The sequence below is a fragment of the Aeromonas sp. QDB11 genome (genome assembly GCF_027705265.1).
Classification (GTDB): Bacteria; Pseudomonadota; Gammaproteobacteria; order Enterobacterales; family Aeromonadaceae; genus Aeromonas; species Aeromonas allosaccharophila.
In genome coordinates this window covers 1-57,671 of sequence record NZ_JAPDBM010000007.1, presented here as the reverse complement: position 1 = coordinate 57,671, position 57,671 = coordinate 1, and the positions used below count along the sequence as shown (strand labels likewise).

The 57,671-nt window shown below is 60.3% G+C and carries 39 protein-coding genes, 3 tRNA genes and 2 pseudogenes (1 of these 44 running past the window's edge); 22 read left to right on the top strand and 22 right to left on the bottom strand.

Annotated features, from left to right (window positions below; all coding sequences use genetic code 11):
* A protein-coding gene (locus OKC40_RS03795) for a 5'-nucleotidase (protein ID WP_270794145.1) crosses the window boundary here: on the top strand, positions 1-915 show its 3' portion. The gene continues 21 nt to the left of window position 1, outside the view; the window shows 915 of its 936 coding nt (coding positions 22-936); the start codon falls outside the window, past its left edge; its stop codon occupies positions 913-915.
* Between the two features lie 364 nt (positions 916-1,279).
* Here the strand turns inward: OKC40_RS03795 and OKC40_RS03790 are convergent, their stop codons facing one another.
* Positions 1,280-3,220, bottom strand: a complete 1,941-nt coding sequence (locus OKC40_RS03790) for an amidohydrolase (protein ID WP_270794143.1) — start codon at positions 3,218-3,220, stop codon at positions 1,280-1,282.
* Positions 3,221-3,437: 217 nt separating this feature from the next.
* On the opposite strand from OKC40_RS03790, the gene OKC40_RS03785 reads away from it, so the two are divergent.
* Positions 3,438-4,133, top strand: a complete 696-nt coding sequence (locus OKC40_RS03785; RefSeq protein WP_232093544.1) for a TetR/AcrR family transcriptional regulator — start codon at positions 3,438-3,440, stop codon at positions 4,131-4,133.
* Positions 4,134-4,173: 40 nt separating this feature from the next.
* Here the strand turns inward: OKC40_RS03785 and OKC40_RS03780 are convergent, their stop codons facing one another.
* The 9 genes from OKC40_RS03780 to nrfA form a co-directional block, all read right to left on the bottom strand.
* The gene (locus tag OKC40_RS03780; RefSeq protein ID WP_182937597.1) at positions 4,174-4,626 is read right to left on the bottom strand and encodes an NUDIX hydrolase; all 453 of its coding nucleotides are present in this window, start codon (positions 4,624-4,626) and stop codon (positions 4,174-4,176) included.
* 54 nt (positions 4,627-4,680) lie between these two features.
* Positions 4,681-5,310 (bottom strand): DUF2268 domain-containing putative Zn-dependent protease, encoded by a 630-nt coding sequence (locus OKC40_RS03775; RefSeq protein ID WP_040069159.1) that lies wholly within the window; start codon positions 5,308-5,310, stop codon positions 4,681-4,683.
* A 91-nt stretch (positions 5,311-5,401) separates the two neighbouring features.
* Positions 5,402-6,607 carry a heme lyase NrfEFG subunit NrfF gene (nrfF, locus tag OKC40_RS03770; RefSeq protein WP_270794140.1) on the bottom strand — a complete coding sequence of 402 codons (1,206 nt, stop codon included), beginning with the start codon at positions 6,605-6,607 and terminating at the stop codon, positions 5,402-5,404.
* A complete protein-coding gene (locus tag OKC40_RS03765; protein WP_270794138.1) occupies positions 6,604-7,206 on the bottom strand; it encodes a DsbE family thiol:disulfide interchange protein in 603 nt (200 codons plus the stop codon). The genes nrfF and OKC40_RS03765 overlap by 4 nt, the downstream gene beginning before the upstream one ends.
* On the bottom strand, positions 7,203-9,164 hold the full coding sequence (gene nrfE, locus OKC40_RS03760; RefSeq protein WP_270794136.1) for a heme lyase NrfEFG subunit NrfE: 1,962 nt from the start codon (positions 9,162-9,164) through the stop codon (positions 7,203-7,205). Before nrfE ends, OKC40_RS03765 begins: the two co-directional genes overlap by 4 nt.
* Before the next feature lie 316 nt (positions 9,165-9,480).
* Positions 9,481-10,434, bottom strand: coding sequence for a cytochrome c nitrite reductase subunit NrfD (gene nrfD / locus OKC40_RS03755; RefSeq protein WP_270794134.1), 954 nt, complete (start codon positions 10,432-10,434; stop codon positions 9,481-9,483).
* Between the two features lie 87 nt (positions 10,435-10,521).
* The gene (gene nrfC, locus OKC40_RS03750) at positions 10,522-11,214 is read right to left on the bottom strand and encodes a cytochrome c nitrite reductase Fe-S protein (protein ID WP_270794132.1); all 693 of its coding nucleotides are present in this window, start codon (positions 11,212-11,214) and stop codon (positions 10,522-10,524) included.
* The gene (gene nrfB / locus OKC40_RS03745; protein ID WP_270794130.1) at positions 11,211-11,810 is read right to left on the bottom strand and encodes a cytochrome c nitrite reductase pentaheme subunit; all 600 of its coding nucleotides are present in this window, start codon (positions 11,808-11,810) and stop codon (positions 11,211-11,213) included. The genes nrfC and nrfB overlap by 4 nt, the downstream gene beginning before the upstream one ends.
* 51 nt (positions 11,811-11,861) lie before the next feature.
* A complete protein-coding gene (gene nrfA / locus OKC40_RS03740; RefSeq protein ID WP_442865887.1) occupies positions 11,862-13,298 on the bottom strand; it encodes an ammonia-forming nitrite reductase cytochrome c552 subunit in 1,437 nt (478 codons plus the stop codon).
* Between the two features lie 726 nt (positions 13,299-14,024).
* Here nrfA and OKC40_RS03735 point away from each other — a divergent pair.
* Positions 14,025-26,822, top strand: coding sequence for a retention module-containing protein (locus tag OKC40_RS03735; RefSeq protein WP_270794128.1), 12,798 nt, complete (start codon positions 14,025-14,027; stop codon positions 26,820-26,822).
* A 101-nt stretch (positions 26,823-26,923) separates the two neighbouring features.
* On the opposite strand, the gene glpC is transcribed toward OKC40_RS03735, so the two are convergent.
* From glpC to OKC40_RS03715, 4 genes are all read right to left on the bottom strand, one after another.
* A complete protein-coding gene (gene glpC / locus OKC40_RS03730) occupies positions 26,924-28,126 on the bottom strand; it encodes an anaerobic glycerol-3-phosphate dehydrogenase subunit GlpC (protein ID WP_182937590.1) in 1,203 nt (400 codons plus the stop codon).
* A gap of 51 nt (positions 28,127-28,177) precedes the next feature.
* Positions 28,178-29,443, bottom strand: coding sequence for a glycerol-3-phosphate dehydrogenase subunit GlpB (gene glpB, locus OKC40_RS03725; protein ID WP_182970935.1), 1,266 nt, complete (start codon positions 29,441-29,443; stop codon positions 28,178-28,180).
* Positions 29,433-31,106: an anaerobic glycerol-3-phosphate dehydrogenase subunit A gene (gene glpA, locus OKC40_RS03720; protein WP_182937588.1), complete on the bottom strand. Its 1,674-nt coding sequence runs from the start codon at positions 31,104-31,106 to the stop codon at positions 29,433-29,435. The genes glpB and glpA overlap by 11 nt, the downstream gene beginning before the upstream one ends.
* A 242-nt stretch (positions 31,107-31,348) precedes the next feature.
* On the bottom strand, positions 31,349-31,804 hold the full coding sequence (locus tag OKC40_RS03715; protein WP_182970936.1) for a YchJ family protein: 456 nt from the start codon (positions 31,802-31,804) through the stop codon (positions 31,349-31,351).
* Positions 31,805-31,927: 123 nt separating this feature from the next.
* On the opposite strand from OKC40_RS03715, the gene OKC40_RS03710 reads away from it, so the two are divergent.
* The 4 genes from OKC40_RS03710 to OKC40_RS03695 all read left to right on the top strand — a co-directional run bounded on the left by OKC40_RS03710 (position 31,928) and on the right by OKC40_RS03695 (position 36,846).
* On the top strand, positions 31,928-33,595 hold the full coding sequence (locus OKC40_RS03710; RefSeq protein WP_075112129.1) for a methyl-accepting chemotaxis protein: 1,668 nt from the start codon (positions 31,928-31,930) through the stop codon (positions 33,593-33,595).
* A gap of 130 nt (positions 33,596-33,725) precedes the next feature.
* Entirely contained in the window at positions 33,726-34,937 is a 1,212-nt protein-coding gene (locus OKC40_RS03705) for an ROK family transcriptional regulator (protein WP_042060762.1), read from the top strand.
* Positions 34,938-35,110: 173 nt separating this feature from the next.
* Positions 35,111-35,866, top strand: coding sequence for a tRNA-uridine aminocarboxypropyltransferase (locus OKC40_RS03700; protein WP_182937586.1), 756 nt, complete (start codon positions 35,111-35,113; stop codon positions 35,864-35,866).
* Positions 35,867-36,069: 203 nt separating this feature from the next.
* On the top strand, positions 36,070-36,846 hold the full coding sequence (locus tag OKC40_RS03695; protein ID WP_021231324.1) for a TSUP family transporter: 777 nt from the start codon (positions 36,070-36,072) through the stop codon (positions 36,844-36,846).
* Between the two features lie 75 nt (positions 36,847-36,921).
* On the opposite strand, the gene OKC40_RS03690 is transcribed toward OKC40_RS03695, so the two are convergent.
* Both OKC40_RS03690 and OKC40_RS03685 read right to left on the bottom strand, forming a co-directional pair.
* Complete coding sequence (locus OKC40_RS03690) at positions 36,922-37,788, bottom strand: LysR family transcriptional regulator (protein WP_234605297.1); 867 nt, start codon at positions 37,786-37,788, stop codon at positions 36,922-36,924.
* Between the two features lie 60 nt (positions 37,789-37,848).
* A complete protein-coding gene (locus OKC40_RS03685; protein ID WP_234605309.1) occupies positions 37,849-38,766 on the bottom strand; it encodes a DMT family transporter in 918 nt (305 codons plus the stop codon).
* Between the two features lie 185 nt (positions 38,767-38,951).
* Between OKC40_RS03685 and OKC40_RS03680 the strand changes: the two genes are divergently transcribed.
* From OKC40_RS03680 to OKC40_RS03670, 3 genes are all read left to right on the top strand, one after another.
* On the top strand, positions 38,952-39,830 hold the full coding sequence (locus OKC40_RS03680; protein ID WP_075112134.1) for a helix-turn-helix domain-containing protein: 879 nt from the start codon (positions 38,952-38,954) through the stop codon (positions 39,828-39,830).
* Positions 39,831-40,092: 262 nt separating this feature from the next.
* A complete protein-coding gene (locus OKC40_RS03675; protein WP_042657190.1) occupies positions 40,093-41,730 on the top strand; it encodes an ATP-dependent endonuclease in 1,638 nt (545 codons plus the stop codon).
* Positions 41,731-41,928: 198 nt separating this feature from the next.
* Positions 41,929-42,648 (top strand): hypothetical protein, encoded by a 720-nt coding sequence (locus OKC40_RS03670; protein ID WP_234605295.1) that lies wholly within the window; start codon positions 41,929-41,931, stop codon positions 42,646-42,648.
* A 122-nt stretch (positions 42,649-42,770) separates the two neighbouring features.
* Here the strand turns inward: OKC40_RS03670 and glgX are convergent, their stop codons facing one another.
* Positions 42,771-44,834: a glycogen debranching protein GlgX gene (gene glgX / locus OKC40_RS03665; protein ID WP_234605293.1), complete on the bottom strand. Its 2,064-nt coding sequence runs from the start codon at positions 44,832-44,834 to the stop codon at positions 42,771-42,773.
* Between the two features lie 196 nt (positions 44,835-45,030).
* Here glgX and OKC40_RS03660 point away from each other — a divergent pair.
* The 5 genes from OKC40_RS03660 (at position 45,031) to yjjG (ending at position 47,816) form a co-directional block, all read left to right on the top strand.
* Positions 45,031-45,107: transfer RNA gene (locus OKC40_RS03660), tRNA-Met, on the top strand.
* A gap of 94 nt (positions 45,108-45,201) precedes the next feature.
* A tRNA-Met gene (locus OKC40_RS03655) sits at positions 45,202-45,278 on the top strand.
* An 88-nt stretch (positions 45,279-45,366) separates the two neighbouring features.
* Positions 45,367-45,443 (top strand) — tRNA-Met (locus tag OKC40_RS03650).
* 178 nt (positions 45,444-45,621) lie between these two features.
* Complete coding sequence (locus OKC40_RS03645; RefSeq protein WP_234605291.1) at positions 45,622-47,121, top strand: M17 family metallopeptidase; 1,500 nt, start codon at positions 45,622-45,624, stop codon at positions 47,119-47,121.
* A gap of 14 nt (positions 47,122-47,135) precedes the next feature.
* A complete protein-coding gene (gene yjjG, locus OKC40_RS03640) occupies positions 47,136-47,816 on the top strand; it encodes a pyrimidine 5'-nucleotidase (RefSeq protein WP_139409873.1) in 681 nt (226 codons plus the stop codon).
* A 93-nt stretch (positions 47,817-47,909) separates the two neighbouring features.
* Here yjjG and OKC40_RS03635 read toward each other — a convergent pair whose 3' ends face one another.
* The 3 genes from OKC40_RS03635 to dusC all read right to left on the bottom strand — a co-directional run bounded on the left by OKC40_RS03635 (position 47,910) and on the right by dusC (position 50,201).
* The gene (locus OKC40_RS03635) at positions 47,910-48,665 is read right to left on the bottom strand and encodes a substrate-binding periplasmic protein (protein ID WP_270693629.1); all 756 of its coding nucleotides are present in this window, start codon (positions 48,663-48,665) and stop codon (positions 47,910-47,912) included.
* A 125-nt stretch (positions 48,666-48,790) separates the two neighbouring features.
* Entirely contained in the window at positions 48,791-49,159 is a 369-nt protein-coding gene (locus OKC40_RS03630) for a TraR/DksA family transcriptional regulator (protein ID WP_042657497.1), read from the bottom strand.
* Positions 49,160-49,256: 97 nt separating this feature from the next.
* The gene (gene dusC / locus OKC40_RS03625) at positions 49,257-50,201 is read right to left on the bottom strand and encodes a tRNA dihydrouridine(16) synthase DusC (protein WP_270693620.1); all 945 of its coding nucleotides are present in this window, start codon (positions 50,199-50,201) and stop codon (positions 49,257-49,259) included.
* 123 nt (positions 50,202-50,324) lie between these two features.
* On the opposite strand from dusC, the gene OKC40_RS03620 reads away from it, so the two are divergent.
* The 5 genes from OKC40_RS03620 (at position 50,325) to OKC40_RS03600 (ending at position 55,071) form a co-directional block, all read left to right on the top strand.
* On the top strand, positions 50,325-50,702 hold the full coding sequence (locus OKC40_RS03620) for a YbaN family protein (protein ID WP_270794120.1): 378 nt from the start codon (positions 50,325-50,327) through the stop codon (positions 50,700-50,702).
* A gap of 134 nt (positions 50,703-50,836) precedes the next feature.
* Positions 50,837-51,382 carry an adenine phosphoribosyltransferase gene (apt, locus tag OKC40_RS03615; protein ID WP_042058966.1) on the top strand — a complete coding sequence of 182 codons (546 nt, stop codon included), beginning with the start codon at positions 50,837-50,839 and terminating at the stop codon, positions 51,380-51,382.
* Positions 51,383-51,554: 172 nt separating this feature from the next.
* Positions 51,555-54,107 carry a DNA polymerase III subunit gamma/tau gene (dnaX, locus tag OKC40_RS03610; protein ID WP_182937580.1) on the top strand — a complete coding sequence of 851 codons (2,553 nt, stop codon included), beginning with the start codon at positions 51,555-51,557 and terminating at the stop codon, positions 54,105-54,107.
* A gap of 114 nt (positions 54,108-54,221) precedes the next feature.
* Positions 54,222-54,551, top strand: a complete 330-nt coding sequence (locus OKC40_RS03605) for a YbaB/EbfC family nucleoid-associated protein (protein ID WP_033113565.1) — start codon at positions 54,222-54,224, stop codon at positions 54,549-54,551.
* A 301-nt stretch (positions 54,552-54,852) separates the two neighbouring features.
* Positions 54,853-55,071 (top strand): DUF3955 domain-containing protein, encoded by a 219-nt coding sequence (locus tag OKC40_RS03600; RefSeq protein WP_270693621.1) that lies wholly within the window; start codon positions 54,853-54,855, stop codon positions 55,069-55,071.
* A gap of 177 nt (positions 55,072-55,248) precedes the next feature.
* Here OKC40_RS03600 and OKC40_RS03595 read toward each other — a convergent pair whose 3' ends face one another.
* Positions 55,249-55,545, bottom strand: a complete 297-nt coding sequence (locus OKC40_RS03595; RefSeq protein ID WP_042657493.1) for a hypothetical protein — start codon at positions 55,543-55,545, stop codon at positions 55,249-55,251.
* A 136-nt stretch (positions 55,546-55,681) separates the two neighbouring features.
* On the opposite strand from OKC40_RS03595, the gene nfo reads away from it, so the two are divergent.
* Together nfo and OKC40_RS03585 are read left to right on the top strand one after the other, a co-directional pair.
* The gene (gene nfo, locus OKC40_RS03590) at positions 55,682-56,524 is read left to right on the top strand and encodes a deoxyribonuclease IV (protein ID WP_270693622.1); all 843 of its coding nucleotides are present in this window, start codon (positions 55,682-55,684) and stop codon (positions 56,522-56,524) included.
* A 165-nt stretch (positions 56,525-56,689) separates the two neighbouring features.
* Positions 56,690-56,937, top strand: a pseudogene (locus OKC40_RS03585) (IS4 family transposase); the annotation flags it as partial.
* Between the two features lie 148 nt (positions 56,938-57,085).
* On the opposite strand, the pseudogene OKC40_RS03580 reads toward OKC40_RS03585, so the two are convergent.
* A pseudogene (locus OKC40_RS03580) lies at positions 57,086-57,595 on the bottom strand (KUP/HAK/KT family potassium transporter); the annotation flags it as partial.
* Positions 57,596-57,671: the final 76 nt, after the last annotated feature.

Below are 57,671 nucleotides of genomic sequence, written 5' to 3'. Positions count from 1 at the left end.
AGATTGGTTGTTGGCTTGTCTTCTAGCGCGTTGTTTGACCTTGAGGAGTCAGATAATATATTCAGAACAGAAGGTGAAGAGTCTTATAGAGAATATCAGAGGAAAATGCAAGATGAACCATTGAGTAGAGGTGTTGCATTTCCATTTATTCGTCGCTTACTTAAGCTAAATACATTATTTCCACAAGATCCGTTGGTAGAAGTAATATTGCTTTCACGAAATGATTCTGATACTGGACTCCGAGTTATGAACTCAATTGAACATTATGGGCTAGGTATTACGAGAGCTGTATTTCTACAAGGTAAGTCACCTTATATATATATTCCTGAGTTTGATATCGAATTGTTTTTATCAGCCAATTATCAAGATGTTAGACAAGCAGTTCTTGCCGGATACCCTGCAGGCCAAATTCTGAGTGGTGATATCAAAGATGATACTGAAGACCTAGAGCTTCGAATAGCTTTCGACTTTGATGGCGTTATTGCAGATGATGAGGCGGAGGGCGTTTATAAAAGTTCAGGGCAGTTAGCTGATTTTCACTCTCACGAGTCTGAGCTGGTTGATGTCCCACATAACCCTGGTCCACTGAAAAATTTTCTGCAGCGTATTTCGGACATACAAAAACTTGAGGCTGACAAGAAAAAAGAGGATTCAAGTTATTTGCCGATGCTTAAAGTATCAATTGTGACAGCAAGAAATGCACCTTCTCACAAGCGAGTCATAAATACTATGCGCTCTTGGGGTATTTCTGTAAATGAGGCATTTTTTATGGGAGGGGTGGAAAAGTCAAAAGTATTGAATATATTACGGCCACACATATTTTTTGATGATCAAAAGTTACATTTACAATCGTCTTCTATTTTACCATCGGTACATATTCCTTTTGGCGTCGCAAATAAAGATTTGGTACTTTAATAAAGCGATTTTGTTCGAATAGAGACGAATATTCGGATGATCGGGGCGTTAGTATGCTGCAGTCATTACCTGCGGCCAGAATCGAATAGCCCAAGATTGTTACGCTGCTGCAACCACGTTGGCTAACCAGTGTCTAACTGGTGAATCAGTTCTGCCGCTGTTTGGGACAACCAGAACGCGGGTTAACCCAAGGCCATTGACCTTTGCGGCAGTTTTTCTCGCTATCAGCTCTGGCTATCACGCCACGCCTATACAAATGCCGACCCGGAGGTCGGCATTTCGCTGTTACAAGGCACTGTGCTGGCGGCATATACGCTTAGAGCCCTGCTGCCTAGATCCTCACACTCGCCATATCGCCTGAACCCTATTGGCTAAAGACTGTCTGCCCGCGAAAGACGGTGCGGGTGACTTTGGTATCGGCGATCTGCTCCGGTGTGCCGCTGGCGACCAGCTGGTAGAGATCCCGGTCGAGCACGATAAAGTCAGCCGACTTGCCCGCTTCGATGGAGCCGCTGACGGCCTGCTGACGCACCGCGCGGGCGCCGTTGATGGTGTAGGCATCCAGCATCTGGTCGAGGGTGATGCGCTGGCTCGCCCGAAAGTCATCGCCGCTTTGGGGCGCATGGTTGACCCCGGCGGCCATATTGACGAAGGGGCGCGGATCGCGGCTGTCGACCGGCGCATCGCTACCGGCCACCAGAATGGCCCCCGCCTTGCGTGAGCTGGCCACCGGGTAGAGCGCCTGCTTGAGATACCCCTTGGGATCGTACATCGCCTCATGCAGGTGCTGTCCCTTGCTGGTCGGCTGGATAAAGGGGGTGACCAGCATGTCGTATTCGGGCTGCGGGTTGGTCCAGGCGTAGGTGAAGGTGAGGTAGAGGCCAAGCTGGCCGAGTCGCTGCTGATCGTCCGGATGCACCACCTGCAGATGGGCGAGGGTATGGGGGATGCCGTGATCGCCGTTGCTGGCGCGGGCCGCCTCCAGCGCATCGAGGGCCATGCGGGTAGTGCGATCGCCGATGCTGTGCATATGGATGCCAAAACCCGCCTTGTCGAGTTCCCCTACGTAGCGGGTGAGATCGGCGGCGCGGTAGTTGACCAGCCCATTGCTGCCGGCATCCTCGCTGTTGGCGGTGATGGTGACCTGCTCGCCTGCCTGATCCATGGCGAGGTGGGGGGTCTGGTAGTTGGCCAGCATACCGGCGTTGGGCAGGAAGGGGGGCGTGCTGAAGGGATCCCCTTCCAGTACCCCGTCGAGGAAGATCTTGACCGCATCGGCCTTGATCAGGGGATCGCTGGCGAACTGGTCGCGCACCCGGTTCGCCTTGGCCAGATGGCCGCCGATATCGAGCTTGCCGCTGTAGTCATCCTCGTGAAAACAGGTGGCGGCGGTGACCCGCATATTGAGCAGCCCCTTATCTTCCATCTCCCGCAGGCGATCGCGGATAAAGTCGGTGGCACAGGCATCCTGAATACTGGTGATGCCGCGCGAGGCCATCAGGGTCGAGACGGCGGGCAGGATCTGGCGATACTGGCTCGCCGCCTGCTCGTCATGGGCGCTGAGCAGGCCGCTGTCGGGGGAGGGAATGGCGCTGCGGGCCCCTTCGCGAATGACGCCGCTATTGAGATCCACATAGGGTTTGAAGGGGGCAAAGAGGCCGCCCGGTGCCAGGGTGGCGGCGGTGAAGCCCGCCGGTTTGCCGCTCTGGTCGGTCGCCTGCGCCAATGCTCGCGAGTTGTAGGCGCTGGCGTGGCCATCGACCCCAGCCAGCACCACCGGATTGTCGGGCGCTGCGGCATCGAGGGCTGCCAGCACGGTTTTATACGCGGCGGTGGGAGTGTTGCCCTCGTAGGGGGACCACTGGTTGATCACCAGCCAGTCGCCTGCCTTGGGGGCGTAGCGGGGCAGGCAGCTCTTCACCTTGGCCGCCAGCTCGCCGAGATTGACCGGCTTGCCGTCGAGATCGCACATATCGAGCGCCACCGTGCCAAACAGGTGGATATGGTTGTCGTGCAGCCCCGGCAGCACCATCTTGCCCTGCAGATCGACCACTTGGGTGTCGGGCGTTCTGAGTGCCTCGGCCCCTTGCCGGTTGCCGACATAGAGGAACTGGTCGCCGCTCACCACCATGGCCTCAGCCACCTGACGCTGGCCATCCTGGGTGTGGATCTTGCCGTTGAGGTAGAGGGTGCGCGTGGCGGTGGGCGGTTGCGTCTGTTGGCAGCCCGCCAGTGTGGCGGCCAGCAGCGGCGTGAGCAGCAAAAATGAGCGAGAGAAAGAACGATGTGATGCCTTGCAATCCATGCAGTGATCTCCTTGAGGGGCGGGTTTTGTGCAGTTTTTACTGCACATTGTGCGATCTCTTTATGGTTGCTTGGTCAAAAAATGCCAGCAATCGCTGCAAATATTTAACGTTTTGTTTACCATGTCACATCAATCGGTGGCGAGTGAGGCGCAGATCACGCTTGTTGATGCACACACAAGTCAAGTTGCCGATGGGCCAACAAATCAGGGAGAAGGTATGTCAGAGGAGTCTGTGACAGAGGGGCCGTTACCCCGGGCGTTTGCCATGCGCCGTCAACCCAAACAGCAGCGCAGCCAGGCGGTGGCCAGCCGTATCGAGGAGGCGACCCTGAGCCTGTTGCAGGAGCAGGGTTTTACTGCTCTCAATACCAACGCCATCGCCGATCGGGCGGGGGTGGGGATCAAGTCGCTCTACCACCTCTATCCCAACAAGGAGGCGATCATCTGCCGCCTTGCCATGGGGTGGCTGGCGGCGGTCTGCGAGGCGCAACAACAGATCCGTATCGAGGCAACGAGTTGGCCGCAGGCGCTGGTGCTGCTGGATGAGGCGCTGGAGGAACTGGATCGCCGCTTTGTCGGCTATGGCGCCTTGTGGCACGCCATGGATCTCATCCCCGATCTTCAAATTGTCGAGCAGCAACATGAGCGGGGACAGGTGCTGTTCTGGTCAGCCTTGCTGCGTGATTTTGGCTGCCGCTGGCCCGAGCCGGAGCTCACGACTCTGGTGCGCTATTTCTATCGCACTGCCGATGTCACCAAGCAGTGTACCAAGGCAGACGGCGAGGTGGGCCAGCGGATGTGGTTGCTGCATCGTCGCTGGAGCGAGCAGTTGATCGCCGCCGCCATTGCCGAGCTTGACCCCGAACGGGTGTGGCAGGCAATGCCTGCGCTGCTGGTTGGGACCAACGAGTAATACCGCAAGCATCCACCATGCCGCGCAGCTCCGGCATGCGTCAGCCGAGCGCGACCCGCATCAGGGGAGAGGGGGCATTGTCGACAAAATGGTGCCAGATATGGTCGTAGAGCGCCTGCTGGCCGGGAAAACTCACCAGCGCCTTGGCCTCGGCCAGGGAACACCAGCGGTATTCGGTGTGCTCGTCGTTGAGGGTCACCGCCTGATTGGGCGGGCAATAGACTACAAAGACCGGCACCACCTCCACCGTATTCAAGGTGGCATCGTAAAACTGCTCCAGATACTGGCCGTTGTAGAGTTCGGTGACCCTGATCCCCGTCTCTTCGCCAAACTCCCGAATAATGGTCTGCCAGCCGGTCTCACCCGCCTCCACCGTGCCCGCCACATGGCACCAGAAGCCCCCCTTGACCCGTTTCATCACCAGCAATTTTGTTTCGCCATCGACAGTGGTAAGGGCAACGCCGGAGACGGCCTTGCAGCGAATGGGGATCATGATCTTCTCTCCGGGTTTGGGCTCTGTGATAGCCACGAACAGTGTGACAGTGTGTTAATTGAAATACGCTTCGGCGGGTAGGCCCATGACCTCTATTTCATTTAGGCCGCTCTTGGCCAGATAGTTGGCCACCAGATTGAACCCCACCCAGTAACCGGCATATTTGGGAAATGGCCGGTTATCACGGCAGTAGAAAAAGTCTAAATAGTTGAACTGCTTGCTGGATAGATGGGGTGTCATCTCTGCCAGGAGCGATTGCCAGTCATGGTGATGAGACTCCTTGAACAGCGAGGGGAGTGTGCCACCATTGAACCGCTGCTCAAAGTAGCAGGCCAGCCCTTCAAAAATCAGGTTTTCGGCCAGTGTTTCTGCTTCCACCTTATTCTTCTTTTGCACGATATGGTGGACTTCGTGAGCCAGCACGGCAGGCAATTCGGTGATGATCACCTCTTTGATATCAGGCCGTTCCAGATCAAGCTGGAGTTCTATTCGATACATGTTGATGGCCCAGCCACCGATACCCGAGTCGGGAGCATCCCCCTCGGCAAAAGGGCTGAAGGTGACATCCAGTTGGGAGAGATCGAACAAGGCATTCAATTTGTGCGCCGTCTCGGCAAAAACGTGCCTAATGGTGTCATCGAGTCCATCGAATTTACCCGAGTCGTTTAACAGGGTGAGTTGCATCCAGACATCCTTGTCTATTGAAAGAGAGTGCTGAGCCACTTGCGTGGTCGCGGCGCCATATCACCACGATTACCCTCCTTCAATCAAGGGGTTACCCGCCCATTATGCTTGCCGTCTGGATCGCCTCAATCAGCGCGGCCCGGTTGATGCGAGGGCGCTCGCCATCGAGCAGTTGCTGCCACAGGGCAATGGCCTGACTGTAGCGACCATGCAGGAAGTGATCGGAGGCGAGCAGCATCAGGGCGCTCACTTCCCCCGCGTCCTGCTTGAGGGCACTCTCCAGCAGGCGGGTTGCCTCGGGAGTCAGCTGCTGGCCCGCCTGATAGTAGAGCACGGTGGCTTGGGCGGCTTGAGTCGCCGCGCTGGCGCCCCCCTCCAGCAGAGCGAGACGTTGGTAGGCGAGCAGGGCGTTGTCATATTCACCCCGATAGAGATAGAGCTGGCCGAGCGCCGCCCAGCTGTCGAGATCGGCAGGATTGCGCTGAAGTTTCTGATGCAGACTCCCCAGCTCCTTGTCCTGCAGATCCCGCGGGCTCAACCCCGCCAGCGGATCGGGACGGGATGCATAATTCTGCCATGCCTGATAACGGCCGCTGCCGAGATACACAGCGGCAACGGCTACGCATGCCATGATGCCAAGCAGCAACAAGGTCCGCCCGTGCCGGTTATTGCGGCTGCGATTGTCATGCTGGTTGGCCAGTTGCGCGCGCAGGGCCAGCTCAGCCGCCGGGATGGCGCTGGCCAGGCGGGCGGCGCTCAGCTCCATGTAGAGTGGCTGGTCTGGGGAGAGGCCCACTTGTTCTCCACGCATGATCAACAGATTCAATTCGCTGCGCGGATCGGCCGCGGGTTGATGGATTGACTCATCGATTGCCTTAACGACAGGGATGGGTTGCGCCTTTGTGCGTGTCAGGCGGCGAAACAGGATCAACAGCGCCAGCCCCAACAGCAGCAGGGGACCGCCCCACAGCAGCGCCGTGCTGGCCTTTAAGGGGGGATCGTAGCGGACGAAATCGCCGAAGCGCTCCGTCATGCGGGCGATCACCTGCTCATCGCTCTGTCCCTCGTCCACCCAGCGGTAGACCTCTAGCCTCAGATCCCGGGCGATGGGGGAGTTGGACTCCACCAGATTCTGGTTCTGGCACTGGGGGCAGCGCAGGGCGCGGGCCAGCTCTTGCGCCCGATTTTGCAGCTCGGGGTGGCGAAACTGATAGGTATCGACTCCGCTGGAATATGCAGTGGTACTCAGCAGCATGCCGAGGGCCAGCAGGGTGCAGGCAAGAGAGCGGCACATCATGGCTGTGTCTCCCGAGCTGATGTTGCAATAGATGGCGCAATTGCGTGTGCCGTTGCAGCGGCCTTCATTTGCGCGTCAGTTCGCGCCTGGTCGAGCAGGGGGGCAAACTGACGTTGCCAGATCCCTTTGGTAAGCTCGCCGGTATGGCGGGCGAGCAGGGCACCATCGGCATCAAACAGATAGGTTTCCGGCGTGCCGTAGACGCCGAGCTCAAGGGCCAGTTTGCCGTCAGGGTCGGCCAGCACAGCGCGATAGGGGTTGCCCGCCTGGATAAGCCAGGCGCGGGCCGCATCCCCCTTGTCCCGGTAGTTGAGACCGTAGAGGGGCACTGTGCCCGCGAGCTCGCTGAGCAACGGATGCTCGGCGCGGCAGTTGGCGCACCAGCTGGCCCAGACGTTAAGCACAAAGGGCTCCCCCTTGAGGCTGGGGGTCTGGATCGGACGCCCATCCAGCAGATTGTCGCTCTGCCACACAGGCAGGGTGCGCCCGAGCGTCGCCTCATCCTGGCTGTAGGGATTGTTGCCAAGGCCGAGCCAGAGCAGGGCGCCGAGGCCCAGGGTCAGCAGCAGTGGAACAAAGAGGCGCAGGCGGGATCTCATAACGCCTCCTGTTCGAGCTGGTGATGGGAGGTGCCAACCGCAACGGAACGAGAGGCTAGCAAAGGGCGACGGGCGAGCAGACGCAGGGTGCCGCCCGCCATCATCAACAGGCCGCCGAGCCAGATCCAGCGCACCAGCGGCTTGTAGTGCAGCCGCATGGCATAGGCATCTGGCCCCATCTTCTCACCCAGCACCACGTAGAGATCGCCAAACAGTCCCCACGCAATGCCCGGTTCGTTCATGTTCATGGTGCGAACGCTGTAGTGGCGCCGCTCCGGCGTCAGCCGCGCCACCTCTTTACCGTTCTTGTGCACGCTGAGAGTGATGCGTTCGGCAGTGTAGTTGGGGCCGATGATCGGCTCGCGCCCCTCATAGCGAAACTCGAAGGCGCCGAGCTGGTAGGGCTGGCCTGCGGCGAGCACGGCGCCCCCTTCCTGACTGTGGTGGCTCACTTGGGCAATGCCGAGGGCGCACACCGCCACCCCGAGGTGGGCCAGCAAGCTGCCGAGCCGATTGAGGGTCAGCTCGCGCAGCGACGTCGGTTGCAAGAGCGGGAGCAACAGGCTGGCCATCAGCCAGAGGCTCAGCACGTTGGCCGCAAGCCCCAGCCAGCTTGCCCGCAGCGGCTCGGGATAGGCGAGGCTCAGCAAGGCGCCCCCCAGCAGGCCGAGCAGGCATGGGAGCAGCACCTTGATGCGGCGCTGGGCTGCCAGATGCTGCCAGCACAGGCGCGGCAGTTGGGTCATCAGCGCCATCAGGCAGAGGGCCAGCGGCACGAAGATGGTATTGAAATAGGGGGCACCCACCGAGAGCGAGCCCAGATGGAGCGACTGGAACACCATGGGGTAGAAGGTGCCGAGCAGCACGCTGGCGCAGGCCACGCAGAGCAGCAGGATGGCGGCGCCGAGCAGCCCCTCTTTTGACAGCAAGCCAAAGCGGGCATAGGGGGCGCGAATGTCTGCGCGCAGGGCAAACAGGGTGAGGGCGCAGGTCAATAGCAAACCGAGCAGCAACAAGAGGGTGAGGCCGCGGCTGGGGTCCACCGCAAAGGCGTGTACCGAGGTGAGTACCCCGGAGCGCACCACGAAGGTGCCGAGCAGGCTCAAGGCGAAGGTGAAGATGGAGAGCAACAGCACAGCGTGACCATAGGCGCCGCGCTTCTCGCAGACAATCAGGGCGTGCAGCAGAGCGGTGCCGAGCAGCCAGGGCAAGAGGGAGGCGTTTTCTACCGGATCCCAGAACCACCAGCCACCCCAGCCGAGCTCGTAATAGGCCCACCAGGAACCCAGCACGATGCCGGCGGTGAGAAACACCCAGGAGCTGAGTGCCCAGGGGCGGCTCCAGTGGGCCACGGCGCCATCCAGTCTGCCCGAGTGCAGCGCCGCCATGGCGAAGGCGAAGTTGACCGCAAAGCCGACGTAACCGAGATAGAGCAGGGGCGGGTGGATGATAAGGCCGATATCCTGCAGCATGGGGTTGAGATCGCGCCCCTCCAGTGGTCCCGGAAACTGGCGGTCAAACGGGCTGGAGAAGATCAGGGTATAGAGGCCGAACAGCCCAACGATCAGCCCCATGATGGCCAATACCCGGGCTGTGATCAGCGGATCGACCCGCCTGGAGCAAAGGGCCACCAGCGCGCCCCACAGGGACAGTGCAAAGACGAAAAAGAGCATGGAGCCCTCGTGGCCGCCCCACACGGCCGCCAGCTTGAAGCCAAGGGGCAGTGCGCTGTTGGCGTGCTGGGCCACATAGCTGACGGTGAAATCATCCTGGGCAAAGCAGCTGGCGAGCAGCAGCAGGGCGGCCAGCAGCAGGATGGCATTGATCAGCGCCAGCGGCGTGGCGCTGCGCAGCAGAGTTGGGGAGGCGAGCCGGAATCCCAGCCAGGGCAGCAGCCCTTGCAGCAGGGCGAGCCCGGTCGCCAGCAACAGTGAGAGATAGCCGAGCTCCGCCAGCACACAACCTCCAGTCAATCTTTGATGTCATTCATGTCATGGCACACACGTAGCGTCGTCTTGCTTTGGCGGGGAATATTGCCAAGCAACGGGTGTGGCATCACCAGAAATTCATTGGGCCAGCAACAAACTAGCGCCAGTCACCCGAGGGTGGCTGGTGCTTATCCCCAGCTTTCAATAACCGGTTCACGATCCGTCGTGAGAGGTCGTCAGCAAGGTAAAGAGCAGCGCAGGAACCGGAGTGTATGTGAATACATGAGGATTCCGAGCAGCACATGAGCCTTGATCACGGCCTTGCAACAGGAGCGTGAACCGGTTTTTAAACTACCGTCATCTGGCCGGCGTAGAGCACGAAGTAGCGCAGCAGCAAGATCCCCACCAGGGTCAGGCTGCAGACCAGCACCAGATGGTTGTTTCGTTCCCGCAGGGGCGCCGGGGTCAGCAGAGCCAGCAGTTGGGGCAGTAGCATGCCGATCCCCACCACCCCGACCCAGAACACCTGAGCCCAGAAGCCGCTGCCGATGGCGGCCCACATGGCCACCTCTTTCTGACCGCCACCGAAGTAGAGGCCGGTAAAGAAGCAGACCAGCAGCAACACCTCCACCGCCAGCACCGGCCGCTCGAAGCGATGCACAAAGCTCACCCCCTGGCTATGATGGTTCTCCTTGAAGAGCGTCACCGCCAGCAAGATGGTGGAGGCGATACCTGAGCTGATGCCCGAGACCAGAAACAGCACCGGCAGCACCGGGTTGTTCAACAGCGGATAGGTCTTGAGCGCCGAGAGCAGAAAGCCTGTGTAGGCCCCCAGCAGTACGGCGAGCAGCAACAACAGCGGCGCCAGCAGCCGCTCGATGCGGGCGAGCCAGCCAATCAGCCCATCCACAAAGGCGAACTTCTCTTTCAGCAACCGGTGGCGCAGGGTCTCGATCTCTGCCCGAAACACCACCGCCAGCCAGACGAACAGCACCGCCATATAGAGCTGAAACAGCATGACCCCCATCGACATCACGGAGTCGAACTGGTAGTGGAACATCAGCTTCCAGAAGGTCCAGGGGCGGGCCAGATGGAAGATAAGGATCAGCAGCCCCAATATCACGCTCGCTGGCGCCAGAATGGCGGTTGCCTTGATGATGCCGCTCTCGCTGCCTGCCCCCTTGCGGCGCAGCAGCACCGAGAGGGTGGTGGCCCCGGCGGAGATGCCGAGCAGGAACAGATAGATAGCGATGGGCCAGTCCCAGACAAGTGAAGGGAAGTGAAATGCGTCATGCAACATGATCCATTCCTCCTTCTGTCACAGCAGTAGATGGCGATGGGGCAAATCCCCACACCAGCGAGGGGAAGTGAAATGCCGCTTGTATGGTCATGACGTTATCTCCCCTTTGGGCACGCGGTACATCTTGGGCGAGGTGCCGAGTGCCTGCTTGTAGCGATAGGTGGTCTCTTTCACCAGCCGTTTGGCGATGGGGCTGTCCGGATCATCCAGATTACCGAACACCAGCGCCTTGGTGGGGCAGGACTCCACGCAGGCTGGCTCCTTGCCCGCCGCCAGGTTGGTCTTGCGGCAAAAGTCGCACTTGTCTGCCACTCGGGTGACCGGGTTGATAAAGCGCACCTGATAGGGGCAGGCGGCGAGGCAATACATGCAGCCGACGCAGAGATCCGCGTCGACATCGACGATGCCATCCTCCTTGCGGATATGGGAGGCGCCGGTGGGGCAGACATGCACGCAGGGGGCGTTGTCGCAGTGCTGGCAGGACTTGCGAAAGAAGCGGTACTCGGCGTCGGGAAATTCACCGACCGGGCCTGATCGGATGATCTCGAGGCGCGAGACCCCCTCTGGCACCTGATTCACCTCCCGGCAGGCATCCATGCAGGCGGTGCAGCCGATGCAGGCCGTCTCATCGTGGATCATGCCATAGCGGACCCCGTCGATGGTCTGGCTATGGGCAAGGGGGGTGGCAAGGGAGCGGGTGTTGGCACTAGCAGTCCCCGTCATCATGATAAGGGCCCCTGCGCCCATGCCCGCCATAAAGTCACGGCGAGAGCAGCTCATGATGCCTCCTTGCCGGTAGCCGGTTTGGACTGCTCCTGCCGGGCCTTGCTGGCCTCATGCTGCTTGCTGTGACAGTCGACGCAGAGCTTGATGCGGGATTTTTCCGGGATCCCCACCATGGGCTCCTTGGCCGGATGCAACTGGTGGCAGCTGGTGCAGGTGAGCTTGGTAGCGTGCACATCGTGGGCCCAGAGCGCCTCGCGAAGCTCTTTGGGCTCGTGGCAGCTCATGCAGACCCCGTTCTGCTCGCTGATGGGATAAAGCTTGATGCTCTCTTTATCCTTCAGGCTGTGACTGAAGCGCATCACATCCTTGACCCCTTCCCGGTGCTGGGAGGAGGGCTGGCCGTGGCAGTTGGTGCAGGTCACCGGTTTAAGGTTATTGGGATTGGTCGCCTGACCATGCTTGCCGTGCATTCCCTCGCTCTGCTCCTTGTGACAGTCGGTGCAGGCCTTGTCGGGATTGCGTAAAAATTCCACCTCATGTGTAGCTGGAACAGGGGCTGCTGCCGGCTCGGCCGCCTGACCCTGCAGGCTGGTGAGCAGCATGGCTGCCATCAGCATCAGTCGTAAGAAATCCATCGTTAAATCACCCATAGGAAGCCTCCATCCATTGCGGGCCAGGTTTGGCCGTGCCCGCAGGCGCCGTTACTGTGCCAGCCGTCCGGCCGCTTTGGCCTCGGCATCCCAGGCGGGGACCGTGGTCTTGAGGAACTGGGCCTTGTCGCTGTTGAACTGCTTCATATCCATGCCAAGGGCCGCTTGCGCTTTCTCCTTGGTGGAGATGTCGGGGATGGCGATCTCGTGGCTGATCCCCTTGCTGGCCAACAGGCGCGCCAGCTTGGTGCGGGCGTCAGCGGCTTTATCCAGCGCGCTGCCAAGTACCTTGAGGGCCACCTCGGGGGCGTGCATCTGCACCCCGTGGGAGGCGATGGCGTAGTCCCAGCGCCACTGGGCGTGACGGATGTCCTGCAGAATATCCTTCATCTCTGCTTCGGTGGCGCCGGCATCCCAGGCCGCCTTGGCTTCAAAGTGGGCGTGTACCAGCTGCTTCTCGACCTTCAGCTTGGTCTCGATCACCGCCTCTTTGCGCTGTTTGACAATCCCTTGCAGCATCTCCTTGCTCTGGGTGTGGCAGTTGCGGCAGGTCTGCTCGAAGCGATCGAAGGGGTTGCCCACCTTGTGATCGGTGTAGATCTTGCCCTGCTCGTTCTGCACCTTGGGCATGTGGCAGTCGACACAGGCGACGTTGTTCTGGCCGTGAATGCCGGCGCGCCAGGTTTCGTACTCGGGATGCTGGGCTTTCAGCATGGGGGTTTTGGAGAGGGCATGAGTCCAGTCGGCAAAGCCGATTTCATCGTAATAGGCCTCCATCTGCTCAACCGTGGTGCCCTTGTCCCAGGGGAATTTGACCGCCTTGGTGGGGCCGCTGAAGTAGTATTCCACGTGGCACTGGCCGCACACCTGGGACTGCTGATCAAAGCGCCCCTGCTCCTTGAACGGCTTGCCGATGGCGGTCATGGCCCGCTCGGCATAGGGACGGGAGAGGTGCAGGGCTGGTTTGCCCTCCTTGAACTCCTTCGAGGCAGTGTCGTGGCAGTCGGCGCAGCCGATGGTGTTGACTACTTCCGGCCCGCCCTTGGCCCACATCCCCTTGAAGTAGCCATCCTCACCCTGCTCGTCGATGACGCGGGCCACATCCGGGCCTTTGCAGCTCCAGCAGGCCATCGGCAGCGGGCCATCTTCGGCTGTCTTGGGGGCGCCGGTACGCAGGGTTTCCCGCACGTCGGTCAGCGCATAGAAGTGGCCCCGCGGCTTGTTGTAATCCTTGGCGAAGGGGTAACCGCCCCACAGCACCACCATATTGGGATCTTCCGCCAGCGCGTCGGTGCGCTCCTTGCTCTCGCTGGTGGCTTGCCAGCTGGTGAACTGATCGGCGTGATCCTTGGCGAACAGCTCGCTGCGCGCCTCTATCTTGCCATTGGTGGTTGCGTCATCAGCCAGTGCCCAGCCGCTGGTGCCAAGGCTGGTAGTTAGCAGCAGGGTGGCGAGGCCCAGTTTGATATGCCTGTGTTGTGAACCCACGTTTATCACTCCCAGATAAATGTTTTGGTCTCGTCTGACCCGTTCCATCTTGGTGTGGATCTTCCCCCCGTCGGGCGGGGTGGGCAGACATTCGCTTGCGGGTGAATGAAACCGCGCAATATATGATTGCTCGAGGGTTACCCTAACAAATAGGTAAATTTAATGATGATTTATCGGAGGGAGAGTTGTGCCAGATCAATTGGTGCACAGGATTGATCGCTGAAATGAGATCTGGATTAAATTTTATGGAAACTCAACTTCTTGTTAACTGCCGAGCATTCGATGGCAGGAGTTTGAACGGTACAGCTACGTACTGGCACTTTTTGCTGCTGATCCTGATTGCTGCCGTATTGTTCACAGATTCTGGCAATGACTTATGCTAAAAATTGACTGAATATGCAAATTCTCGGTGTTGTGGTATGAGCTTTTGACCTTCGGATTATGATCCATTTATTGAAGCTGCAGTGGATTTATCGTCAAACGACAGAAATAGTCACATGGAGTCTGATAGACCTGTTAATAAAGGTGATGGGATTGGGGTCATCCAAATCTCATTTCATTTAAAAAGGCCTTTTAGATGCACAATCTTGTAAGTTATGGCCATTTTATGGCAATCATTGTCGAAAATAGCGAAAAGACCCACTTAGTCTGGTGCGGTATGATTATTGAACAGACAAGTACCCTCTAGGTACTGATGTTGGTGGTTAAGGTTTTGCTGGAGGTTGTATGGCTGAGTTGCAAATTGAAAAGTCCACGGTGATCTCCCAACTCGAGGGCTCCGTGTTTGTCATCAGTGCAGATGGATCTGTCATACGAGCAAAAGTGGGGATGGCATTGCAGCCGGGGGATCGCCTGCAAGCTGCCCAAGGTGGCCACTTTCAACTAGCCGAGCCGGGCAGTGATCCTGCTGGTGAGCAAGATATGGCCGCCAAACCTGAGCCCGCCACACCTGCTGCTGATGGACAACCGACCGATCCGGAACTGGCCTCATTGCAAGAGGCGATCCGTCAGGGTATTGACCCGACCGAATTGTTCCAGGAGACCGCCGCCGGTAACGCAGCCGCTGCGGGTAATATCGGTGGTGTAGCCGGTTCCAGCTCGGGTGGATTTGTAGTGGTCGATCGTACCAACGATGCCACCCTGGCCGAGGCCGGTTTTGATACCGACCATGCGGTGCAACCTGTCGGCGATGAGCTGCTGTTTTCCGAAGAGCGCGATTTCTTTGCCGCCATCACCATCACCGAACCCCAAACCAGCGACAACATTATCAACGCCGATGAAGCGGCTGGCGTCATCATTCGTGGTGTGGTGGATGATGTGGAGGTAGGCCAGCCAGTCACTGTGACCCTTATCGATCAGGCGGGAAATTCACTGACGGTGACGACAGTGGTGCTGCCCGGCCTGGTGTGGGAAGCCAATTTTGGCGATGTGACCGGCAAGCTGGTGGATGGCCCGTTGCAGATTGTGGCCAATACCCAGGATCAGGCTGGCAACAACGCCAGCGATACCGGACAGACTCTGCTCGATACCATCACCACCATTACCCTCGATCTCGCCGATGAGAGCGACACCGGCGCCAGCCAGACCGATGATCTGACCCGCGACAATACCCCGCTGCTGCAAGGGAAGGGGGAGCCCGGTGCCACCGTGACCCTGAGCCTTGGCGGTAGCGTGCTCACCGTCCTGACGGTGGATGCCGCCGGTAACTGGCAATATCAGCTGCCGCAGACCCTGGCCGATGGCCAGTACCAGTTTCAGGTCAATTCCGTGGATATTGCCGGCAACCGCGCCAGCGATACCCTTGTTATCAATGTCGATACTCAGGCATCTATCGATATCGATGATCTCGATTCCGCAGCCCTGTTTGGCAACAGCAGCGCCACCCTGAGCGGTTCCACCAGCAATGTGGAGGCGGGTCAGAGTGTCATCATCACACTAGTCGACAGCAATGGCCAGCCGCTGTTGACCACCTCGGCACAGGTCGGGGCCGATGGCCGCTGGCAGGTATCAGGTCTTGATCTCTCCGGTATCAATCAATCCTTTGAAGTGCGTGCCAGTGTCACCGATCTGGCGGGCAACAGCGCCAGCGATGGGGCGCCGCTGATTGGTCAGAGCGAAACCCTGACGCTCTCCGAAGCCGGATTGGCCGATGGCCCGATCACCGCGACCGGTAGCCTCAATACCGGTGCCGGTCAGGATGGCAATCTGCAAGTCCAGTTCGCTGCTGATCAGAGTGCCCTGGAAGGGCTGGGGCTCGTCAGCCATGGCGCGCCTCTTGGCTACACCATCAACGGTCAGACCCTGACCGCCAGTGCTGGTGGGGCGACTGTCTTCACCCTGACCCTCAACAATGACGGCAGCTACCGCATCGTCTGGAGTCAGAGCCTGGATCACGGTCAGGACGCGTTGCGCCTGCCGTTCAACCTCGAATATCGCGACAGCGACAGCGATCTGGTGAAGGCGCCGCTGGTGATCAATCTGGTGGACAGCAATCCGCCTAGCTTCGAGATCCCGGCCATTCTTCTGACTGAAGATGCCTTTACCAACGGCGCCGCCGTGGTGGGCGAGAGCAGCTTTGTGGTCAAACACACCGCCGATCCTCTGCTGGTGGATTCGTTGGTGTTCAGTAATCAGAGCAACACCCTGACTACCCTCAACGGCTCGGGTCTTGCCAGCGATGGTCATCCGCTGACCTTTGAATTTGCCGATGATCGCACCTTGGTGGGTTACTACCTGGATGGCAGTGGCCAACGGGTGGAGGTGCTGCGCGCCGAATTGAATGCGCAGCAGCAGGGCAGCGATCTGGCTGGACGGGTGGTGGTCACCCTCACCGGCCCGCTCGATCATCAGGGCAGCGACATGCTTTCCCTCGATTTGCAGGTGAGCGCCAACGAGATAGATGGGGACAGCACCAGCGCCAACCTTACGTTGACTGTCAATGATGGCAGTGATCCCGCATTGGGCATCGACAAGGGGGTCGCCCTGCAAGAGGGGGGCAACCAGAGCATCGATGGCCAACTGCCGGTGACGGTGGGGAGCGATCGTCTGGCCTCCCTCAACTTTGAGGCGAGCCAACCTGCACTGGCGGGGCTCACCAGCCAGGGCAAGGCGACGAGTTACGAGGTTCAAGACAACCAGCTGATCGTCAAGGATTGGCAGGGCAAAGCAATCCTCACCGTTACTATTGGTCTGGATGGCAAATACAATGTCTCCCTGACCGGGGTGTTTGACGAGCCGGAAGCGACCAACAGCCTCAACCTTGGCCTGAAGGTACAGGGCTCAGATTTTGACGGCGACAAGAGCAACCTCGGCGCCCTCAATATCACCATTACCGATGGTGTCTTGCCGCAGGTTAATCCTGTCTCCCTCTCGCTCACCGAAGATAGCAACTGGCAGCAGGGCCAGACCCTTGACGGTGATCTGACTATCACAGCGGGCAGCGATCCGCTGGCCAGCATCACCTTCGATGCCAATCAGCCGGGGCTGCAAGGGTTCACCTCGGGCAAGCAGGCCGTGACCATCACGGTGGCCGATCATCGTATCGAGGGGCGTACCCCAGATGGCAAGCTGGTGTTTGAACTGACCCTCGGTAACGATGGCAAATACAGTTTCACCCTCCATCAACCGCTGGATCAGGGCAGTACCGACAGCCTGCTCAAGGCGGGCTTTACCCTGCTCGACAGCGATGGTGACAAGGTATCCTCCACCATTACCGTGGCGGTGGGTGATGGTGCCAATCCGACCATCTCCGCCGTGACCGGCACCACGATGACCGAGATAGCGCAAGGTGAGGCGGCCGCCGTCAGCTCCATGAGTTTCTCGGTAGCGCACGGCAGCGATGCCCTCGACCCCAACTCCCTTGGCTTTGATATCGCCACGATTCAGAGCACCCTGACTGGACTAACCAGCCACGGTAACCCGGTCACTTTCGCCGTTGATCCCGCAACCGGCCAGTTGGTCGGGACCTCCGGTGGGCAGGTGGTGCTGCGCGCCGAGCTGAGTCTGGTCGACAACAACGGCAACTGGAGTGTCACCGCCAAGGTCACCTTGAGCGGCGAGCTGGATCACAAGGGGAGTGAATCCCTCAACCTGCCGCTGGCCGTCACCCTTGCCGACAAGGATGGCGATCGCATCGGTACCACGCTGCCGCTCACCATTGCGGACGGCAAGGCTCCGAGCTTTATCCCCGGCACCGGGGTGACCCTGGATGAGGGGAACCTCACCGGCAGCAACAGCTTGAGCCAAACTGGTCACTTTGACGTACAAGCCGGGTCGGATCGGGTTGTCGAGGTGGCGTTTGCCGATGCCAACGAACAACCTGCGCTGACCGCATTGGGTAAACCGGTGCAGTACGAGCTGGTTGATGGCAATAGCGCCATCCCCGGCAGTCAGCTGCTCAAGGGCTATGTTGAGGTCAATGGCCTGCGGGTCGAGGTGTTCGAGGTCAAGCTGGTTGGCAGTCTCGATCAGGCGGGCAAGAACGGGTTTGACTATCAGGTGACCCTCTATCAGGGGCTCCATCAAGGCGGCAACGCCGTGACCGAACTGCCCATCAAGGTGAGCGTCAACGATTACGACAAGGCGGGCGGTAATAACGACAGCACCAGCGGCACCCTCAATATCCAGATTGGGGAAGGGGAGAAGCCGACCCTCACCCTGACCGGCGTGACCTTAAGCGAAGGGCGCTTCGATGGCGCCAACTCGGCCACCGATGACCAGCAGGCGAGCGGCAAGATCACCATCAAAGCTGACTCGGATCCGGTGACTGATGTACGACTGACCCTCTCCGGTCAGGTCATGGATGCCAGCGGCAAGCCCATCACCCATAACGGCGAAACCTTGACCTGGCAGGCGGTTGGCACCGATGGCCACACCTTCCAGACGGTGACCAGCGGCGGTCTGGTGGTGATGACGGTGTCCATCCCGACCGTCCCCGCCACCATAGCCGCTCACACCAGCGCGACCATCGATTATCAGGTAACGGTGCATACCAACCTGGATCATGGTGCCGACAACAAGCTGGAACTGACCTTGCCAGTCGAAGTCACCGACAGCGATGGCAGTCAGAGCCAGGGTTCCACCTCCATCACGGTGACGGATAGCCTTGACCCCGAACTCGGTCTGGACAAGGGCGTTTCACTGCAGGAGGGTGGCAACCAGAGCATCGATGGTCAGCTGCCGGTGACGGTGGGTAGCGATCGTCTGGTCTCCCTCAACTTTGAGGCCAACCAACCTGCGCTGGCGGGGCTCACCAGTCAGGGCAAGGCGACGACCTATGAGGTTCAAGATAACCAGCTGATCGTCAAGGATTGGCAGGGCAAGCCGATCCTCACCATCACCATCGGGCTGGATGGCAAATACAGCGTCTCCCTGACCGGTGTGTTTGACGAGCCGGAGGCGACCAACAGCCTCAACCTTGGCTTGAAGGTACAGGGCTCCGATTTTGACGGGGACAAGAGCAATCTCGGCACCCTCAATATCACCATTACCGATGGTGCCTTGCCGCAGGTAAGCCCTGTCTCCCTCACCTTGACCGAAGATAGCAACTGGCAGCATGGCCAGACTCTGTCGGGCGATCTGGCCATCACGGCGGGCAGCGATCCGCTAGCCAACATCACCTTCGATGCCAATCAGCCGGATCTGCAAGGGTTCACCTCGGGCAAGCAGGTCGTGACCATCACGGTGGCCGATCATCGTATCGAGGGGCATACCCCCGATGGCACGCTGGTGTTTGAGCTGACCCTCGGTAGCGATGGCAAATACAGTTTTACCCTCCATCAACCGCTGGATCAGGGCAGTGCCAACAGCCTGCTCAAGGCGGGCTTTACCCTGCTCGACAGCGATGGCGACAAGGTCCACTCCACCATGACCGTGGCGGTAGGTGATGGCGCCAACCCGACCATCTCCGCCGTGACCGGCACCATGATGACCGAGATAGCGCAAGGGGAGGCGGCCGCCGTCAGTACCATGAGTTTCTCGGTCGCGCACGGCAGCGATGCCCTCGACGCCAGTTCCCTTGGCTTTGACATCGCCAAAATCCAGAGCACTCTGACTGGACTCACCAGTCACGGCAACCCGGTCACTTTCGCCGTTGACCCCGCAACCGGCCAGCTGGTCGGAACCGCCGGTGGGCAGGTGGTGCTGCGCGCCGAACTGAGTCTGGGCGACAACAACGGTAACTGGAGCGTGACTGCCAAGGTCACCCTGAGCGGCGAGCTGGATCACAAGGGGAGCGAATCCCTCAACCTGCCGCTTGCCATTACCCTTGCCGACAAGGATGGCGATCGTATCGGTACCACGCTGCCGCTCACCATTGCGGATGGCAAGGCACCGAGCTTTATCCCGGGTGCTGGTGTGACCCTGGATGAGGGGAACCTCACCGGCAGCAATAGCCTGAGCCAAACCGGTCACTTTGACGTGCAAGCTGGGTCGGACCGGGTCGTTGAGGTGGCGTTTGCCGATGCCAACGAACAGCCTGCGCTGACTGCCTTGGGTAAACCGGTGCAGTACGAGCTGGTTGATGGCAATAGCGCTATCCCCGGTAGCCAGCTGATCAAGGGCTATGTGATGGTGGATGGCCTGCGGGTCGAGGTGTTCGAGGTCAAGCTGGTTGGCAGCCTAGATCAGGCGGGCAAGAACGGCTTTGACTATCAGGTCACCCTCTATCAAGGGCTCCATCAAGGCGGCAACGCCGTGACCGAACTGCCCATCAAGGTGAGCGTCAACGATTACGACAAGGCGGGCGGTAATAACGACAGCACCAGTGGTACCCTCAATATCCAGATAGGGGAAGGGGAGAAACCTACCCTCACCCTGACAGGCGTCACCTTAAGCGAAGGGCGCTTCGATGGCGCCAACTCGGCGGGCGATGATCAACAGGCGAGCGGCAAGATCACTATCAAAGCCGACTCGGATCCGGTGACTGATGTGCGACTGACGCTCTCCGGTCAGGTCATGGATGCCAGCGGCAAGCCCATCACCCATAACGGCGAAACCCTGACCTGGAAAGCGGTTGGCACGGATGGTCACACCTTCCAGGCAGTGACCAGCGGCGGTCTGGTAGTGATGACGGTGTCCATCCCGACCGTCCCCGCCAACATCGCCGCTCACACTAGCGCGACTATCGATTATCAGGTCACTGTGCATACCAACCTGGATCATGGTGCCGACAACAAGCTGGAACTGACCTTGCCGGTCAAGGTGACCGACAGCGACGGCAGCGTGATTACTGGCAGTACTACCGCCGTGATTACCGATGCCGCCGATCCCGTGATCACTTCTATCGAGAGGGTCACCGTCAAGGAGTCGGATCTCGATGCAGTGAACGGTCAGCATCCGGGGACCACACCAGCAGAGAGTGGAGAAACCGATGGCGGTAAGGTGACCATCACTGCCGGTTCGGATCGGGTTGCCTCCCTTGAACTGGATGTGGTTGCGTTCAATCAGGCCAATCACCTCACGTCGGGTGGCAAAGCGGTTACGCTGGCTGCACATAGCACCGGCTGGTATCTGGCTACGGCCGAGGGGGGCAAGCCCGTTTTCTGGGTCCACCTCGAAGTTAACGGCAGTTACAGCGTCTATCTGGTCGGCCAGCTTGATCACGGTGCACAGGGCAAGGATGAGTTGGCCATCGAAGTGCCGCTTTTTGTCACCGATCATGACGGCGATCGCAGCCCAAACGTCAGTGTGACCGTGACCGTGCAGGATGACATGCCTATCGGCACTGTACTGGCTCATACCCTGAGCGAGGGGAGCAGTGCCGTGACCGGCGATCTGCTGCCTACCGTCAATGAAAGTGCGGATGGTGCCCGTGTCGAGTCGATCACCATCAATGGCCAGACGTACGTCATCAATGGCTCTTTGACACAAGATGTGATGAGCCCAGATGGCAAGCAGGTGATGGGGTCACTGACCATCTCCGCCGATGGCTCTTATACCTTCGGTCCTGCAGCTGGTTTCAATCACGACGAAAGCCAGCTCAGTCAGGTGGTGACAGCTCATCTGGTGGATGGCGATGGCGATCGTGCAGACAGCACCCTGACCCTCAATCTGCAGGATGAAGCGGTGCACTTTACCGTCACGGCGGCGATTGGCAATGAGGATCAGGGGGCGCAAGACCATAGGCAGGGTATACCTATCGACATGCAGCTCGATATTGGCGATTTCGATCGCGGCGAGCATGTGGATCAGCTCCTGATTCAGGCGCCCCCCAATGCCCATGGCACCTTCTATTACAACGGCGTTGCCCTCACCACCACGGCTGATGGCCTGTGGTTTATCGTGCCGCCAGCGGCCATGGTGACCAGTGACAATGTTCACTACACCACTCAGGGGGTGACCTTTGTGCCCTCAAGCAACTGGTCGAGCTGGAGCAATGGCAGTCAACCACTGCACTTCCAGGTGCAGCTGCAGGTCGGCGTCACCGAAGGCGCGGCACCTGCGGCCGTAACGGGCGAGCTGGCTGTGACGGTGCGCGGTGTGGCCGACAAGCCGATATGGGACACAACCAACACCACTCGCCACTATGACACCAATGAAGACAGCACAGGTATCAAGCTGGACGTCAAGGCGAGCCTGACTGACACCGACAACTCCGAGACGTTGACCTACCAGATCAAGCTGGAAGCGGGCAAGGGAACCCTGATGCTCAACGGTGCCGAGCTCAAGCCAAATAGCAGTGGCATCTACACCGTTTCGGCCGGCAACATCAACAAGGTGACTGTGGTTCCGGGCAAGGATTTCAGTGGTGACATTAAGCTGTCGGTGACGCCGATCAGCACCGAGAAGAACCCGATCGCTCAGGGTCAGGGCACGGCGCAGGGAGACAAAATTGATCTGGTGATCAACGTCAATCCGGTGGCAGATGACACCAAGCTGACCATTCGTGATATTCAGGGCAAGGAAGACACCAAGCTCGATCTGGGTAGCAAGATCTCCCTTGCCCATTTGGGCGACAAACTCGATGGCTCCGAGAGCATGTTCGTGCGCATCAGCGGCCTGCCGGCCGGTGCAACCTTGTTGCTGGGTGGCGCCGCCGTGGCGCAGAACGCGGCGGGTTACTATGAGGTTCCTTTTGATCGTATTGGCGAACTCACGCTGCAACCACCGAAAAACAGCAACGTCGATTTTGATCTCACCATCAAGGGGGTGGTGAAAGACACGGCGACGTTGACCGATGCCAGTGGCCAGACCCATACCGTGGTCAACGAGAAAGAGACCGCTGGTCAGACACTTCATGTGGATCTGGTGGGGGTGGTCGATCAACCTCACTTTGAACTGGGTGGTACAGGCTGGGTGTCTGAAGGCGCTGGCTATGCCATTACGGTGGCCGAGGATGGCAAAGCGCCGCTCAACTTCAAGCTGGTGTCCGGTGAACTGGCGGAGACCCCGTTAGACAGCTCGGAAAGCCTTAACCTGGTGCTGAGTGGCCTGCCGGAAGGGGCCAGGGTATTTGATGCCAGCGGCAAGGAGCTGATGCTCACCTTTGCCGGACTCGATGCTCATGGCAAGCCGACCTATCAGGTCGATGTGTCGGATCTTGGCAATCTGGTGATCCAGCCGCCCCACAATAGCACGGCGGATTTGAACCTGATCGCCAAGGTGGTGGTGACTGAAAACGACGGCGACAGCAAGAGCTTCGATGTGCCGCTGCATATCAAGGTTGAGCCCGAGATCGACGCCACCGATTACAGCAAGACCAGCCATGGCCTTGAAGATCAGTTTGTGGTGCTGGACTGGCATCCGGTGTTGAGCGATGGCGCCGAGAAGGTGACGCACCTCAGCCTCTCAGGCATCGAGCCCGGTTACGAGATCTGGATCCGGGTGGGCGGGGTCGATACCCAGCTCACCGTGAACAGCGGTACGGTGGACTTGAGTGACACAGATCTGCGGAGCCTGTTAAACGGCGGCCAACTGCTGGTGAAAGCGCCGGAAGATAGCGACAGGGACACCACCATCCAGAGCCATGTCACCGTGACCCAGCATGATGTGGATTCGGGGGCCGTGGCCCAGAAGGTGATCGACGGCAATCTGCACGTCGATATTCAGGCGGTGGTCGAACCCGATGGCGAGTTGCAGATAGACAACCCCCTCCTCTTTGGCTTCCTCGATCAACCGGTGGATCTGGTTGGGGCATTCAGTTTTGACGACCGCGATCCCAGCAGCAGTGAGCGGATCGACTATCTGGTGATCAGCGATTTGCCCCCGGGATTTGTCGTTAATGGTGGTATCAGTGATGGTAAGGGCAACTGGACTGTTCCGGCAGGCAATCTGGGCAATTACAGCTTGCAGGCGCCGGATGGCTTTACCGGCCGGGTTAATTTCAAGGTCAGTGCTCGGATTCTGGACTACAGCGATGACGGAGATATCAGTGTTCCCGTGGTTCGTGAAATGCCCGTGTCGGCAATCTTCATCTTTGCCAATGCGACCGATGAGAAGGCAGCCCAGATCATATTCCAACCTGCTGCCGTAGTCGGGGTTGAGGATCATGTTGTCGATCTCGGGGCTCAGCTCAAGTCGCAGATTGTGATTGCGAGCCAGGACAGTAACCACGATGAAGTGAGTATTGTCATCACAGGGCTCCCGCCGGGAGTCACTCTGCAGGGGCTCAATTACGACTTCGTCAATGGCGAATACCTGATCAAACTGCCGACCAGTCTGAGTGGTCTGGAGAATTTGACATTGGGGTTACCCACTGATTACGCCGGCACACTCAATCTGAACGTGCGAGTCGTTAATACCGATACCACCAGCGGCGATACCAAGCTGGTCGAGAAGCAAGTCACTCTCTCCATCACTCCGGAAGTAGATATCAATGGTGGCCAGGATGGTCAGCCCGAGCTGACGCTGCAGGTCAAGGATGTGAACGGTCAGCCCAGCAACCTGGAAGACACCGAGATCCACCTCGATCTCTCGGTCAAACTGGCTGATATCAGTCCTAGCGTGGCTGACGGCGGTCTCGAGACGGTGGAGGCGGTGACCATCACCGTCGATCCCAAGTTCGGCTATTTCCTGGTCGGCAACCAGCCACTGACCACCCTGGTGGTCAACGATGTGTCGGCGCTTAAAGATCTGGTGTTTGTGCCCAAAGAGCACTTTAGCGGCAAGGTGCCGCTCGATATCCAGGTCGATATTCTCGATACCGCCACCACCGGCACGGCGCAAGCCAGCTGGAACGGGCATGCAGAATTTGAGATCAAACCGGTCAACGATCCGGCCCAGCTCACGTTGCACAGTGTCACGGGGAGCGAGGATGGCACAGTCAACCTCGGCGGGCTAGGCGCGACCCTGATCGACAATGATGGCTCCGAGCAGATAGTGGCGCTGCAGATCAAGGGGGTACCGGATGGCTTCACCCTGTCTGCTCCGGCGGTCAACAATGGCGGCGGCGTCTGGCAGATCCCGGTGGGGACTGATTTCTCCAAGCTTACCCTGATCCCGCCAGCTGACTTCAGCGGCACCGTGGAGCTGTCGCTGAGTGCATTTACCCTGGACAAGGGGCTCACCATTCCGCTCGAAACCAGTGGCAGCTTTACCGTCACCGTGACGCCGGTGGGGGATGCCATCATCGCCGATATTCAGGATCAGGCGAGTGGCACCGAGGGGGATGTGATCACCCTGGATCTGGGGCTGGAGACCCGGGATACCCAGCCAACCGGCGGCAGTGCGGGTAATGTGCATGAGAACAAGCCCGAGCAGGTGCGGGTCACCATCGAAGGGGTGCCTGATGGTGCCCAGATCCGCTTGCCAAATGGCGTGGCGGGGACGGTTATTGATCTGGGTGGCGGTCGCTGGCAGGTGACCACCGAGGGGGGCAAGCTTGGCGCTGTCGAGTTGGTGACCAATGATGCCAACGGTGCGCTGGATCTCAAGATCACGGCCCAGAGCCTCGACAACGGCGCCCTTGGCCCCGAGGTCAATGGCACCATCCGTGTGGATGTGAGCCCGGTCAACGATGCGCCAATCAACGTATTGCCAACGACCCCACTAGTTGCAGTGGAAGATCAGCCCTTCGTCATCCACGGCTTGCAGGTGAAAGATGTGGATGCGGGCAGCAGTCCCATCGAAGTTCGTCTCTCGGTCGAGCATGGCACCCTCAACCTGATGGCGGGCAGCGGGGTGACGGTGACCGGCAACGGGAGCGGGATGCTGGTGCTCAGCGGTCCGCTGGATGCCATCAATGCGCTGCTGTCCGGTGGGGTGACCTATCAGGGTGAACAGGACTTCAATGGTCAGGATCAGCTCACCATGGTGACCAATGATCTTGGCAATAGTGGTAGCGGCGGCGCGCTGAGCGATACCGACGTGGTAGCTATCGAAGTGCAGCCGGTCAACGATGCCCCGGTCAATCAGCTGCCTGGCAGCATGACGGTGAAGGAGGATGGCTCCCTGTCGCTCTCCGGCGTCAGCGTGAAGGATGTGGATGCAGGCAGTGCGCCAGTCTCCATGGTGCTGCGGGTCGAGCATGGTGTGCTGACCCTGCTGGGCGCGACGGGGGCCGTGGTGGTGCAGGGGGCGGGTACCAGCGAGATCTCCCTGGTGGGGTCGCTGGCCGATCTCAACCAGTTGCTGGCAAGCAACCTGCACTATGAACCGGCCAACGATTTCTGGGGGCAGGACACGCTCACTGTCACTACCTCTGATCAAGGCAACAGCGGTGCTGGTGGCCCGCTGAGTGACACCGATCAGGTGGCCATCACGGTCACGGCTGAGCCGGATATGCCGAATCTGACTGTGGATCAACATGCGTTCCATGCCTTGCAGGGGGCCGTTATCCCTCTTGGCATCAACGCCAGCGTGGTGAATCCGGCCACCGGTGAGCTCTCCATCCGCATCAGCGGTCTGGATGGGGCACAGGTGCAGGACGAGCATGGCCAGAGCGTCGGTCATGCCGATGGCAATGGTGACTGGCTGATCCCGGCCGATCACTCGGTTCCGCTCTTCTTCAGCGGTTTTGGTGACGGTGAGCATGTGTTGGGGATCAGTGCCGAGTCGAGTGTTGGCGGTTCAACCGTCAGCACGCCCCTTGAGACCATCACGGTGCACGGCCAGAGTGGTAATGAGCTGGTCGGTTCCGATCAGGGGGATTGGTTGTTTGGCTCCTCCGGTGATGACCGTCTGCTGGGGGGCCATGGCAACGACATCCTCACCGGCGAGGCTGGCAGCGATCTCTTCGTTTGGCAGCACGGGGATGAGGGGAGTGAAAGTCAGCCAGCGATCGATACCATCACCGACTTCCATCCGGAACAGGGGGACAAGATCGATCTGGCCGACATGCTGCAAGGGGTGAGCGGCAGCCATGTCGATGATCTGCTCAATCACCTCTCTGCCTCGGTGACCACGGGGAGCAATGGCCTGAGCGATGTGAACCTCTCGGTGGCGCCAGCCGGGGATGGTCATGTGACCCAGCAGATCACTCTGAAGGATGTGGATTTGACCAGCTGGAATCTTAGCGGTACTTCGTCCCACGATATCCTGCAGAGCATGCTGGAAGATCAACATAGCCTGATCATCCAGCACCCCTGATAGTGGGTGTGAAGCGTAAAAAAAGAAGAGCCGGCAATTTGCCGGCTCTTTGTTTATCTCTGCATGGATTGTTTTTTATACGGCCGCAAGGGCCGGGGGAGTCAGGCCAGCGCCTGGGCCAGCAGGTGGATCGGATGTTCACAGCGGAAGCTGGTGCTCATCTCGATCTGCCATTTGCAGGTCTCGCAATCGGTGATCACCAGATCGGGGGCCAGGCGGTTGATTTGATCAAACAGCCCTTCGCCGATGGTCTGGCTGGTTTCGTAGTTCTCCGACTTGAAGCCGTAGGTGCCGGCGATACCGCAGCACTGGGACTCCAGTACTGTCACCTTGACCCCGGGAATGGCGCGCAGCAATTCGAGGGTGTAGATGACGCCCCCCATCTTCTCCATGTGGCAGGGGGTGTGGTAGGCGATGTGCAGATTGAGCGGCTTCATCGCCGGTTTGTTGCCCTTGTAGAACTCGTTCCACAGGAAGCGGGTCACCAGCGAGATGCGATCGCGCACCTTGTGGTTGTCCTGTTCCAGCAGGTGGGGATATTCATCGCGCAGGGTGAAGCCACAGGTGGAGGAGGTGGCCAGCAGTGGCATCTCGTTGCCGAGCAGGGAGTTCTCCATCTGCTGGATGTTGAAGGCTGCCTGCTGTTTGGCCTTGTCCATGAAGCCGTTGGCAATCAGCGGCACGCCGCAGCACTTCTCCCGCTCCAGCAACTGCACGCCGATGTTCATGGCGTTGAGCACCTGCACCAGCTCCTTGCCGAGCTGCGGGTGGTTGTAGTTAACGTAGCAGCCGTGGAAGTAGGCGATCTGGCGCGCATAACAGGCCTGAGTCTCTTTCTGCTTCTTGTACCAGCCGCGGAAGGTGCCCTGGGAGTACTTGGGCAGGTCGCGGTGGGAGGAGACCCCCAGCGCCTTGTCCAGCACCAGTTTCATCGGCTTGAGGCCGGTGGTGAAGTTGACCACGGGGGCCATCAGGGTAGACATGCTGCCCATCAGGTCGGTGTGGGAGAGTACGAACTCGCGGATCCCCGGTTTGAAACCGCTGTACTGGTGCTTGGCCTTGGCGATGATGTCGCCGATGCGCACCCCGCTCGGGCAGGCTACTTCACAGCGTTTGCAGTTAGTGCAGTGCTTGAGGGCGCTGTCGAACAGCTCCGGGCTTTTGATCCGCAGCCGCTCCCCATCCGGGCCCGCCTGTTTCGGGCCAGGGTAGGCGGGGTTGGCCTTGGCCACCGGGCAGTAGGCGGTACAGACGGTGCATTTGATGCACTGATCGAAAGTTTGGTTGGCGTGATCCAGTAGCATGTCAGTTCTCCTCCCGGCGATGATGAAGACACGGGATATGGGACAAAGTAATCATTGGGCCGCGCCCAGAATATGGCCGGCAGCCTGCCAGCCGGTGGCAACGGCGACACCGGAACCTGACCCCTCTTTGATGGGGTCATAGTGCGCCAGCACGCTGCCAGCGCCGTAGAGGTTGACCAGCGGCTTGCCACCGCGCAGCACTCTGAGCTTGTCGTCAGTCTTGACCCCGAAGCCCATGAAGGGGTGGTGGTCAAACAGGCGTCGACCGGCCCAGGCATCACGCTCTTCCAGACTCAGCACATCGGCATCGAAGATGGGCTCGCGGATGCCGCGCAGACGGGACTCCAGCCCGCGACTGAAGAAGCTGCCGGAGGCGAGCACGAAGTGGTCCGCTTCAAACAGCTGATCATCGCCATTCTGGCTGTGCACGCCGATGACGCGATCACCCTCGTAGCGGGCGCCCAGCACCCGTTCACTGGTGAGGAAGGTGCCGCCAAGGGCCATGAAGCGGCGCTTGAGTGCCTCCTGCATCCGCATGCCGATCAGCGACGGCGGCATGGTGGCCACCTCCTTGATGGTGCAGCCGGTGCGCTGCTCCAGCTCCGCCAGACGCGGGCCGACCAAGCCAAGGGACAGGCAAGCAGGCAGCACGATATGGCGGCAGCCCGGTTCACCACACTCCAGTACCATGCGGCTGATCTCGCGGGCCAGGTCCGCCACCAGATGGTGCTTGTCACAGAGACGGGCGATATCGGCGGAGCGAAACTCGTGGGGGTTGCGGCTGAATTCCGCCAGCTGGGGCAGGCGTACTTCGCCGGTCAGAATGCGGCAGTGGGCGAAGCGGGGATGGGTCGCCAGATTGGCGGCCGCCAGCGCCGGATGAAAGTCGCGAAAGCCCTCGAGGGTGGCCAGCAGCAGTACATCCGGGATCGGCGTATCGGTGACGCAGGCACAGGTATCGGGGGAGAGCCAGGTGCGTTTGAGGGTGCCGATGGGGGTCAGGCGCTGGTGGTTGGTCTCGTGGCGCACCAGCGGCAGCCCCTGCTCGGCGCAGTGGCGCTGCAGATCGGCGAGGCTCGCTTCGATATTTTGCATCCCCACCTTGCTATAGGGGTGATCCGGATGGGCTGCCATAAAGGCGGGCAGGGCGGCGCGGGGATCTCCCTCGCTCTCCAGCAGATCGATCGAGCCGGAGGAGAAGTGCAGCGCACTCTGGCCGGAGGCCATCAGCAGGGTCTTCTGGCCCGCCTCTACCAGCCGCAGGGCGGCCGAGAGTCCCGCCATGCCACCGCCGATAACGATATTGTCAAACTTCATGACGGCTCTCCTTGTGAGTGGTCTCGCTGGTTGGGCCGCGAGGCGTATCGGCAACCAACTGCGGCGCCGTCCATTCTCCCAGGCCAAACAGCCCTTCGTAGATCCAGTAGGTGAACTCGGCCTCGCGCAGGGCATCGCCCCACAGGACGGGGCGGGTCCCCTTGTAACGCTCCTCGAGGAACTGGCGCAGCATGACGCAGGCCTGACGACCGTCAGCCTTGCCATACTCCTGCATCAGACCAGCGGCGCGATAGGCACACAGCTCGCCCTGACAGGGCCCCATCCCCAGACGGGTGCGGCGGCGCAGGTCGATGAGGTTGTCCACATCCAGCTCGCGCAGGGCATATTCGATTTCGCCCGCGGTGACCATTTCGCACTCGCAGATGAGGGCGTTGGCCTTGGGGTTGTCACGGAAGAAGGCGATAACCCGCTCGCCGTGGCGGTATTGGGCAGAGCCTTCGACCGGCACCGAGAGGCCGGGAGCGGAGACCTTTTCCGGATCCCGTGAGCCGGGCAGGCTCAGTTCGGCGGTCTGGCAGTGCTTGCTGTTGCCGAGCTTCTTGGCCAGCAGATCGGTGGCCCACTCAGCCATCAGGCGGTAGGTCATCAGCTTGCCGCCGGTGATGGTGTTGAAGCCCTTGAGGCCATCGCGCTCGGCGTGATCCAGCAGCACGATACCGCGGCTGATGTTGCGGCCGGTGTCGTCACCGTCCACCGCCACCAGCGGGCGTACCCCAGCGTAGGCGCGTAGCAGACGGGTGCGGGCCATAATGGGAGCGAGCTTGATCCCTTCGCGCAGCAGCACCTCGACCTCTTCGGGTTCGACGGTGAGCTGGTCAATCTTGTTGTAATCGATGCGACTCGACGTTGTACCGATCAGGGAGATGGTATCGCCCGGCACCAGAATGTCGGCATCCGCCGGTTTACGGGCGCGGTTGAGCACCAACTGGTTGATGCGGTAATCCATGATGAGCAGGGAGCCCTTGGCCGGGAACATGCGGATGCCGAGATCGGCGTATTCGCAAATTTGCTGGCCCCAGATGCCGGCGGCGTTGATCACCTCCTGACACTCCACCTCGAACGCTTCGCCGGTGCGGGTGTTGATGGCTTTGACCCCGTGCACCCGATCCTGCGTGCGCAGCAGCCCCAGCACCTTGCTGTGGGTGAAGATACGGGCGCCATGTTCTTTCGCGTCCAGCACGTTGGCAGCGGCGAGGCGGAATGGGTCGACCGTGCCATCCGGCACATGGATGGCGCCGATCATCGCCGGGTTGGCGTTGGGTTCGAGCAGCAACGCTTCGCGGGGATCGAGCTGGCGGGTGTCGATACCGGCCAGGGCGCAGGCATCCATAAAGGTGCGTTGGAAATTGATGTCATCTTCCGGCAGGGTGAGGAAGAGGCCGCCCGTGTCCTCGACACAGTGGCTGGCAATCCGCTTGAGGATGCGGTTTTCCTGGATGCATTCGCGGGCGGACTCCTGATCCGTCACCGCGTAGCGAGCACCGGAGTGCAGCAGGCCGTGGTTGCGGCCGGTGGTGCCAGCGGCGATATCATCGCGCTCGAGCAGGATGCAGTCGATGCCGCGCAGTGCGCAATCGCGCATGATGCCGGCCCCTGTGGCACCGCCGCCTATGATGACGACTTGTGTGGTTATTCTTTTCATTGTTGCCCGTCTCATCTCTTCCAGATGAGGCCAGTGTGGCGCACTTCTGAGTGAAAATGTTTGATATGGGCCAAATTTGCGCTCGCAAACGCTCATTCGCTCGCGCGTTAATGAGCATTATGTGACATTTGTCACGCTTGCCATCGCATCGATTTGTCGGCCGGTGGCGAATGACAGGTACAAAAAAGGGGCATCGGATGCCCCTTGCCGCTGTTTGACGAGTCTGGTGGGTGTGTTACGCGTCAGCCACAGCACTTCTTGTGCTTTTTGCCGCTGCCACAGGGGCAGGGATCGTTGCGGCCGGTTTTGAGCGGCAGGGGATCGATCTCCCCTTCGGTGTAGACCCAGCGCCCCTGATAACGCACGAAGCGGGAGCGCTCATGCAGGCAGTGGCGCTTATCCCCCTCCAGAAACCAGGCTTTGAACTCCACTATCCCGGTTTCATCTTGCGGGCCGCCCTGGCTGGTGATGAGCTCGAGACCGTCCCAGCGGGTGTCGATGCGTGAAAGCTCTTCGGCGGTGAGGCCGCCGAGGTGGGCCGGATGCCAGCTATGGACCAGATACTCCCCCAGCCCGAGCACGAAGGCGCTGTAGCGCGAGCGCATCAGCTGCTCCGGGGTGTCAGCCACAGCGCCACTGTGAAGTGAGCCACAGCACAATTCGAGAGAAAGGGTTGAACTGCAAGGACAAAGATTCATGATTTTCACATTCTGGCCGATTTGTTTAAGTGAATTGTAACGAAAGGGGGGTTCGCCCTGCCAGCACCTATACTGATGAGTAGGCTAGGAATTCCAATAAAAACAGCTGCAAGGATGTGAAAGATGACGCTAAAACAGAAAATCCTGTTACTGGGTGCAGTACCCGTACTGCTGATGGCCCTGGTGGTCAACCTCAGTAACTACATGGTCTCCAAGAGCGCTCTGGAGTCTGAGCTGGTGGTGGCGAGGGAAGATGCCATCAAGGAGCGCAAGGCGCTGCTCAGCAGTTACATCATGATGGCCAAAACCGCCGTCGATGCCGTATATGCCCTGCCGGATTCACCGGAAAATCGTCAGAAGGTCAAAGAGTTGCTCAGGCCACTGCGTTACAGCAGTGACGGCTACTTCTTTGTCTATGACTTTGAGGGCAACACAGTACTGCTGCCGACCCGTGCCGAGCTGGAGGGGAAAAACCGCTGGAACGACAAGGATGCCAAGGGCAAGTTGCTGATCCAGGACATTCTCAAGGTGGCCCGTCAGGGGGATGGCTTCTCCGAGTACTGGACGGCCAAACCCTCCATCGGTCGCGATGCCCCCAAGCTGGCCTTCAACATGGTGCTGGACAAGTATCAGTGGGTCATCGGTACCGGTTTCTATATCGATGATATCGACAACGATTTGGCCGCCCTGCGCGCAGAGCGCGAGAGCAACATGTATGCGTCGCTGCAGAGCAGCGTGCTGGTGATCCTGCTGATCCTCGGTATCACCCTGGTCGTGACGGTGATCGTGGGTAACCGGGTGACCAAACCGCTGGCGGATGCGGTGTCGGCGCTCAATGACATTGCCGACGGGGAGGGGGATCTGACCCAGCGCCTCAAGGTGCAGAGTCAGGACGAGATTGGTCAACTGGCCAGCGCCTTCAATCGCTTCGTCGAGCGGATCCAGTCGGTGGTGAGCCAGGTGGGCGAGACCAGCAATCACCTCTTTAGCGCAGTTGAGAAGCTGCACAATCTGAGCGAACACTACGATCATCAGATGCAGGGCCATAGCCGCGAGACCGATCAGGTGGTGACTGCGGTGACCGAGATGAGCTCCACCGCGCAGGAGGTGGCGGCCAGCGCCTCCAATGCCGCGACAGCAACCAGCGATGCGGCCCGTGAGTCTGACGCGGCGCGCGGTGTGGTGAGTGGGGCCATCAACAGTATCAACCGGCTGGTGGGGGAGGTGCATACCGCCTCCGGTGTTATCGAGCAGCTGGCGCAAGAAACCGCCAAGATTGGCTCCGTGGTGGAGGTCATTCGTGGCATTGCCGAGCAGACCAACCTGTTGGCGCTCAATGCCGCCATCGAGGCGGCCCGGGCTGGTGAACAGGGGCGTGGCTTTGCGGTGGTGGCGGACGAAGTGCGCTCGCTGGCCGGTCGTACCCAGCAGAGCACCAAGGAGATCAACGAGATGCTGCAACGGCTGCAGGGCGGGGTGAAGCAGGCGGTGGATGTGATGCAGGCGAGCGAGGATCGCAGCCAGGAGACGGTGCAGGAAGCGGGACACATCGCCAGCTCCCTCGACAGCATGGTGATGGCGGTCAGTACCATCAACGACATGAACATCCAGATCGCCACCGCCGCCGAGGAGCAGCATGCGGTGTCGGAGGAGATCAACAAGAACCTGGTAGCCATTCAGCAGATCGTCAGCGAGCTGACCGATGCGGCGGTGGAATCCAACAGCACCACTCGCGATCTGGCCAATACCGGCGACAAATTGCGCAAACTGGTCTCCCAGTTCCGTTATTGATCCTGTCAGGGCCCGTGATGACAACCACAAGATGTGGTCTGAACTCCGGTTCAGGCCGCACTTTATTTGGGGATTGCACAATAATGTGTGAAAATTGGCGGCCCCTGTGTCAGCCCTTAATCCATATCCTATGAATGAGATCGTGAAAGGCAGTATCGACTTGATCCGGCAGCTCAACTACGGCCTGGTGTACGCCAGTCTGGAGGAGCACAAGGAGCTGTCACGTACCGATCTCTCCCGCCTGACCGGCCTCTCCCCTGCCAGCATCACCAAGATCACCCGTGAACTGCTCGATGGCGGTCTGGTGGTGACCTGTGGCGAAAGTTCGGTGGGGCGCGGCCGTCGCCAGACCCTGCTGCGCATCAACGAGCGCCGCTTCCAGTTTCTCTCCATGCGTCTTGGTCGTGGCTACGTGGATATGGCGCTGTTCGACTTTTCCGGTCGCTCACTGGCTCGCCAGCGCCACCTCTTTACCGAAGAAGAGCGGGCCGATCTGTTGGGCAGTCTGGTACACGCCATCAAGGTGTTTCTGCCGAAAAAGTCCCTCAGTCTGGCCTGTATCGCCCTCTGTCTGCCGGGTCAGGTGGAGCGTCACTCCGGCATGGTCAAGCACTTCCCCTTCTACGATCTGCGCAACTGGCCGCTGGGGCCCACGCTGCAACAGGCGTTTGCCGTGCCGGTGCTGGTGAGCGGTGACGTGCGTACCTGGATCCAGGCCGAGCGGGAGTGGGGGGCTGCCAAGAATTGCGCCGATGCGGTGCTGGTGTTTGTCCACAACGACATCGGGGTCGGCATGGTGGTCAACGGCCAGCTCATCGAGAGCGAGAATGCGCTGCTCGGGGATCTCAGCCACCTGCAGCTCGAGCCCTATGGCCAGCGCTGCTACTGCGGCGGCTTTGGCTGTGCCTGCACCCTGGTGACCAATCAGGCGCTGGAGGCGCAATACCGGGATCTGCGCGAGCGGATGCAGGAGCACGACTTGCCCGAGAGCGTCACCATCCGCGAGCTGTGCGAGCTGGCGCTGGCGGGCAACAGCCTCTGTCAGGATATTCTCCATCAGGCGGCGGGCCGCCTCTCCAAGGTGCTATCCAACCTCATCTGCCTGCTCAATCCGGGCAAGCTGCTGCTGGGGGGCGAGATCACCCGCGCCGATCGGCTGCTGTTCCCCATGCTGCACCAGTCGCTGGCCAGCCAGTTGCCCGCCGAATATCTGGTTCGGCTGCAGATTGAATCCACCCACTTCTACGAAGATCCCACCAAGCCCACCTCGGTGCAGGTGCACAAGGCGCTGCGCGATGGCAGCCTGTTGCTGGAGCTGCTGCGCAGCTGTCAGGAGTCGTAAGGCAAGAGAGTTTGGCACTGTGTCTGGCGAAAGGGGCAGGGATTGCTGTTCCGCCAGCGCGTAACTGGGTACAATCTTGCGCTTTTCCGGCAGCGCCCCTGTTATCGGGGCCTGTGGCCCGTGACATGTTGGCACTGCCGCCGTTCCTGTTTTGACTCCAGTTGTGAACCTAAATGAAGCCTGTTCCTGATCACGCCGTCAACCGCCTGCGGGCCTGGCGCAAGAGTATCTCTACCCGACCGTTTCTTGCCCGTGGCGGCACCCTGGCCCGCTGTCCGGCCTGTCAGCTGCGCGAGGACTGGTGTGCCTGCGAGTGGCGCCCCGAGCTCAAAGCCGAGGCCGGTTTCTGCCTGCTGATGTATGACAGCGAGCCGATGAAGCCCTCCAACACCGGTCGCCTCATCGCCGATGTGTTGCCGGATACCACCTGGGCGTTTCTCTGGTCACGTACCCAGCCCCATCCCGAGTTGCTGGCCTTGCTGGCCGATCCTGCCTGGCAGCCCTATGTGGTCTTTCCCGCCTGCGAGAAGGAGCCTGCCCGCCTGACCGGTGAGGTGACGTTGGCACCGGGCAAGAAGCCGCTCTTTATCCTGCTCGACGGCACCTGGCCGGAGGCGCGCAAGATGTTCAACAAGAGCCCCTATCTCGACGGATTTCCGGTGCTCGCCATCAAGCCCGATGCGCTCTCCACCTACGGGATGCGAGTGGCCAACTGCGATGAGCACCTCTGCACCGCCGAAGTGGCGGCCTGTGTGCTGGAAGTTGCGGGGGAGCTCAAGGCGGGGCAGGCGCTGCAACACTGGTTCAATCTGTTCAGCAGCCGCTACATGGCCGGTCGGGTCAGCCGTTTCCCCAGTGCCGATGAGGATCATCTGTGTGAGGCGCTGGCGGCCATCAAGGAAGCGGAAGTCCCGTCCCCCGCGCTTTAACGGGCCCTCTGAGGGTTGGGGCAGGGGCGTGGCAGCGCACATCAATGAAAATCAGGAATCAATTGGCTGCCACTGTTTCGTTAGATTCATGGTCAGTGGCCCGCTAGGATAGCTGACAGTCTGTGCAGCCCCTGCACAACGTCGTTTTGGTTATCTCCGGTTGTCCGGCCCCTTCGGGCAACCCACTCTCGTGAGGTCTATGGATGGAATTGGAACTGGTTACCCTGTTTGCCCTGTTTGGTGTGGCGCTCGTCGCCGGCTTTATCGATGCCATCGCCGGTGGCGGCGGCCTGCTGACGGTGCCAGCGCTGCTCGCCACCGGTATGCCGCCCGCGCTGGTGCTCGGCACCAACAAGCTGCAGAGCAGTTTCGGCTCCTTCTCCGCCACCTGGTTCTATGCCCGCAAGGGGCTGTTGGAGTGGGCCATGATCTGGCCTGCGGTGATCTGCACCTTTATCGGTGCGGCCATCGGCACGCTGGCGGTGCAGACCATCGATGCTGCCATTCTCGAGCGCCTGCTCCCTTTCCTGCTGATGGCTTTTGCCTGCTACTTCTACTTCTCGCCGCGGGTGAGCGATGCCGAGAGCTCCCGCCGTCTCACCCCCATGCTGTTTGCGCTGCTGGTGGGGGGCGGTGTCGGCTTCTATGACGGCTTCTTCGGGCCGGGCACAGGATCGTTTTTTGCCATCGGTTTCGTGGCGCTGGCAGGTTTTGGCATGGCGCGTGCCACCGCTCACACCAAGTTGCTCAACTTCACCTCCAACATAGCCTCCCTGCTGTTCTTTGCCCTTGGTGGCAAGGTGGTGTGGAGTGTCGGTTTTTGCATGGCGCTGGGGCAGTTTATCGGCGCCCGTTTTGGCTCCAAAATGGTGCTCAAACAAGGGGTGAAGCTGATCAAGCCGCTGCTGGTGACCGTCTCGTTGCTGATGTCTGCCAAGCTGGTCTGGAGCCAGTATCCCGAGCTGTTTGCCTGGATCTGAACCGCGGGGAGTGGGCAACAAATTGGATGTTTACGGGGCCCTTGGGCCCCGTAAACATCTGGCGGGTTTACACAGTTAGCGCGGCGTGTCGCTGCAGTGGCGAAAGTGTTGCTGCAGGGCGCTGACCAGCTGGGCAATCCGCTTGCGCTTGAGACTGCTCTGCCGGTAGACCAGATGAAGGGGGCGGCCCAGTCCGGGCAGTGGGCGGGCCATCTCCCCCTGTTCTCCTATCAGCCCCAGCAGGCCAGCGGGCAGCAGCACAGGGCCAATGCCTGCCTTGGCGAGTTCGATGAGCGCCAGATAGGAGTCGAGCTCCATGGCGGGCTCCAGCCCCATCTCTGCCAGCGGTTCGCGCAGGTAGCGGTTGGAGGGGTTCTCCAGATCCATGGCGAGGATCTTGCGCCTGCTCCCTGAGCTGGCTGGCGGCAGGCTCTGCTGCGCCTCGCCAACCAGATAGAAGGGCTCTTCCATTAGCAAATCGGCGCCGAGGCCGTGGCCGGGAGGGAGCCGACCGGCGCAGATGCCGAGCAGGGCATCACCGCTGCGCACCCGCGCCAGAATGACCGGAGTGTGGTGGGTGGAGAGGGCAAGATGGGGATCGCGGCCCAGATAGTCGCGCATAAAGTGGGCGAGGTAGCCCGCCAGCAGGGTTTCGGAGCAGGCGATGGGGAGGGGGCTGTGATCCGCCAGATCCTGGCTATCTGCCAGCACCCCCTTCATTTCGGCCAGACTCGGGGCCACTCGCTCAAGCAGCTCATGGGCCTGCGGGGTGAGCCGGATCTGGCGCCCCTCCGGCTCGATCAGCTTCTTGCCAAGGCGCAGCTCCAGCTGGGCAATCCGCTTGCTCACCGCCGACTGGCTGATATAGAGGCGACTGGCCACCTTGGCCATGGTCCCTTCGCTCGCCAGCAGGCTCAGCGTCTCCAGCCCTTCCAGTAACATCTCGCCCTCTCGTGTCGCCATCATGCATATCGAATGGCGCTACCTTAGGGGCTGACGGCCTCAGGAGCAAGGGTCGTTCGCTGCCTTGACCGGGCGAATGTGCCATTCGCTTAAGGGCGGCGCGAAGATCACCAGATTGCCAATGAGGCTCACCACCACCCCGACCACCGAGACCGGCTGCCAGACAAAGCCTTCGTAGAAGGTGGAGAGAGTGAGCGCCACCAACGGAAAGAGCACGGTGGCGTAGGAGGCCTTGCTGGCGCCGATGCGCCCCACCAGGGTCAGGTAGGCAGTAAAGGCGATCACTGAGCCAAACAGCGCGAGATAGACCATGGCCGCCAGATAGTGGCTGTCGGTCGGCACTACCAGTTGCTGGCCGAGCAATGTGACCCAGCCCAGCAACAGCACCACGCCGTAAACCATGCCCCAGGGCACCAGTTGCAGTACGTGATAGCCGTGGCGCTGGCCCCGGGCCGAGACCAGATTGCCCAGCGAAAAGCAGAGGGTGCCGCCGCAGGCGAGCAGCAGCCCCTTCCAGCCGTTTGCACCCAGTTGCGCATCCGCCAGCACCGGCCAGAACAGCAGCAGGGTGCCCAGGAGCCCCAACAGGGAGCCTTGCAGCCAGCGCAGGGTGGGGCGCTTGCGCTCGAACAGCCAGAGGTTGAGGCCGTTGAAGATGCTGGCACTGGCGAAGATCACCGCCGACATGCCACTCGGGATGTAACGGGTGGCGTGGTAGAAGCAGAGAAAGTTGGTGGAAAAGAGCAGGGCACCGAGCAGTGCGGCGTAACGCTGGCCGTGCCAGGGGAGGCGTGGGAAGCGGCCGCTGGCGGTGAGCAGGGCAAACAGTGCCACCGCCGCCAGCAGGAAGCGGTAGAGCACCGACACCTCGATGGGGATGGGGCCAAGTTGCCAGGCGATGGCAATCCAGGTACTGCCCCAGATAAGCACGGTAGCAAGATAGAGCATCAGGTTCATCATAGTTCCGGTACAGTTCCGGTGAGTCAGGGAGGATATGACCCACTATGGGGCGAGTCCTGATGGCTGGATTGCACCATCTTGCGGTTTTTCATCGTCCTGCGCTGTCATCTGCGGGCACGGTCGGTAAGATGGATGGCAGGCGGGAGAGCCGCGCAAATAACCGGAACAGGTGGCAGGGGCGAATGAAAACAGCAGGGGTATTTGATGCACTGGTCAGCACCGGCGCCCGGCTGGAGGACGCCTGCTGGCTCGAACCCGGGCTCGGGGTGGCCAGCTGGCGCAACTGCTATGACCAGACCCGCTATCACAAGCCGGGTCACCACACCCTGAGCGTCTATCTGCAAGGGGGCGAGCAGACCGAGCGGCTTGATGGACCGGGTGGCCACGGCGGCACCGGCAAGGTGTGCATCATGCCGGATCACCACAGATCCGAGTGGCTGGTGCGTGAAGAGTTTCGCTTCTTTCATCTCTACTTCACCCCGGCTCACCTCACCCGTATCGCCGAGGAGGTGTGTGACAAGGAGGGGCGCCACCTGCAACTGGTGGACAAGACCTTTATCGACGATCCGCAGGCGGCCGGGTTGGTACAGCGTCAGCTGATGCAGCTGGAGTGGCAGCACGGGGTCGATCGGCTGGCGCTTTCCCACGGCGCCTGGATGTTGATCCTCCACGCCTATCGTCACCACACCGAGGAAGCTCCCGGTTTGCCGCCTCTACGCGGCGGGCTGGCGCCCGTGGTGATCAAGCGGGTGCAGGAGTATCTGCAGGCCCATCTGGCCGATTCGGTGACACTGGCAGAGCTGGCCCAGCAAGCAGGGCTGAGCGAGTACCACTTCGCCCGCATGTTCGGCCAGAGTCTCGGTTGCCCGCCTCACCGTTATTTGCTGGGGCTGCGGCTCAAACGGGCCAAACAACTGCTGGCTGGCCCGGAGCCGCTGGCCAGCATCGCCAGTCAGTGCGGCTTCTCTTCCCAGGCCCATTTTGGCAACCGTTTTCGCGAGGCGTTTGGTTTGACGCCGGGGCAGTGGCGGGCGCAATTGTCATCTTCCTGTCACAGATAACCCTGAGACTTTGGGCAAAAGAGGTGTACTCTCTACCACTTATCCATTGAAAGGAATGCCCATTGAATTATCGCAAACGTCAAACTCGTACTCGTCACCTCTGGTTTAGCCACTGGAATGCTCCGCAAGATCGCACCGCTGTTGTTACCCCTCCCGAACCTGCAGTGCCTCACAGTTCACGTTGAAATCCCCCCGCCTGCGATAGGATTTTTCCGGTAATTTTGCCACTATTGCCCCATCACAATGATGTGGACATGGCCGGATGTTTCTGGAACGTATTGAAGTCAAAGGTTTTCGCGGCATAAATCGCCTGTCGCTCGGGCTGGATCACACCACAGTGCTGATCGGCGAGAACACCTGGGGTAAATCGAGCCTGCTGCGCGCCCTCTGGTGCCTGCTGGGGCAAAATGCCGAGCCCTATCAGTTCACCGCCGAGGATTTTCACCAACCGGAAGATCCCGAACTGGCGCCGGCGCGCCACCTGCAACTGGTGCTCACCTTCAGTGAGCACAGACCCCAGATGTGCCAGCACTCCCGTCGCCTGGCTCGTCTCAGCCCCTCCTGGGTGCTGCATAAAGACAAATTCCACCGTATTCACTATCGCGCCAGCGCCGAGCTGCAGGCGGATGGTTCTGTGCTCACCATGCACGATTTTCTCGACGGGGTGGGCAAGAGCCTGCCCATCGCCAATGCACATGAGCTGGTCTCCATGCTGATCACCATGAACCCGGTGTTCCGGCTGCGGGATGCCCGCAGTGCCCGCAACGGGGTGGAGACCCTGCAGTGGGGAGATCTCTCCGAACATCGCCTGAGCGAGCTGGCGGACAAGCTGATCGACGAACCCCAGCGCATCGGCGAGCCGGAGCTCAAAGAGGCGCTGCAGGCGGTGCGCCAGCTGATGGATCACTACTTCAACGCATTGGCCCCCATCAAGAACAAGCCGCGCAGTCAGCGCGACATCATCAATCGCCCCATGACGTTGCGCAATCCGGGCAACCTGCATACCCTGCTACGCCGCGCCGACAACCGCGCGTTGCAACTGGCGATGGCGGGGATGGCGGCCACCCTGCTGCAAGCGCGTGGCAACCGGGAGCTGGAGGAGGGGGCCCGTCCCATCATGATCCTGGAGGATCCGGAGAGCCGGCTGCATCCGACCATGCTGGCGCTGGCGTGGGGGCTGCTGGAACAACTGCCGGGCCAGAAGCTGCTCACCACCAACTCGGGAGACTTGCTCTCTTCCCTGCCGCTCAATCAGGTGCGGCGGCTGGTGCGCCGTCAGCAGGATATCCTCTGTCACCAGCTGGGGGGCGAGCGCTACAGCAGCGACGATCTGCGCAAGATCGCCTTCCATGTGCGGATCAACCGCCCCATGTCGCTGTTTGCCCGCTGCTGGCTGCTGGTGGAGGGGGAGACCGAGATCTGGCTGCTCTCCGAGCTGGCCCAGATCTGCGGTTACAGTCTGCGGGCCGAAGGGGTGCGGATCATCGAGTTTGCCCAGTGCGGCCAGTCGCCGCTGATCAAGGTAGCGCGGGACTTTGGCATCGAGTGGCACCTGCTGACCGATGGCGACGAGGCGGGGCTCAAGTATGCCGCCTCGGCCCGTGGCCAGCTCAAGGGCGAGCGGGAGCGGGACCGACTGACCCAGCTTCCTGCCGCCGACATCGAGCACTACCTCTATCACAACGGCTTTGAAGCTGTGTTTCGCCGCGAGGCCGGGGTGGGCGGGCGCGCCATGTGGAGTGCCAGTCACATCATCAACAAGGCGATCCATCACCGCAGCAAGCCGGGGATGGCGCTGGCGGTGGTGGAAGAGGCGGAGCGGCTCGGTGCCGAGCATATTCCGCCGGTGATCCGCCAGATGTTTGCCCGGGTGGTGGCGCTGGCCCGCGGTCAGGGCTGAAGCCTGCGCCGCATCCCGGCACTATGGGTATGGCTGCCAGCAGGGCGCCCTTCAAGGTGCATTGTGCTGGCGGCCAGTGCCCCGGATTGTTTGCCTACGATTGTTTGTCGTGATTGGGGATAGCAGCCGGTTTGGGTATACTCGCCCCCTCTCTGGCGCCCCGGTGGCGCACCTCGAATCTTTACTGCTGGAGGCGTCGTGTTCGTCCAACTCCCTTTTTGGCTCTTTCCCCTCACCGGATTGATGGCGCTTGGCGCCCTGATCGCCCTCGGTATCGTGCTGTGGCGCGGTGATATCTGCCCCGGCCAGCGCTCGCGCATTAGTCAGCAGATCTTCTCCATCTGGGTCATTACCGCGCTCTCCTTGATGCTGGCGGTCGAGGCCAAGGCGGCCAGCTGGCTGATCTGGAGTGGTGGTGTAGCACTGGTGCTCGGGGTCGGCTTGTCGCTGGCCCAGTCACGGCTGGAGGGTAAGCGTTCAGTCCCCTCAACGCTGCTCTGGCTACCGGCGTTGCCGCTCGCTGTCTATGGCTTCGGGCTGCTGCAACTGCAAGGCTGGGTGAGCGGTCTGCTGCAGATGGCGATGCTGGGGGCGGCCTTTGCCCACCTGATGCTGCTACGGGCCCGTCATCGCCTCAAGGCATTCAACACCCTGTTGCCGCTGGCCGGTCTGGTGGGGGCGATGGCCAGCCTTGTCTGGCTGGCGGTGCTGGTGGGCTGGCAAGGGGGCGAGGCCAATCTCGATGCGCTGATCCCGGCTGTGGTGACCCAGGCTGCCCTGCTGGTGGCCTCCCTGCTGCTCTGGTTCAGTCCGCTCTACTTGCAGCGTGATACCGCGCCAGTGGTGGTCTCCACCTCCCTGTGTGGCCTGCTGATCGCCCAGATTGCCGCCACCAGCGTGTTGCATCAGCTGGTCTGATACCTGCGCTGAAAAGAGAAAGCCCCGAGCCTTTGCTCGGGGCTTTTGCCTATCTGGCTTGCCGGTATCGCAGCCATCCATTAGCAGCAATCCATTAGCAGCAATCAAGCCGCAGTTATCTATCAATAGAAGTCGTCGGCCCCACAGATAAAGAGGCAGCTGCTGCGCGGTTGGGCGAGATACTCCCGGGTCAGCCCTTCTAGCGGCATGCCGAAGGTGCAGATATCTTGCGGCGAGGGGAGGGCCGTATCGAGGATCCGCCGCCAGTAGCCGCCAACCCCCTTGGGCGGGCTCGGCAGATTGAAGGTGAGGGGCTCCCAGTAGGCGTTGAACAGCACATAGAGTGCCAGCTTGGTTTCGCTCGACAGCGCCGACATCGCGATGGCGTGGGAGTGGGGGCTGAAGTCCGGTTGTCCGGCGTTGACCCCGTGCCAGCAGATCTCGCTGTGGCGCAGGATCTCGGTGAGCGACAGCGGCATGCTCTCCTGCTCCGGGCGCTGGAACAGGTGTTTGCGGTACTGGATCAGCTCCTTCATGAAGCGGAACATCTCCTGACCGCGGGTGCTGGGTAGCCAGTTCATCCAGCAGGTGGCGTTATCCTGACAGTAACCGTTGTTGTTGCCCCGCTGGGTGCGCAGCAGCTCGTCTCCCATCAGCAGCATGGGGGATCCCACCGAGAGCAGGGTCGCCACCATCATGTTCTTGGCCTGCCGCATCCGTAGGGCGTTGATCTGGGGATCTTCGGTGATCCCTTCATGGCCGTGATTCCAGCTGAAGTTGTGATCACAGCCGTCGCGGTTCTCCTCCCCGTTGGCCTCGTTGTGCTTGCCGTTGTAACTGGCCCAGTCCCACAGGGTAAAGCCATCGTGGCAGGTGACGAAGTTGATGCTCTTCTCGGGATCGGCGTGGTGATAGTGGTAGATGTCGGGGCTGCCGCACAGCCGCTCGACAAAGGTAGTGACGCTGTTGTCATCGCCGCGCAGGAAGCGGCGCACATCATCCCGGAACTGGCCGTTCCACTCACGCCAGCGGGCGCCGGCGAGCGACCCCACCTGGTAGAGTCCCCCCGCATCCCAGGCTTCGGCAATCAGCTTGATGTCGGCAATGTTCGGATCGGTATCTATGGTGCGCAGGGTGGGCGCATTGGCCTGCGGCTGGCCCGATTCGTCCCGCGACAGGATGGCGGCCAGATCGAACCGGAAGCCATCGACGTGCATCTCCTGACGCCAGAAGTGGAGGCTGTCCATGATCATCCGCAGTACCACCGGATGGGCGCCGTTGAAGGTGTTGCCGCAGCCCGAATAGTTGGTGTCTTTCTGGTTGTTGTCGAGGATGTAGTAGGCCTCGTTATCGATGCCGCGAAACGAGAAGACGGGACCATCATCACCCCCCTCGGCGGTGTGGTTGTAGACCACATCCAGGATCACCTCGATATTGGCGCGGTGCAGCGCCTTGACCATATCGCGAAACTCGGTGAGAGGGTCATCGCCGCAGGCGTATTGTGCGTGCGGGGCAAAAAAGGACATGGGGCTGTAACCCCAGTAGTTGGAGAGCCCCTTTGGCGCATCCTGGGGATCGAACTGGAACACCGGCAGCAGCTCGACGGCGGTGACGCCGAGGGATTGCAGATAGGGGATCTTTTCGATAAGCCCGAGATAGGTGCCGCGCAGCGCCGGATCAACCCCGGAGCTGGGGGATTTGGTAAACCCCCCCAGATGCAGCTCATAGATCACCGAGCGGGAGAGAGAGTGGGCGGGCAGCTTGTCTCCTTCCCAGTTGTAGTGACGGGTATCGACCACCCGATTCTTGGCGCAGCAGGCCAGATTGCTGCCGGGCCGGGCCGCCGCCCAGCGGTCGTAGTTGGCGCCCAGCTCGATGCTGCGGCCATACGGGTCGAGCAGCACCTTGTCGGCATCGAAGCGGGTGCCGCAGTAAGGGCGCCACGGGCCCTGAATGCGATAGGCGTAGCGTTGACCGACAGGTAGCCCTTCAATATGGATATGCCAGTAGTAGGCGGTGCGGTTGAAGCGGGGCGAGAGCGGGATCACCTCTGGCGTGCTGTCCTCGGCGCTGGCGAAGAGCAGCAGTTCCACCCGGCTGGCCAGGCGGGCCCAGATCGCGAAGTTGACGCCGTGGCTGTCGGGTGTGGCCCCCAACTGACGGCAATGACCGGCGGAGATGCGCATATTTTACCTACCCAAAATGAGGAGAGTTCAGCTTATTGAGTGTAGTGCCGGATGCCCTGCAAGGACTCGATTGCCTGAAAAAACAGCATGATGCTGCTAATGACCGCACTCTTTGTCCGATTAATCTACGAATAAACTTTTTTTGAGATATTTACTTGCAATCTGTGCGCTGGCGCCTATTATTGGCGACCTCAGACGCGGGGTGGAGCAGCCCGGTAGCTCGTCGGGCTCATAACCCGAAGGTCGTCAGTTCAAATCTGGCCCCCGCAACCATCTGAGAACCTGACCTGTCAAACCGCTGTAATAGGTTGGCAGAAAAGGAAAAATCGAACTGGCTACTGCTCGGCCACTTCGAGAAAAATTCGGACGCGGGGTGGAGCAGCTCGGTAGCTCGTCGGGCTCATAACCCGAAGGTCGTCAGTTCAAATCTGGCCCCCGCAACCAACTTTTTCGTCGGCATGGGATTGTGTAAACAATCGAACGCAGACAAACGCCACCAAGCTACTGCTCGGCTTGAGGGTGACAATTCGGACGCGGGGTGGAGCAGCTCGGTAGCTCGTCGGGCTCATAACCCGAAGGTCGTCGGTTCAAATCCGGCCCCCGCAACCAACTTCTGATCGTTCCCTTCTTGTATTGCTACTCTTTCTTTCATTGAACAATCATCCTTGATGCCCGTCGCCTGCTGGTGATTGCTGCTATTTCTGACGCTTTTTCAAGACCAAAACTGGTCGCATCAACCATTTGTTAGGTATCATCAGGTATCTCTTCATGGATGAGGCGCTCTCCTGTGATCACACCCTTCACCTATCTTCCCCCCGCTATCGAGAGTCAGGATGCCACCCTGGCCGAGGCCCTTGCCATGGGATTGCCGCTGCAGTTGCTGGTGATCGCCGAAGAGCAGAAAGAGGCGTTATTGGCACAGCCCCAGTTTGCCGATGTCAAAACCCTGCTTGCCCTCGGACAAAAGTCCCCCTTTACCCTGATGCATGGCAATACCCTGTTGCAGGTGGTGTTTGTGGCCAGCAGTGTGACGCGGGATCACCGTCTCTATAAGCAGGTAAGAAACTGGATAGCACCGCTGTCGGGGCTAAAACTGGAGCGGTTCGGTCTGCATCTGGAGGGATTTTCCCCTGCTGAACGAGTGATGCTGGCCGAGTTGCTACTCTCTGCCCTGTTGGCCGCCAATGTGCCGCTGCCGACCAGCAAGAGTCGCAACGAGAGCGGTTGGACCTACCAGCAGATCATTGTCTCTCCCGCGGTGGTGCTTGATCTGGCGCGCCTTTACAGCGAGGCGGGGGGCAATGGATTGGCTCGTCATCTGGCGGTGTTGCCCGCCTCCGAGCTCACTGCCGCCAGCTATCGCGAGTTCGTCAGCCAACTGGCGCAAGATGAGGGGTGGCTGTGTCAGCATTATGATCAGGCGCAGTTGGCCGAGCTGGGGGCGGGGGCGTTTCTGGCGGTCGCCCGTGGCTCGGAAGACAATCAGGGGGCCATGGTCAAGCTCAGCTACTACCCGCCCAAGCCGGTGCGCCGCATTGCGCTGGTGGGCAAGGGGATCTGCCACGACTCCGGTGGCTATAACCTCAAGGTCTCCGGCAGCATGTATGGCATGCATCTGGACATGGGGGGCAGCGCGGTGGCGCTGGGGGCCCTCTACGCCATCAGTCGAGCCCAGCTACCCTACGAGGTACACTGCTGGCTGGCCATTGCCGAGAACCATATCGGTCCTCACGCCTATCGCCCTGGCGAGGTGGTGACCGCCATCAATGGCACCTCCATCGAGGTGGTCGATACCGATGCAGAAGGGCGCATGGTATTGGCCGACACCCTGGCGATGGCCGTGCAGGATACCCCGGATCTGTTGATCGACTATGCGACCCTGACCGGTGCCTGCAAGCGGGCGCTGGGTAGCCGCTACAGCGGCGTTTTTACCAACCGCAGTGAGTGGCTGGTCTCGCTGGTCAATCTGGGTCAGCGCAGCGGCGAGCGGATCTGGCCCTTCCCGCTCGATGACGATTATGACGACAACATCGAGAGTGAATGGGCTGATCTGCTGCAATGCGCGCCGGGCAGTTCGCCGGATCATATCGATGCGGCCCGTTTTCTCGCTCACTTCGTGCCCGAGCAGACCCCCTGGCTGCATTTTGATTTGAGCGGTTTTCGCAACAAGGGGGGCAATGGGGTGGTCTCCAGCGAAGTGACCGGTTTTGGCGTGCGCCTCACTCTGGATCTGCTGGCCAGCCCGCTGGGTCGCATCGGCCGACATACCACTGATCCATCTGACTGATAACAAGGAGTTCTGTGAAACAACCAAGCTATGACTGGGTGCTGTTCGATTTGGATGAAACCCTGCTCGATTTCCCGGTCGCCGAGGCGCTGGCCCGAACGCTAACGATCTATGGTGTTGAGGCCGATGACGCCGCCATGGCGCAGTATCACACCATTAACCACGGGCTCTGGCAGCAGTACAACGACGGCGAGATCGATGCAACTGCGCTGCAGCAGACCCGCTTTGCCCTCTTTGCCCAGCAGGTTGACGCCGATCCCATGGCGATGAACAACACCTTTCTGGCGCAGATTGTCGCCCTGAGCATGCCCCTTGAGGGCGTGCTTGATACCCTGCAGCAACTGCGCAGCAAGGTGCGGATGGGGATCATCACCAATGGCTTCAGCGTGCCCCAGCGCGGGCGGCTCGGCAAACTGGGCTGGAGCGAGTGGTTCGAGCCGCTGGTGATCTCCGACGAGATCCGGGTGACCAAGCCTGATCCCGCCATTTTCCAGCACACTCTCTCCCTGATGGGACAGCCGGATCCGGCCAGAGTGCTGATGGTGGGTGACAACCCGAAAACCGATATCGCCGGTGCGGCGGCGCAGGGGCTGGCGACCTGCTGGTACAACCCCGAGCGGCAAGCGGGCGACAGTGGGGCAACCCACGAAATTCACCACTTTTCCCATCTTGCCGGGATTGTATTGGGGCACTGAGTGCCGTGGTGTCTGATGGAATAAGGGTCTGTCGCGAGAAGCGGCAAGCGTGTGGCAGACAGAAACAGAGAGGGGAGCCGAGGCTCCCCTCTCTTATGGATGTTGAGGGGCTGATAGATGTTGGGGGGTGAACTGGTAGCGATCGAGGATCTGCCGATAGTCGGGGCTCTGTTTCAACTGATCGATAGCCTGATTGAGCCGTTGCAGGTGCGTCTCTGTGGTGCTCTCTTTGCTCAGTATCAGGTGAACCGGTGTCAGTTCGATACGCAGCAGAATATGCAGATCATCCGGTAGCTTCCCCTGATTGCGCCACTCCTGTAGCCCGTGGGGATCGAGAATAAATCCCTGGATCCGCCCCCCCTGCAACATTTTCAGTAGCTGCTCCAGCCGCAAGCGCATCTGCAAGCGGGGCTGCATGTCGGGTTGGGTCATCAATTGGCGGAAGGAGTCGCCGTAATCAAAACCTTTGAGCAGTCCGAGATGAAAGTCAGGGGTATTGGCAAGTTGGTCGAGGGTGGTGATCCCGCGCCAGCGTTCGGCATCCTGGCGGCGGACGACGATGACCGTCTCCTCTTCCCGATAGGGGTGGCTGAAGCGGGCGTATTGTTGCCGCTCGGCGGTCATATTGGCAGACATGCCAACCTGTATCGTGCCAAATTGCAGCTCGTGCAGCACGCGAGCCCAGGGCATTTCACTGAATCGTGCCTGATAACCGGCGCGCTGGAAGATGGCGTCGAGCAGTTCCACATCCAGTCCGCGAAGCTGCTGCTGTTCGTTGCGAAAGCTGAAGGGCTGCCAGTTGACCCAGCCGACGACCAATGACTCCTGTGCCAGCGCCTGGCAACACAAACACCATAACAACAAGAGTCGGTACACAACGCATCCCCTCGGGCAGGCTGATACGGTTGAGTATTGGACAGGAATGACGGAGTAACCAGTGCTGAGGGTTGAGCGGATGCACAGATGTGCATCCCTCACAGTTCGTGGGCGTGGAATCCCTTGCGATAGCGGGTTTCGCAGCGCGGGCAGCGTTGCAGGGTCGGATCCTGTTCCAGCTGTTCGATGGCCAGCGGCTCTTCACAATCTGAGCAGAGGCCGTAGATGCCCAGATCCATCTGGCAGAGTGCCGCGTCGATCCGCTTGAGGCGGGCCACGCTCTGCTCTACCTTCGGCAGATCCAGGCGGCTGGTCAGTTCAACCAGTTGATCCTGATCGCAGTGACCGACCTGCTCGGCCCACTCGTCACGGCGGCAGGCTTTCAGTTGACCGATCAGCGTTTCTCGTACTTGGGCCCAGTCGGACAGCAGGCGATTACGCCAGACAGTCAACTGTGCTTGCGTCATTTCACACACATTATCCCCCACAGGACAGACGACAGATTCGGGGCAGTATAGGGACCCGATAACTCTATCAAGATGATATGCGTCAAGTTAAACGTGGTTAGCCGTGGCTTTTGGCCGCTTGCAACAGGGCATCGCGGATGGGGTCGGTCTCTTTGAGTACCCTGATCTCCTGAAACAGCAGATCCGCTTCGGGATATTCCCGCTTGAGGTAGCTGAACCACTGCTTGATGCGGCTGGGGTAGTAGTCGGCTTTTTCGCTGGCCAGATCCTGCTCGGTGTAGCTCACCATCAACTGCAGCACCTCGGCCCAGCTCATGTGCGGGCAGCCGGTTTTCATCACGTTAGCCAGATTGGGCAGGGAGATGGCGCCGCGCCCGACCATCAGGGCATCGCAGCCGGAGACGCTGGCGCAGGTGAGGGCATCCTGATGATCCCAAATCTCGCCGTTGGCGGTGACCGGGATGGGCAGGGCGCGGCGAATGGCGTCCACATACTCCCAGTGGGCGGGGGCTTTGTAGCCTTCGCGCTTGGTGCGGGCATGGACGGCCAGCTCGTTGGCGCCCCCCTGGAAGACCGCCTGGGCGTTCTCCAGATAGAGCTCCTTGTCATCGTAACCGAGGCGAATTTTGGCGCTCACCGGCAGATGGGCGGGCACTGCCTCGCGTACCGCCTTGACGATGCGGTAGATGGTCTCGGGCTCTTTGAGCAGCACCGCGCCACCCTTGCTCTTGTTGACCGTGGGGGCGGGGCAGCCGAAGTTGAGATCGACGCCGGGGGAGCCCAGCTCGATGGCGCGCACCGCGTTCTCGGCCAGCCACTCGGGGTGTTGCCCCAGCAACTGCACCCGCACCGGAGTGCCTGCGCGGGTTTTTCCATCTTGCAGCAGTTCAGGGCAGAGGCGGTAAAACACCTTGGCGGGCAGCAGCTGATCGACGATCCGGATAAACTCGCTCACGCAGAGATCGTAATCATTGACGGAGGTGAGAACCTCCCGCATCAGGTGATCCAGTACCCCCTGCATGGGGGCCAAAATAACGCGCATAACTGCTTTCCGACGAGAGTGGGGAGAAAAAAGAGCGCAGATTGTAGTGGGGTTGCGCCCCGCTGTCAGCACCCGCTCAAACTCTGTTAGGCTAGAGGGAGATAAATCACGCAAGGAGAAGGAATGAAGCGTTGGTGTCTGATGGCGCTCGGGTGGCTGGCATTTGCCACCGGTATCGTGGGCATTGTGCTGCCGCTGCTGCCAACTACCCCCTTCATGTTGCTGGCTGCCGCCCTGTTTGCCCGCTCGTCGCCCCGTTTTCATCGCTGGCTGCTGACCCATCCCTGGTTCGGCCCGCCCATCGTCGATTGGCAGCAGTATCGCGGTATTCGTCGTCAGGCCAGACGGCGTGCCATTATCTTCATTTTGCTCACTTTCTCGGAGTCGCTGGCGGTGGTGCCACTGCTGTGGGTCAAGGGGCTGCTGGTTGTCATAATGGTGATCCTGCTCACCTGGTTAATGCGGCTGCCGGTGCTGGAGCCAGTTGCAATGGCGAAGTGAAGTCCCTAAGCTATTGCAGCAATAATGCTATGGAGTCGGCCTGTCATTTTTGCGTGACAGGCTTTTTTATTTCCCGCAGAAGGGAATTGAGAAAAAATGGCCACCCCTGGGTCAAAAAAATAAGCGGTCAACACATGAATCCGGAAACCCTGAAATTTATCGAAGCAAGCATCAAGACCATTCCCGACTATCCGAAGCCGGGCATTCTGTTTCGTGACATCACCAGCCTGATCGAGAACGCCGAAGCCTTCAAGGCCACCATCGATCTGCTGGCCAATCATTATCGTGATCAAGGGATCACCAAGATTGTTGGTACCGAAGCCCGTGGCTTCATTTTCGGTGCACCGGTTGCCTTCGCCATGGGACTGGGCTTCGTGCCGGTCCGCAAGCCGGGCAAGCTGCCGCGCGACGTGATCGAGGAGTCCTATGCCCTCGAATACGGCACCGACACCCTGCAACTGCACACCGATGCCATCGTGCCCGGTGACAAGGTGCTGGTAGTGGACGATCTGCTGGCGACCGGCGGTACCGTCGATGCGACCGTCAAGCTGATCCGCCGCGCCGGTGGTGAGGTGGCCGATGCGGCCTTCATCATCTCCCTGCCGTCTCTGGGTGGCGATGCCCGCCTGACTGCCGCTGGCATCAAGGTGCTCTCACTGGTTGAACTGGCCGGCGAGTAATGCCTCTTCGGCCCGATCCTCTGCATCGGGCCAGCATGCAACCGATGCCCTTGCGGGCATCGGTTTGAAAATCAAGCGATCCCTCCCGCTCTGACCGATAGCCGATACAGCCAGCCCGCCATTTGTGTTAGCATCCGGCCTCAATGCCTTGTCTTCCCTGCATGATGGATTTATGAGCTATCAGGTTCTGGCGCGTAAATGGCGCCCCCATACGTTTGAACAAGTGGTAGGCCAGCAACATGTGCTGACCGCCTTGACCAACGCCCTGGATCAGGGACGGCTGCATCACGCCTATCTGCTGAGCGGTACCCGTGGGGTCGGCAAGACCACCATCGCCCGTATTCTGGCCAAGAGCCTCAACTGCGAGCAGGGGATCAGCAGTCACCCGTGCGGTGTCTGCGATACCTGCCGCGAGATCGATCAGGGCAACTTTGTCGACCTGCTGGAGATTGACGCGGCGTCCCGCACCAAGGTGGAAGATACCCGCGAGCTGCTCGACAACGTGCAGTACCGTCCGGCCCGCGGCCGCTTCAAGGTCTACCTCATCGATGAAGTGCACATGTTGTCGCGCCACAGCTTCAACGCGTTGCTGAAAACCCTGGAAGAGCCGCCTCCCTATGTGAAGTTTCTGCTGGCTACCACGGATCCGCAGAAGCTGCCCATTACCATCCTCTCGCGCTGTCTGCAGTTTCATCTGAAGAGTCTGGATCAGACCCAGATCGCCAAGCAGCTCGAATGGGTGCTGGATCAGGAGGGGCAACCCTTCGAGCCGCGCGCCCTGCTGGCACTGGCCAAAGCCGCCGACGGCAGTATGCGCGATGCCTTGAGCCTGACCGATCAGGCGCTGGCCCACGGCAACGGCAGCGTGCGCCTCGAGAGCGTGCTGGCGATGCTGGGCACGCTCGATCACCGCCATCTGCACCAGCTGCTGGAAGCCATTTTGCGGCAAGATGCCCCTGCGACCATGGCCAAGATCACCGAGATCGCCACCCTGGGCCCCGATTTTGATCAGCTCCACGCCGAGCTGGAAGGCTTGCTCCATCGCATCGCCATGGCGCAGCTGCTGCCTGCCAGCGTGCAGGAGCAGGGGGCGGATGCCGATTCCCTGCTGCAACTGGCCAAGGCGATGAGCCCGGAAGAGGTGCAGCTCTGCTACCAGATCGTGCTGGGTGGTCGTAAAGATCTGCCCTGGGCCCCCGATGGCCGCACCGCGCTGGAGATGACCTGCCTGCGGATGCTCGCCTTCTCGCCACGGCGCGATGCCCTGCATCCGGCCAGTCTCACAGCATTGCCCCCGTCAATGACGAGCAGTGCCGCGCCGGTAGCCTCCTTGCCGGGAAAGCGCCCGGCCGCTGAATCGGCCGCACTGGCACCGATCAGCGGCGCCGTGCCCGCGGTTGATGCCTCCCTGCCTGCGATGGTGGATGACACTGCTAACGCTGCCAACAGCGAGGAGGAGGCGCAAGCCGCCGAGCTGTTCAGTCAGCAGGATGAGCTGCTGCGCGAAGCGGCGGGCATGGGTTATCAACCCGAACCAGCTCTGCCAAATGTGCAGCACGATGTACTTGCGCACTCAGCCGCACAGCCTGCGGATGATGGCGAGCGTGCCGCAGCCGATACTGACTATTCCCGTGGCGACTCGCTGACCGCCCCCTTCGATCCCGCGCTCGAATCGATAGCCGAACTGACAGTCGAGCCGGTCGCTGCCCCTGAAGCCGTTTCTGCGGTATCGAGCATGCAGAGCCTGCTGGGCAAGCGAAATATGCTGCGCAGCCGCCAGCGTGGTCAGGATGCGCCGGCGGCGGCCGCGCCGCGCGCGGTGCCGGTTGTCCCTGCTCGCCCTGTAGCGCCCGCTGCTGCTCCGGTCGTCACCCAACAGCCAGCCCCAGTCAGCCAACCGGCCGGGCAGGGGATGGCGGCGATGGGTCACTATGATGATCTGCCGCCGGTGGATCTCTATGGCGACGGTTACGAGCCACAGGGTGACAACGGGGAATACGAAGAGTACCTCAATCAGGGCTTTGCCGAGCAGGCACCGGTGATGAGCCACGCGCCCGTCACGGCTTCGGCCCAGCCAACCGATCTGCCACCCTGGGATCTCGACGGGCAGCCCAGCTATCGACCCGGCGAGCGCAGCGCCACGGCGCCTGCGGTGACGCCCGCCCCAGTGCCCCAGCCGGTCGCCCCCGTTGCGACCACTGCGGTGGCTGCTGCCCCGGTGGCGCAGAGCGAGCCCGCCCAGCCAGTGATGGAGACCATCGACTGGGATGAGCTCGAGAGCGATGAGGAGCCGCAAGAGGGGGAGGCGACCCGTCTTATCCCTTCGTCACTGCTCAATGGTTGTGGCGACCCTTGGGCCGAGTTGATTGCTCACACTCAGGTGGGTGGGCGGCTACGCCAGCTGGCCATCAACTCGGTGATGACGCAGGAGGGGGATAAGGTACTGCTGACCCTCAAACCCGAGCAGCGCCATCTGGTGAGCGACAAGGCGCGCGCCGATCTGGCCGAGATCATAGGGCCAGCGCTGGGGCAACCGGTGCAGGTCGAGGTGACGCTCGGCGTGGTGCCTGACAAGGAGACCCCCCTCGAGATCGAACACCGCCTCTATCTCGGGGTGCGCGAGCAGGTGACCCGGGATCTGGAGCAGGATCCCAACGTACAGTTTTTAGTTCAGCGGTTTGGTGCCGTGCTTCATCACGAGAGCATCGAGCCCCTCAACCGCTAAATTCCGTGGCCGGGAGCTCGCTTCCGGTTGAAAAGTAGTTTGGCTGTCCCCATCTAGGACAGACAAGCCCACAGCCCGGCGCTGGATGCCGGATTTCAAGACGAGAGACGACATATGTTTGGTAAAGGTGGAATGGGGAACCTGATGAAACAGGCCCAACAGATGCAAGAGCGTATGCAGAAGGCGCAGGAGCAGCTGGCTCAGATGGAAGTGACCGGTGAAGCCGGTGCTGGCATGGTCAAGGTCACCATGACCGGTAGCCACAGCGTCCGTCGCATCGAGATCGACCCCTCCCTGATGGAAGATGACAAGGAGCTGCTGGAAGATCTGGTCGCCGCCGCGTGCAACGATGCCGTGCGTCGTGTGGAAGAGCAGAACAAGACCAAGATGGGCGAACTGACCGGTGGCATGCAACTGCCGCCAGGCTTCAAAATGCCCTTCTAAAGCGACTCTCCCCGCGCATTCTTGCTCCCTTGTCGCTGGCCATTCGGGCCACGGCAAGGGGGACGGCAGAGAGACTTAAAGACGCAGCCGTTATCGCCCAGGCGATACGCTGCGTTTTTTTATGGGCGCCGCTCAAGCCCTTGCCTGCCTGCTATTGCTCACCCGCCACCGAGCGCCGTCTTTTGTCGATCGCATCTGGTCGCCCGTCCTTAATCGAAAAGCCTTGTTCACTTCACCCTCCCTTCACATCGGGATGGAGAATGGGTGGCTCGTTCAAGATGAAAAGGAGTGCTTGAGGATCATGACAATCATGATGCGTACCGGTGCCGTGCTGGCGGCCATGGGCGTGTGCTGTCTGGTGGCTTTTGAACTGATTGGTTCTACCGTCGGTGAAGATGGCACTTTGCATGAACCCTTCGGCTTGATCCCCATCGGTTTGTTGCTGCTCGGTGTGGCGATCTTGTTGCTGCTGGCCGGGGTAGTCAAGGGAGTGTGGCTGCGCCATCACGGCCGCACATAACGCCTTGGGATGGTGGACGAGGCTGCGGGATGCCTGATCCAGGCATCCCGCTGACTACCACTGCGCAGGAGGGAGGCAACCGTACATCGAGATGAGCAAAGGTGTGCTCGGTGATCTCATCGGTATGGGGTCTGGCCGGGCAACAGCCAGATGGGTTGTAAAAGGGGTGGCTTTCGCTTATTTGGCGTGCAGAAACAGCTCTTCAATGGACATCGGGGTGCTGAAGTAGTGCGTCACGGCATTGGCGAGATAGGGCAGCAAATCATCCCCCCGGATCTCGTCTGCCAGCCGGGTGTCCGGCTCGGCCTTGAAGCGGGGCGCATGCACGGTTTTGCCCTGATTTTCGAGGAATTGGGCAATCCCTGCCGCTGACGCCGTCGCCCACTGGCGATGGGGGGGCATGGAGGCAAATTTCAGCAAGGGTTCTTTGGTGTTGTCAATCATCGGCAGGTTCATCGCAAGCTCCTCGGTCATGGAGTGAATATCATACAGCTCGAACCTGAACGAATCCTTTTTAGCCCGCGAAAACGATCAGGCTTATCGACTATTCCGGTTTGGCGGGATTGGGCGGGATCGGCATAATGGCGGCTTGCCGTATTGAGGAGATTGTATGAAATATATCGGAGCCCATGTCAGTGCGGCCGGCGGGGTGGAGAATACCATCGCCCGCGCCCAGGCCATCGGGGCCAACGCGTTTGCCCTCTTTACCAAGAATCAGCGTCAGTGGCAGGCGGCCCCCTTGTCGGAGGCCACCATCCGCGCCTTCAAGGCCGCCTGTGACAAGGCCGGTTTTCTGCCAGAGCAGATCCTGCCCCACGACAGTTATCTCATCAATCTGGGCCACCCCGATCCCGATGGTCTGGCCAAATCCCGCGACGCGTTTCTCGACGAGATGAAGCGCTGCGAGCAGCTGGGGCTTTGTTATCTGAACTTCCACCCCGGCAGCCATCTCAAGCAAATTCCCGAATTGGCCAGCCTCAAGCTGGTGAGCGAGTCGATCAACTGGGCGCTGGAGCGCAGTGAGGGGGTGACGGCGGTGATCGAGAATACCGCCGGGCAGGGGACCAACCTCGGCTGGTCGTTCGAGCAGCTCGCCACCATCATCGAGGGGGTGGAGGACAAGAGCCGGGTCGGGATCTGTTTCGATACCTGCCACGCCTTTGCCGCCGGCTACGATCTGCGCACCGCCGAGAGCTGCGCCGCCGTCTTTGCCGAGTTCGACCGCACGGTGGGTTTTCACTATCTCAAGGGGATGCATATCAACGGCGCCAAGTGCACCTTCGGTAGCCGGGTCGATCGCCACCACAGCCTGCGGGAGGGCAATCTGGGGGAGGCGGTGTTCCACCACATCATGAATGATGATCGTTTCGATCGCATTCCGCTGATCCTCGAGACCATCGACGAGTCCATCTGGGGCGAGGAGATCAGCTGGTTGCGCAGTCTGGCAAAGTGATAGTCAGCGAGCTATGATAGTAAAACCAAAACAACTGTTGCCCCAGAATCCATATTATGGCTTCATGTACCGGATCTTTAGCGGCAACCAATTGAAATAGATATAAAAAAGGCTTCGTTTGTGATCTGATTTTATCGCCAAACAAAATCAACACGCGCGAAGCCTATGACCATTATTAATGCTAATCACTATCTGGAGCAACTCCTGGCTCCCGTCGTACTCGAGCGCATTGCTCGACTCTGCAAGTTTTGTCTGCGTCAGCGCGCCATTACCCCTGCCATGCTCGTCCCTGCACTGTTGCGGGCCATGGGGGCGACCAGGTCAATGACATCGCCGGTTTACACCGTCATTTCAATGCCTTGCAACTGGTGAACGCGCATCAGGTTTCCTACAAACCGTTTCACAATCAGCTGCACTGGTTTACTCCCTTCTCCCCTCGCGGGAGAAGGGCTGGGGATGAGGGGGCCGGTAACTGGGTTAACGGAAATAAGAGAGGGAGGACAATGCCTCCCTCTCTCTTGCTGAGGTTTTCTATGCCATTAAGAGGCCATCAACACGCCATCAGATATCCACCTGGGATCCCAGCTCGATGACCCGGTTGGGCGGGATCTCGAACTGATCCGGCGCGCGCAGGGCGTTGCGTTGCAGCAACATAAAGAGCTTGCCGCGCAGATAGAGATACCAGGGGCGGTCTTTCATGATGAGCGACTCGTGGGCCATAAAGAACGAGGTCTCCATCATCCGGCAGCTGAGCCCCTCGGCGTTGCAGCGGTGGAAGATCTCCTCCACGTTCGGAGTCTCGCGCCAGCCGTAGCTTGCCACCACCCGCCAGAAGGTGGGGGAGAGCTGCTCGATGCAGACCCGGCGCACATTGTGGACGTAGGGCACATCCTCCACCCGCAGGGTGAGCAGGATGATCCGCTCGTGCAGCACCTTGTTGTGCTTGAGGTTATGGAGCAGCGCATGGGGGATCACATTGACCACCCGCGACATATAGACGGCAGTGCCGGCCACCCGGGTCGGCGGGGATTTTTCCAGCGAGGCGATCATCGGCTCAAGGGAGTTGCCGTGTAACCGTTCACCGGGACGGTGTTGACAGCACCAACTCCTCCGGGAACGGGTAGTCGGTTTTCTCGATGCAGGACCT

Excerpts from the sequence above, each read along its gene's own strand:
- OKC40_RS03790 (WP_270794143.1), bottom strand. The coding sequence starts at position 3,220 with ATGGATTGCAAGGCATCACATCGTTCTTTCTCTCGCTCATTTTTGCTG.
- OKC40_RS03785 (WP_232093544.1), top strand. The coding sequence starts at position 3,438 with ATGTCAGAGGAGTCTGTGACAGAGGGGCCGTTACCCCGGGCGTTTGCC.
- OKC40_RS03780 (WP_182937597.1), bottom strand. The coding sequence starts at position 4,626 with ATGATCCCCATTCGCTGCAAGGCCGTCTCCGGCGTTGCCCTTACCACT.
- OKC40_RS03775 (WP_040069159.1), bottom strand. The coding sequence starts at position 5,310 with ATGCAACTCACCCTGTTAAACGACTCGGGTAAATTCGATGGACTCGAT.
- nrfF (WP_270794140.1), bottom strand. The coding sequence starts at position 6,607 with ATGATGTGCCGCTCTCTTGCCTGCACCCTGCTGGCCCTCGGCATGCTG.
- OKC40_RS03765 (WP_270794138.1), bottom strand. The coding sequence starts at position 7,206 with ATGAGATCCCGCCTGCGCCTCTTTGTTCCACTGCTGCTGACCCTGGGC.
- nrfD (WP_270794134.1), bottom strand. The coding sequence starts at position 10,434 with ATGTTGCATGACGCATTTCACTTCCCTTCACTTGTCTGGGACTGGCCC.
- nrfC (WP_270794132.1), bottom strand. The coding sequence starts at position 11,214 with ATGAGCTGCTCTCGCCGTGACTTTATGGCGGGCATGGGCGCAGGGGCC.
- nrfB (WP_270794130.1), bottom strand. The coding sequence starts at position 11,810 with ATGGGTGATTTAACGATGGATTTCTTACGACTGATGCTGATGGCAGCC.
- OKC40_RS03735 (WP_270794128.1), top strand. The coding sequence starts at position 14,025 with ATGGCTGAGTTGCAAATTGAAAAGTCCACGGTGATCTCCCAACTCGAG.
- glpC (WP_182937590.1), bottom strand. The coding sequence starts at position 28,126 with ATGCTACTGGATCACGCCAACCAAACTTTCGATCAGTGCATCAAATGC.
- glpB (WP_182970935.1), bottom strand. The coding sequence starts at position 29,443 with ATGAAGTTTGACAATATCGTTATCGGCGGTGGCATGGCGGGACTCTCG.
- glpA (WP_182937588.1), bottom strand. The coding sequence starts at position 31,106 with ATGAAAAGAATAACCACACAAGTCGTCATCATAGGCGGCGGTGCCACA.
- OKC40_RS03715 (WP_182970936.1), bottom strand. The coding sequence starts at position 31,804 with ATGAATCTTTGTCCTTGCAGTTCAACCCTTTCTCTCGAATTGTGCTGT.
- OKC40_RS03710 (WP_075112129.1), top strand. The coding sequence starts at position 31,928 with ATGACGCTAAAACAGAAAATCCTGTTACTGGGTGCAGTACCCGTACTG.
- OKC40_RS03705 (WP_042060762.1), top strand. The coding sequence starts at position 33,726 with ATGAATGAGATCGTGAAAGGCAGTATCGACTTGATCCGGCAGCTCAAC.
- OKC40_RS03700 (WP_182937586.1), top strand. The coding sequence starts at position 35,111 with ATGAAGCCTGTTCCTGATCACGCCGTCAACCGCCTGCGGGCCTGGCGC.
- OKC40_RS03695 (WP_021231324.1), top strand. The coding sequence starts at position 36,070 with ATGGAATTGGAACTGGTTACCCTGTTTGCCCTGTTTGGTGTGGCGCTC.
- OKC40_RS03690 (WP_234605297.1), bottom strand. The coding sequence starts at position 37,788 with ATGTTACTGGAAGGGCTGGAGACGCTGAGCCTGCTGGCGAGCGAAGGG.
- OKC40_RS03685 (WP_234605309.1), bottom strand. The coding sequence starts at position 38,766 with ATGAACCTGATGCTCTATCTTGCTACCGTGCTTATCTGGGGCAGTACC.
- OKC40_RS03680 (WP_075112134.1), top strand. The coding sequence starts at position 38,952 with ATGAAAACAGCAGGGGTATTTGATGCACTGGTCAGCACCGGCGCCCGG.
- OKC40_RS03675 (WP_042657190.1), top strand. The coding sequence starts at position 40,093 with ATGTTTCTGGAACGTATTGAAGTCAAAGGTTTTCGCGGCATAAATCGC.
- glgX (WP_234605293.1), bottom strand. The coding sequence starts at position 44,834 with ATGCGCATCTCCGCCGGTCATTGCCGTCAGTTGGGGGCCACACCCGAC.
- OKC40_RS03630 (WP_042657497.1), bottom strand. The coding sequence starts at position 49,159 with ATGACGCAAGCACAGTTGACTGTCTGGCGTAATCGCCTGCTGTCCGAC.
- dusC (WP_270693620.1), bottom strand. The coding sequence starts at position 50,201 with ATGCGCGTTATTTTGGCCCCCATGCAGGGGGTACTGGATCACCTGATG.
- OKC40_RS03620 (WP_270794120.1), top strand. The coding sequence starts at position 50,325 with ATGAAGCGTTGGTGTCTGATGGCGCTCGGGTGGCTGGCATTTGCCACC.
- apt (WP_042058966.1), top strand. The coding sequence starts at position 50,837 with ATGAATCCGGAAACCCTGAAATTTATCGAAGCAAGCATCAAGACCATT.
- dnaX (WP_182937580.1), top strand. The coding sequence starts at position 51,555 with ATGAGCTATCAGGTTCTGGCGCGTAAATGGCGCCCCCATACGTTTGAA.
- OKC40_RS03605 (WP_033113565.1), top strand. The coding sequence starts at position 54,222 with ATGTTTGGTAAAGGTGGAATGGGGAACCTGATGAAACAGGCCCAACAG.
- OKC40_RS03600 (WP_270693621.1), top strand. The coding sequence starts at position 54,853 with ATGACAATCATGATGCGTACCGGTGCCGTGCTGGCGGCCATGGGCGTG.
- OKC40_RS03595 (WP_042657493.1), bottom strand. The coding sequence starts at position 55,545 with ATGACCGAGGAGCTTGCGATGAACCTGCCGATGATTGACAACACCAAA.
- nfo (WP_270693622.1), top strand. The coding sequence starts at position 55,682 with ATGAAATATATCGGAGCCCATGTCAGTGCGGCCGGCGGGGTGGAGAAT.